The organism is Pseudomonas sp. GW823-FHT02F05 (genome assembly GCF_058797315.1).
In genome coordinates this window covers 114,684-172,354 of record NZ_JBXAJM010000011.1, presented here as the reverse complement: position 1 = coordinate 172,354, position 57,671 = coordinate 114,684, and the positions used below count along the sequence as shown (strand labels likewise).

The window sequence follows — 57,671 nt, the reverse complement described above, 5'->3', positions numbered from 1 at the left end:
GCGAGTCCAGGGTGGCCTTGGCTTTGTTCAGCGGAGTCTGGCGTGCGGGCAGGTTAAGTGTCAGCACGCAGGCGATCAGGTACAGCGCCACGGTGGGGCCGTACACCCACACGCTGCCAAACGCGTAAAGCAAACCGCCCACGGCCGGTGCGACGATGGTCGCCAGTTGCTGGGCCGATTGCGATGCCGCCACGGCCCGGGGGAACAGCGCGCTGGGCACGATGCTCGGCAACAGTGCCTGGGTGGTGGGCATTTCAAATGAGCGCGCAGCGCCGAGCAGGAAGGCGAGGATGAAGATCATCTCGCGAGTCACGTTGCCGGTCAGGCCGCCGATGGCCAGGGACAAGGCGATCAGCGCCTGCAAGGTCTGGCAGATGGCAGCGACCCGGCGGCGTTCATAGCGATCCGCCACGTGCCCGGTGTGCAGCATGAACAGCACGCGCGGCACGAATTCCACCAGGCCGACCAGGCCCAGGTCCAAGACGTTGCCGGTCAGCTGGTACAGGTTCCAGCCGATCGCCACGGTGAGCATCTGGAAGCCGCTGGCGGTAAAGATCCGCGCCAGCCAGAACGCGATGAAAGGGCGGTGGTGACGTAACAGCAACGCAGGTTCACTGGGCATCGGCAATCAGGTCGGCAACGGGAGAATGGCGAGATTAGCATCAAGCTGTAACAAATAGTTGCAAGAACTGAGCTGAGGCAAGCTGTCACGCGGCAAAAGACCACACAGTCCTACAGCAAAAATGGGACTACTCTTTCAACGATGCTTGATCCAGATCAAAACCTGCCCCGGGATTGTTCTGGCGGCCGCAAGGCCAGATTCCCCACGCGATGGGTAATAAAAGAAACGAATTGAAATTCGCCACACTCCATATCCGTGGGGGCAGTGGGTGCAGGCTCCCAGCCAGCAGCCGGTATTACCTGACAGAGGAAGACTTATGTTCGGTTTGGAGGCGCTAGATCTCGCCCGAATTCAATTCGCGTTCACCATCTCATTCCACATCCTGTTCCCGGCGATCACCATCGGCCTGGCCAGTTACCTTGCGGTGCTGGAGGGCTTGTGGCTCAAGACCCACAACGACACCTACCGTGACCTCTACCACTTCTGGTCGAAGATCTTTGCCGTCAACTTCGGCATGGGTGTGGTATCGGGCCTGGTCATGGCGTACCAGTTCGGTACCAACTGGAGCCGCTTCTCGGACTTCGCCGGTGCCGTCACCGGGCCGTTGCTGACGTACGAAGTGCTCACGGCCTTCTTCCTCGAGGCCGGTTTCCTGGGCGTGATGTTGTTCGGCTGGAACAAGGTGGGGCGCAAGCTGCACTTCTTCGCCACGGTGATGGTGGCCGTGGGTACGTTGATCTCCACGTTCTGGATTCTTGCCTCTAACAGCTGGATGCAGACGCCCCAGGGCTTTGAAATCATCGATGGCCGCGTAATACCGACCGACTGGCTGGCGGTGATCTTCAACCCGTCGTTCCCCTACCGCCTGATGCACATGGCCACGGCTGCTTTCGTTGCCACGGCGTTCTTCGTCGGCTCGTCGGCGGCCTGGCATTTGCTGCGCGGCAAGGACAACCCGGCGATCCGCAAAATGCTCTCGATGGCGATGTGGATGGCCTTGATTGTTGCGCCCATCCAGGCGGTGATCGGCGACTTCCACGGCCTCAATACCCTCAAGCATCAGCCGGCCAAGATCGCCGCGATTGAAGGCCACTGGGAAAATATCGGCAACGAGCCAACGCCGTTGATCCTGTTTGGCTGGCCGGACATGAAAGCCGAGAAAACCAAATACGCAGTCGAGATTCCGTATCTGGGCAGCCTGATCCTGACCCACTCCCTGGACAAGCAGGTGCCGGCGCTCAAGGAGTTCCCACCTGAAGACCGCCCCAACTCCACCGTTGTGTTCTGGTCGTTCCGGGTCATGGTCGGCCTGGGGTTCCTGATGATCTTCACCGGTCTGTTCAGCCTGTGGCTGCGCCGGGGCGACAAAATGTACACGTCCAAACCGTTCCTGTACCTGGCGCTGTGGATGGGCCCGTCTGGGCTGATTGCGATTCTTGCCGGTTGGTTCACCACCGAAATCGGTCGCCAGCCCTGGGTGGTCTACGGGTTGATGCGCACGGCAGATGCCTCCTCCGGGCATAGCCTGACGCAGATGACCATTACCCTGGTGTTGTTCGTGGTGGTGTACTTCGCGCTGTTCGGCGCGGGCCTGGGCTACATGATGCGCCTGGTGCGCAAAGGCCCCGTGACCCACGACAGTACCGAGCCCGCCCACGGTGGCCCCGGCCAGAAACGCACCCCCGCGCGTCCGTTGTCTGCTGCCGACGATGGCAGTGATAACGACCACGACCACATCCAGCACAAGGGGAATTGAGATGGGTATTGATCTTCCGCTGATCTGGGCCGTGATCATCATCTTCGGCATCATGATGTACGTGGTCATGGACGGCTTCGACCTGGGGATCGGCATTCTTTTCCCGTTTGTTCCGGGCAAAGTCGACCGTGACGTGATGATGAACACCGTGGCGCCCGTATGGGACGGCAACGAAACCTGGCTGGTACTCGGGGGCGCGGCGTTGTTCGGCGCGTTCCCGCTGGCCTATTCGGTGGTGTTGTCGGCGCTGTACCTGCCGCTGATCCTGATGCTGATCGGCCTGATCTTCCGCGGCGTGGCCTTTGAGTTCCGCTTCAAGGCCAAGGACCACAAGCGTCACCTGTGGGACAAGGCGTTTATTGGCGGCTCGCTGGCGGCGACTTTCTTCCAGGGGGTGGCGTTGGGCGCCTTTATCGACGGTATTCCGGTGGTGGATCGCCAGTTCGCCGGCGGTTCACTGGATTGGCTCACACCCTTCACGATGTTCTGCGGAGTGGCGCTGATCGTGGCGTATGCCTTGCTCGGCTGCACCTGGCTGATCATGAAGACCGAAGGCAAGTTGCAGGAGCAGATGCACAACCTGGCGCGGCCTTTGGCGTTTGTAGTGTTGGCGGTTATCGGCATCGTCAGCATCTGGACGCCGCTGACCCACCCGGAAATCGCGTCGCGCTGGTTCACCTTGCCGAACCTGTTCTGGTTCCTGCCGGTGCCGATCCTGGTGCTGGTCACCATGTACGGGCTGATCCGCGCCGTGGCACGTAATGCGCACTACACGCCGTTCCTGTTGACGCTGGTGCTGATTTTCCTCGGCTACAGTGGCTTGGGGATCAGCCTGTGGCCGAACATCATCCCGCCGTCCGTGTCGATCTGGGATGCCGCCGCGCCGCCGCAAAGCCAGGGCTTCATGCTGGTGGGTACGCTGTTCATCATCCCGTTTATCCTGGGCTACACCTTCTGGAGCTACTACGTGTTCCGCGGCAAGGTCACCCACGAAGACGGCTATCACTAGGAGGGTTGAACCATGTCAAAACCTTCGTTGCATGAGATTGAACAGGCCGAGAAGCAGCCGTTGTGGCGGCGCCTGGGGTGGCTGGCGATGATCTGGACCGGCAGCGTGCTGGCCCTGTTCGTGGTGGCCAGCCTGATGCGCATGTTCATGAATGCGGCAGGCCTGAGCACGCATTGACACTGTAGGAGCGAGCTTGCTCGCGAAAAACGTCAACGATAACGCGGGGTGCCTGACGCCCCGCGGTGTTCTCAGGTTTTTCGCGAGCAAGCTCGCTCCTACAATAAGCAGGGCTTTTTTATTTACGCGCCTTGAGGATGACGAACTTGGGCGTGGCCGCTACTTGCTCGACACCACGGAACAACCGCGCCAGCTTGCTGTGGTAGCCCAGGTGACGATTCCCGACGATGTACAAGGCGCCACCGACCACCAGCGCTTCGCGTGCCTGCTGGAACATGCGCCAGGCGAGGAAGTCGCCCACCACTTGTTGTTGGTGGAACGGTGGGTTGCACAGCACCACTTCCAGCGATTGCGCCTCCTGGCCGGCCAGGCCATCGTCGGCACGTACGCTGACGTCCCGCTCTCCCAAGGCGGCTTGCCAGTTTTCGGCGGCCGATTGCACTGCCATATACGACTCATCCACCAAGGTGTAGTGCGCGTCGGGGTTCTGCAGGGCGCTGGCAATCGCCAGTACGCCGTTGCCGCAGCCCAGGTCCGCCACGCGTGCACTGCCCAGGTTTTTTGGCAGGTGCGGCAGGAAGGCACGGGTGCCGATGTCCAGGCCTTCGCGGCAAAAGACGTTGGCGTGGTTACACAACTCGATGACCGGCGCATCCAGGGTATAGCGGGTCGGGTAGGGCGAGACCGCGGCAGGGCGCGGCTCGACGCTGGCAATCAGCAACCGCGCCTTTTTGACCGCCAATGAGGCGTGCATGGGCCCGATGTAACGCTCCAGCAATTCGCCCGCAGCCCGTGGCAAATGCTTGATCATTGCACCTGCGATCACCTCGGCGCCGGGCGCCAGTTGCCCTTGCAGGCGGATCAGTTGTTCTTCCAGCAACGCCAGGGTTTTCGGCACGCGGATCAACACGCGATCGAACGGCCCGGTCGCGAGCTGGCTGGCCGGTATGAAGGGCACGGCATCAAAGGGCTTGCCGTTGCGCACCAGGTTTTTCTCCAGGCCCTGAGCGGCGAGGAACGAGTCACCGCTGGAGGTCACTTGCACCTGGCCTTGAAGGCTGGCTGCCAGGGCGCCGAAGCTGTCATTGAGCACCAGCACGCGGGTGGCGGCAGTGGGCTGTTGCGCGGCGAGGTGGCTGAGCAGGTATTCGTCGGCGGCATCGAAGGCTTGCAGCGGATCATTGTGTTGCTCTGGCTGACGAATCAGGTCGAGCTGGGCGAAAGGGCTGTCAAGCAGGGGCATGGCGGGGCGAGGCTCTGGGTAATCGACGGACCGTCTGAGTGAACGGCGGGGCAACCGTGGAAAGCGCACCCTCAACACTCAGAATTGGCCGTAAATGTTACGTTTTTTTCAACGCGATGACATGCGGTGTTTTACGTGGGCTAAAACAGCCCGGCTTTAGCGGCGCGCAGCACCGCCTGGATCTTGTTATGCACGCCCAGTTTCTTGAAGGTACTGCTGATATGAAAGCCCACGGTGCGCTCGGACAGGCAAAGAATCGCGGCAATCTCGGAGGCGGTCTTGCCCATCGCGGACCACTTGAGGATTTCTGTTTCCCGGGCAGTCAATTTGCTGGGCGCTTTAATGTCGGGGGCGTCGGCGTACTTCTGCGCGACGACCGCATGCATCGCATGGCAAAGCCACAACACCTGGCCGGCTTTTTCGTAAAGCTCTTCAGGGCTGACCTCGCCCTTGCTGCGAACCAGGGTCAGCATGCTGAATACACCCTGGAAGTCATGCACGGCTTGGGTCCAGCCTAAATGCACCCCGCATGACTGGGCCAACTCCCAAAGCTTGGGGGTGTTGGCAAAGGTTTTTTGTTCCCAGAGAATGGGCAGTACCGAGGTCTTACAGTGGGTTACAACGGGGTCTACATCGAAGAAGTGCGCTTGTTTATAAATGCTAAGCCATTCATTTGGATAGTTATTAAACAAAATTGGTTTTGTTTGAGTGCTTTGTGATTGGGAACTCATGGTAAAGGAACAATATTCGAAACCTAGTTCATAAGTGTGGTTTATCACCATCTCAAACACACTGGTGATTTCACTCTCGCCGTCCAGCTTGGGCAGCCGGGCATTATGCCAATTGACCATCGGTGACTCTCCATGCGTGTATATGTGACCTGGGTACGTCCTGATCCCCCATTGCAGCTCGAAAACAAGTGTAGGGTAAGTCCTACAACTGAGCTTGAAAAATATTTTACTTGCAGGGTTTGTCTAGTTGGCCGGTTTTGTACAAGACTTGGAGCTTTGTATAAGAGCGCTAGGCAGGTATCTTTTTTTCAATACTTTTAATGTCTTGAAGGTAGTGTCAAAGTGATGTCGCTTTAAGTACCGCTTCATCTAGTGAGGTATTCAGGGCGCGTTAATAGCCAAATAATTAGTGCCAGCGTGGAGCCATGGCTGACCTGTTGGACTGGTTAAAAAACGCGCAGGCCACCCGCGTGAACCTTGAGTGACGGCAAAGCCAGTACCAATCATCAGTGTTTGCGCGGTCTGTTTTGAGGGACACTAACGGCCTGTGCAAAACGGAGCCCCCCATGACGGCCAGTGCTGAGAAATTTACCCGCCAGACCCTGCTCGATGTGCAGTCGCTGACCCCCAGCCTGTTCACCCTGCGCACCACCCGCGATGCCGGTTTTCGTTTTACCGCCGGCCAGTTCGTGCGCCTGGGCGTTACCAAGGCGGATGGCAGCACCGTCTGGCGTGCCTATTCCATCGTGTCTTCGCCGTTTGACGAGCATCTGGATTTCTTTTCCATCGTGGTCCCCGGTGGTGAGTTCACCAGTGAACTGAGCCGCCTGAAGGTGGGCGATACCTTGCTGGTCGAGCGCCAGGCCACCGGGTTTCTGACCCTCAACCGCTTTGTCGACGGGCGTGACTTGTGGTTGCTGGGAACCGGAACGGGCGTCGCGCCGTTCCTGTCGATCCTGCAGGACTTCGAAGTGTGGGAAAAATTCGAGCGCATCATCCTGGTGTACAGCGCCCGGGAAGCCAAGGAACTGGCCTACCAGTCGCTGATCGACACGCTGAGTGAGCGCGAGTACCTGGCCGAGTACGCCCACAAGCTCACCTACATTCCCATCGTCACCCGCGAGCAGCATCCGGGCACGTTGAATGGGCGTATTACGGCCTTGATCGAAAATGGCGAATTGGAGCGGGCCGCCGGCGTGGAGCTGACGGCACAGGATTCGCGCGTACTGATTTGCGGCAACCCGCAGATGGTCGATGACACGCGCCAGTTGCTCAAGCAGCGGGACATGCAACTGAGCCTGAGCCGACGACCTGGCCAGGTGGCGGTAGAAAATTATTGGTAGAAAAAAGGCGCCTTGCGAGGCGCCTTTTTTGCATCCGCAGGTTAAAGCGGCTTGTTGTTCTGTGCCTTGAGCAGATCGCGGATCTCGCCCAGCAGCACTTCTTCTTTGCTTGGCGTCGGCGGCAAGCTTGGGGCCACGGCTTCTTCACGTTTCAGACGGTTGATCGCCTTCACACCCATGAAGATTGCAAACGCGACGATTATAAAGTCGATGATGCTCTGGATGAACTTGCCGTAAGCCAGCACAACAGCGGGTACATCACCCTGTGCTGCCTTGAGCGTGACGGCCAGATCGGCAAAGTCCACGCCACCGATCAGCAGGCCGATGGGAGGCATTATCACGTCGCCTACAAATGAGGAAACAATCTTGCCGAAGGCAGCACCGATGATGATACCGACGGCCATGTCGACCACATTACCTTTGACCGCGAAGGCCTTGAACTCACTGATCACGCCCATAGGTTATTCCTTGTTACAGTTGAGGAGGGTGGAGGTCAGTGTAATTCAGTCGAACAGCGCTTGCTCGAAACAACTGTTAACACTGTCGGTTTTTATCGACACATCAAATCGCAAATAGTTTGCAAAGTGCCACTAGTCGCGCGCGAATTAGCCGCTATTTCAGCGGGTTACCAGATTTTTTTCTTAATCGGGCCTGTGGTGTTTTTCTATTTATCTTCTGACTCGCAGGTCACTAGCCTCTGGCAAGCACAACTGAATGTGCATTAAAAAAACCAGAGGAAACCTCGATGAATACTCCAATCAGCCGCAGGCCCGTGTCGGCGCGCCACGCGCTGGCACTGGTGACCGCCAGCCTGCTTTCCCTCTCCGTACAAGCCGCCAACCTGACCCGCGATAACGGGGCCAACGTCGGTGATAACCAGAACTCCCAAACCGCCGGTGCCAATGGCCCGGTGCTGCTGCAAGATGTGCAACTGATCCAGAAACTGCAACGCTTCGACCGCGAACGCATCCCAGAGCGCGTAGTGCACGCACGCGGCACGGGCGCCCATGGCACCTTCACAGTGACCGACAACCTCAGCGACCTGACCAAGGCCAAAGTGTTCGCCGCCGGTGAAACCACACCAGTGTTCGTACGCTTCTCGGCCGTGGTGCATGGCAACCACTCCCCGGAAACCCTGCGTGACCCACGGGGCTTCGCCACCAAGTTCTATACCGCCGAAGGTAACTGGGACCTGGTCGGTAACAACTTCCCCACGTTCTTTATTCGGGATGCCATCAAGTTCCCGGACATGGTCCATGCCTTTAAACCGGACCCACGCACTAACCTGGACGATGACTCGCGCCGTTTCGACTTCTTCTCCCATGTTCCAGAGTCCACTCGTACACTGACCGAGTTGTACTCGGACTCCGGCACCCCTGCCAGTTACCGCGAAATGGACGGCAACGGCGTACATGCCTACAAGTTGATTAACGCCAAAGGCGAAGTGCACTACGTCAAGTTCCACTGGAAGAGCCAGCAGGGCATCAAGAACCTTGATCCCAAGCAAGTTACCGAGGTGCAGGGGCGTGACTACAGCCATATGACCAATGATCTGGTCACGCACATCAACAAAGGCGACTTCCCTAAGTGGGACCTGTATGTGCAGGTGCTCAAGCCTGAAGACCTGGCCAAGTTTGATTTCGACCCACTGGATGCCACCAAGATCTGGCCGAATGTGCCCGAGCGCAAAGTCGGGCAAATGGTGCTGAACCGCAACCCGGCCAATGTGTTCCAGGAAACCGAGCAAGTCGCGATGGCCCCGGCCAACCTGGTACCGGGTATCGAGCCGTCGGAAGACCGCTTGCTGCAGGGGCGCGTGTTCTCCTACGCCGATACGCAAATGTACCGCCTGGGCGCGAACGCTCTGCAGTTGCCGATTAACGCTCCACGGGTCACCGTCAACAACGGCAACCAGGACGGCGCGATGAACGTCGGCAAGACCACCACCGGCGTCAACTACCAACCAAGTCGCCTGTTGCCGCGGGAAGAGCCGCAAACCGCACGCTACAGCCAGTCGCAGCTGTCGGGCAGCACCCAGCAGGCCAAGATTCAACGTGAGCAGAACTTCAAGCAGGCCGGTGACCTTTACCGCTCCTACACCAAGAAAGAGCGCGAAGACCTCATCAACAACTTTGGCGGCTCATTGGCCACCACCGATGACGAGAGCAAGCACATCATCCTGTCGTTCCTCTACAAGGCGGACCCGGAATACGGCACCGGCGTGGCCAAGGTCGCCAAGGGCGATCTGGCTCGCGTAAAGGCGCTGGCGGAAAAACTGACCGACTGATTCATTGGTTGCGGTCGGCGCCTTCACGGGCGTCGACCTTTGGCAGGAGAACACCCTATGCGTATCTCTATCGGCTTACTGATGGCCATGCTGGCCTTTACCGCTCATGCCGAGTCCCCCGACCCGGTGGCGCTCAAGGCGCAGTTGCAGGATTACTATTTCGACGCCGCCCGTCGTGGCGACCTCGACATGCTCAACACCTTCATAGAGTCCGGCTACGGCCTCAATGCCCAGGATGACAAGGGCTACACCGCGTTGATCCTGGCTGCTTATCACGGCCAGGGCCCGTATGTGGAGCGTCTGCTCGATGCCGGCGCCGACGCCTGCGTCCAGGATAAACGCGGTAACACGGCGTTGATGGGCGCCATCTTCAAAGGCGAGCTGAAAATCGCCCAGCGCCTGTTGGCCACCGACTGCAACCCCGACCAGCGCAACGGCGCAGGGCAGACCGCCGCCATGTACGCCGGGTTGTTCAAGCGCGTCGAATTGTTGGGGGCGCTGCAAGCCAAAGGCGCAGACCTGAACGCCGAGGACCCCGTGGGTAACAGTGCTTCACGTTTAGCGAAGGGCGAAATCCGGACCCCAGCTTCGCGCTGAGCTATCATCGCGGTTTTTCGGTTGGAGGTTCTCACATGGCAAAGGCCAAGCGCATGTACGGCTGCACAGAGTGCGGCGCGACCTTTCCCAAATGGGCAGGCCAGTGCTCCGAATGCGGCGCGTGGAACACGCTGACTGAAACCATGATCGAGAGTGGCGGTGCCGCGGCCCCCACCGGCCGTGCCGGCTGGACCGGGCAACAGGCGCAGATCAAGACCCTGGCCGAAGTCAGCGTCGAAGAGATTCCGCGCTTTTCCACCGCCTCCGGCGAGCTGGACCGGGTCTTGGGCGGTGGTCTGGTGGACGGCTCGGTGGTGCTGATCGGCGGTGACCCGGGCATCGGCAAGTCCACGATCCTGCTGCAAACCCTGTGCAGCATCGCCAGCCGCATGCCTGCGCTGTATGTCACCGGCGAAGAGTCCCAGCAGCAAGTGGCCATGCGCGCCCGGCGCCTGGGCTTGCCCCAGGACCAACTGCGGGTCATGACCGAAACCTGCATCGAAAGCATCATCGCCACGGCGCGCATCGAAAAGCCTAAAGTCATGGTCATTGACTCGATCCAGACGATTTTCACCGAACAACTGCAATCGGCACCCGGCGGCGTGTCCCAGGTGCGCGAAAGCGCGGCGCTGTTGGTGCGTTACGCCAAGCAGAGTGGCACGGCGATCTTCCTGGTCGGCCACGTGACCAAAGAAGGCGCACTGGCCGGGCCACGGGTGTTGGAACACATGGTCGACACCGTGCTGTATTTCGAAGGGGAATCTGACGGTCGCCTGCGCCTGCTGCGGGCGGTGAAGAACCGTTTTGGCGCCGTCAACGAACTGGGCGTGTTCGCCATGACCGATCGGGGGCTGAAAGAAGTCTCGAACCCCTCGGCGATTTTTCTCACCCGCGCTCAGGAAGAAGTTCCGGGCAGTGTGGTAATGGCGACGTGGGAAGGCACCCGGCCGATGCTGGTGGAAGTCCAGGCGCTGGTGGATGACAGCCATTTGGCCAACCCACGGCGGGTCACATTGGGCCTGGACCAGAACCGCCTGGCGATGTTGCTGGCGGTGCTGCACCGACATGGCGGCATTCCGACCCACGATCAGGATGTGTTCCTTAACGTGGTGGGCGGGGTCAAGGTGCTGGAGACTGCGTCCGACCTGGCGCTGATGGCGGCGGTGATGTCCAGCCTGCGTAATCGGCCGTTGCCCCATGACTTGCTGGTGTTTGGCGAGGTGGGTTTGTCGGGCGAAGTGCGCCCGGTGCCGAGTGGGCAGGAGCGCTTGAAGGAAGCGGCCAAGCATGGCTTCAAACGGGCGATTGTGCCCAAGGGCAATGCGCCGAAGGAGGCGCCGCCGGGGTTGCAGATTATTGCTGTGACGCGGCTGGAGCAGGCGTTGGATGCCCTGTTCGAATAATCCGCAGCACCGCTGAACCCCTGTGGGAGCTGGCTTGCCTGCGATGGCGGTGTATCAGGCAAGAATGGGTAAGCTGACCCGCCGCTATCGCAGGCAAGCCAGCTCCCACATTTTGATTGATGTGCGTTTTCAGATCTCCAGCAGGGCGCCCAGCTCGCGCTCCAGTTCTCGCTCATCACCCAGGTTCAGCTCTACAAAGCGCCGCAAATGGCTGATCGAATCCAGATCAATGTGTTTGCACACAAAGCCCAATTGACCCTGATCTTCATGGGTCAGCCGCGCTTGCATCTTTATATGCGTCTTCTGGTCCAGGCGTATGTCGACGTCAAAGGGCAGCGCTTTATTTCCCTTCCAGTTGTCAGGCCGTTCCACCAGCAATCCCTTGAGTGATAAATCCACCAGTTTTACCGGCCATTCGCTGCCGTTTTGCCGAAGTTCGGCCGTGGCATCAAAGGCGATCCGGCGAAAACGGCGACGTTCGGACGCATGCTCGGTCATGGTAAAGCCCTCTGTGAATGGGAGGAGTGTAGCCCCGGGCCATCAAGGGGCGTTTATTTCGGCTTTTTTTAGCGGTTGAAGGCTCTAGACCAACGTAGGGGGCTGGTCTTTGAGGCCAGTAGCGCTAAACTCGGGCTGGCTGTCCTTTCTGTCCACCCTGGCTGGAATATAAAAATGAAAAATAATAATAGCCTGCTACGCCACTTACCCTGGCTGGTGCTGGCAATTGTAGGAGCGTGCGCCCTGGGCGTAGTGGCCTTGCGCCGCGGCGAGGCGATCAACGCCTTGTGGATTGTGGTCGCTGCTGTGGCCATCTACCTGGTTGCGTACCGTTACTACAGTCTGTTCATCGCCAACAACGTGATGCAACTCGATCCACGGCGGGCAACCCCTGCGGTGGTCAACAACGATGGTCTGGACTACGTACCAACCAACAAACACATTCTTTTCGGTCACCACTTTGCGGCGATTGCCGGTGCAGGCCCGTTGGTCGGCCCGGTGCTGGCGGCGCAAATGGGCTATCTGCCCGGTACCCTCTGGCTGATTGCCGGGGTGGTGCTGGCCGGTGCGGTGCAAGACTTCATGGTCCTGTTCCTGTCCACCCGTCGCAATGGCCGTTCCCTGGGGGACATGGTTCGCGAAGAGATGGGCCGCATTCCCGGGACCATCGCGCTGTTCGGCTGCTTCCTGATCATGATCATCATCCTCGCGGTGCTGGCGCTGATCGTGGTCAAGGCCCTGGCCGAGAGCCCATGGGGCATTTTCACGGTGATGGCGACCATCCCGATCGCGATGTTCATGGGCATCTATATGCGCTACATCCGCCCGGGCCGCATCGGGGAAATCTCGATCATCGGCGTGCTGTTGCTGCTGGGTTCGATCTGGCTGGGCGGGCAGATTGCCGCTGATCCAGAGTGGGCCAAGGCGTTCACCTTCACCGGTATCCAGATCACCTGGATGCTGATCGGCTACGGCTTCGTGGCTGCTGTGCTGCCGGTGTGGCTCATCCTGGCGCCCCGCGACTACCTGTCGACGTTCCTGAAAATCGGCACCATCATCGCCCTGGCGATTGGCATCCTGGTCACCATGCCTGACCTGAAAATGCCGGCACTCACCCAGTTCATCGACGGCACCGGCCCGGTGTGGAAGGGCGGCCTGTTCCCGTTCCTGTTCATCACCATTGCCTGTGGCGCGGTCTCGGGCTTCCATGCGCTGATCTCCTCGGGCACCACGCCCAAGCTGCTGGCCAGTGAAAGCCACGCCCGTTACATCGGTTACGGCGGCATGCTGATGGAGTCGTTCGTGGCCATCATGGCGATGGTTGCCGCTTCGGTGATCGAGCCTGGCGTGTACTTCGCCATGAACAGCCCGGCTGCCATTGTCGGTACCGACGTGGTCACCGTGGCGCAAACCGTCAGCAGCTGGGGCTTTGCAATTACCCCTGAGGCGTTGTCGGCCGTTGCCCACGATATCGGCGAAACCACCATCCTGGCCCGTGCCGGCGGTGCGCCGACGTTGGCGGTAGGTATCGCGCAGATCCTGCACAGCGTGCTGCCGGGTGAAAACACCATGGCGTTCTGGTACCACTTTGCGATCCTGTTCGAAGCGCTGTTCATCCTTACGGCAGTGGATGCCGGTACCCGCGCCGGTCGTTTCATGCTGCAAGACCTGCTCGGTTCCTTCGTGCCTGCGCTCAAACGCACCGAGTCGTGGACTGCCAACCTGATTGCTACCGCAGGCTGCGTGGCGATGTGGGGTTACTTGCTGTACCAGGGCGTGATCGACCCGCTGGGTGGCATCAATACCTTGTGGCCGCTGTTCGGTATCTCCAACCAGATGCTGGCCGGTATCGCGCTGATGCTGGCGACCGTTGTGCTGATCAAAATGAAGCGTCAGCGCTACATTTGGGTGACCATGTTGCCGGCTGTCTGGCTGCTGATCTGCACCACCACCGCAGGCTTCATCAAGCTGTTCGACGCCAACCCGGCGATCGGCTTCCTGTCGCTGGCCAAGAAATACAGCGATGCCCTGGCTAACGGCCAGATCCTCGCCCCGGCCAAGAGCATCGACCAGATGCAACACGTGATCTGGAACGCCTACACCAACGCAACGCTGACGGCGCTGTTCCTGTTCGTGGTGTTCAGCATCCTGTTCTATGCGCTCAAAGTCGGCGTCGCCGCCTGGGGCAACGAAGAGCGTACGGATAAAGAAGCCCCGTTCCAGGCTGCACCGGACGCATAACGAGGATTGCAGACATGTTCAATGACATCAGTCGCCTCGGTAAATACCTCGGTCAGGCCGCCCGCCTGATGGTCGGCATGCCCGACTACGACACCTACGTCGAGCATATGCAAACCAAACACCCGGACAAGCCGGTGATGGACTACAAGGCGTTCTTCCGGGAGCGCCAGGAAGCCCGTTACGGCGGCAAGGGTGGGCCCAAATGCTGCTAACCCGGTAACGCGGGCCAATGCGATACCCCTGTGGGAGCAGGGTTTTCTGTGGGAGCTGGCTTGCCTGCGATAGCATCACCTCGGTCTGACGCAAGCACCGAGTTGTCTGCATCGCAGGCAAGCCAGCTCCCACAGAGGCCTTTGCTCCCACATTTGTTTCTGTGTTTCTTCAAGGAGAATCTCTTTGTCCTCTCCCATCCCCGTCACCATCCTCAGCGGCTTCCTCGGTGCCGGCAAGACCACCTTGCTGCGCCACCTGCTCAAAGCCGAGCACGGCTTGAAAATCGCTGTGATCGAAAACGAATTCAGTGACGCCGGTATCGACACCCAATTGCTGGGCGACGAGCCAGTGCAAGTGATGACCCTGTCCAACGGCTGCGTGTGCTGCACCATCCACACCGACCTGACCAAAGCCCTGTACCTGTTGCTGGAACGCCTGGACAGCGGCGAGATCGCCTTCGACCGGCTGGTGATCGAATGCACCGGCCTGGCCGACCCTGCGCCGGTGGCCCAGACCTTCTTCATCGACGAAGAGCTGCGCGAACGCTATATCCTCGACGGCATCATCACCCTGGTGGATGCGGCCCACGCCGAGCATCATCTGACCCAGACCATCGCCCAGGCCCAGATCGGCTTTGCCGACCGCCTGTTGGTGAGCAAGCGCGACCTGGTAGACGACGCCAGCTTCGACGCCCTCAGCCAGCGCCTCACCCGCATCAACCGCCGTGCGCCAATTCGTGTGGTGGATCACGGCAAGATTGACCTGGCCGAATTGCTGGATGTGCGCGGCTTCAACCTCAACGCCGGCATGAGCCTGCGCCCGGTGAGTGCAGCGCCTTCGGTCGACCGTATTTCCAGCCTGGTGCTGCGCACCGACCAGCCGCTGGATATCGACCGTCTCAGCGAGTTCATGAACGAACTGCTGGAAGACCATGGCAAGCAACTGCTGCGTTACAAGGGCGTATTGAACATTGCCGGAGAAGACCGACGCATGGTGTTCCAGGGCGTGCTGAAGCTGTATGGCTTCGACTGGGATACCGAATGGGCCGAGGGCGAGGTGCGGGAGAGTGTGATCGTGTTTATTGCCGATGAGCTGCCCGAAGACAAGATCCGCCAAGGCTTTGAGCGGGTCTACCAATAAACCCGACTTGAAATGCACTCCAATGTGGGAGCTGGCTTGCCTGCGATAGCGGCGGGTCAATCACTGATGGGCTGACTGCAAAACCGCCATCGCAGGCAAGCCAGCTCCCACACTTGACCCTGTTTCAAATTGAAATCGGCATAAAAAAGCCCACTTGTAGGAGCGAGCTTGCTCGCGAAGAACTCACAGGCAACGCGTGCACCCAAGATGCACGCGTTATCGTTGACGTTTTTCGCGAGCAAGCTCGCTCCTACAGTGGGCTTCTTGGTATTACGCGCCGTATACCGGCAGCTTCTTGCAGATAGCCTTGACCTTCTCACGTACCGCGTCGATCACGGCTTCGTTGTTCAGGTCGGCCAGGATGTCGCAGATCCAGCCCGCCAGTTCCTTGCACTCGGCTTCCTTGAAGCCACGGGTGGTCACTGCCGGGGTGCCGAAGCGCAGGCCGGAGGTGACGAACGGCGAACGTGGATCGTTCGGCACGGAGTTCTTGTTCACGGTGATGAAAGCTTTGCCCAGGGCAGCGTCAGCATCTTTACCGGAAATGTCCTGCTTGATCAGCGACAGCAGGAACAGGTGGTTTTCGGTACCGCCGGACACCACGTCAAAACCGCGCTCGATGAACACGCTGGCCATGGTCTTGGCGTTCTTGACCACTTGTTGCTGGTAGGTCTTGAACTCAGGCTGCAGTGCTTCCTTGAAGCAGATCGCCTTGGCCGCGATCACGTGCTCCAGCGGGCCGCCTTGGGCGCCCGGGAAAACGGCGGAGTTGAGCTTCTTCTCGATCTCGGCGTTGGCGCGTGCCAGGATCAGGCCGCCACGTGGACCGCGCAGGGTCTTGTGGGTAGTGGTGGTGACCACGTCAGCGTAAGGCACTGGGTTGGGGTAAACGCCCGCAGCTACCAGACCGGCCACGTGGGCCATGTCGACGAACAGGTAGGCACCGACCTTGTCGGCGATTTCACGGAAACGTGGGAAGTCCAGGATCTGCGAGTAGGCAGAGAAACCGGCCACGATCATTTTTGGCTTGTGCTCGACGGCCAGGCGCTCGACTTCATCGTAGTCGATCAGGCCGTTGGCATCGATACCGTACTGAACGGCGTTGTACAGCTTGCCGGAGGACGAAACCGTGGCACCGTGGGTCAGGTGACCGCCATGGGCCAGGCTCATGCCCAGGATGGTGTCGCCGCCTTGCAGCAGGGCCAGGTACACGGCGCTGTTGGCTTGGGAGCCGGCGTGTGGCTGGACGTTGGCGTAATCGGCGCCGAACAGCTCTTTGGCACGGTCGATGGCCAACTGCTCAACCACGTCGACGTACTCGCAACCACCGTAGTAGCGCTTGCCTGGGTAGCCTTCGGCGTACTTGTTGGTCAGAACCGAACCTTGAGCCTCCATCACCGCAGGGCTGGTGTAGTTTTCCGAAGCGATCAGCTCAATGTGCTCTTCCTGGCGCACGGCTTCTTGCTCCATGGCGGCGAAGAGATCGGCGTCGTACTTGGCAATAGTCAAATCACGGCTGAACATGGCGGTCCTCAAGGATCGGGGGCAGAAAAGGAGGGCATTCTAACTCAATGGGTTTTAGATGGCATATGAAAGGACATCATGTCGCGGACAAGTGGGGTTCATCTGGGGATGATCGTTCCCACGCTCTGCGTGGGAATGCATCCCGTGACGCTCTGCGTCACATTTAAAAGCGGACGCAGAGCGTCCAGAATTGCGTTCCCACGCGGAGCGTGGGAACGATCAGGGACTTCAGTCAAACATGAACAGCGCATCATTACTGAACTGCACCTCAAACCGATTCGCCGGCATCGGCCGCCCGAACAGGTAACCCTGCACCTCATCACAGCCATGCTCACGCAGGAAGTCCAACTGCTCATGGGTTTCCACGCCTTCGGCAATCACCGCCAGGTTCAGGCTGTGGGCCATGGCAATAATCGCCCGGGCGATCTGCGCGTCCTGCTCACCGGAGGGCAGGCCATCGACGAAGGTGCGGTCGATCTTCAGCACATCGATGGGGAATTGCTTGAGGTAGTTGAGCGACGAATAGCCGGTGCCAAAGTCATCCACCGCGATGCTCAGGCCCAGGTTTTTCAGGCTGGCGAGGATCTGCAGGGCTTCGTTGACTTCACGCATCAGGATACTTTCGGTCAGTTCCAGCTCCAGGCACGCCGGCGGCAGGCCGGTGTCCTTGAGAATGGTGGCGATACGCGTGCCCAGTTGGCCGTCGGAGAACTGCCGCGCCGAGATGTTTACCGAGACTTTAGGGACTCGCACCTTGTTCTGGTGCCAGGTCTTGAGCTGGCGACAGGCTTCGCCGATCACCCAGTCGCCCACATCCACCACCAGCCCGAGCTCTTCCAGCACCGGGATAAAGTCCCCGGGCGGTACCAGGCCACGGCGCGGGTGGCGCCAGCGCAGCAGGGCTTCGGCGCCGGTCAGGCGTTTGCCGTCGCCGCTGAATTGCGGCTGGTAATAGAGCACGAATTCGTTCTGGTCCAAGGCGTGGCGCAGGTCGCTTTCCAGTTCCAGGCGCTCCAGGGCGCTGGCGTTCATGTCGGCCTGGTAGAACTGGAAGTTGTTCTTGCCGCGCTCTTTAGCGTGATACATCGCCGTGTCGGCGTTTTTCATCAATTGGCTCAGCTCGTTGCCGTCTTGCGGGCTCAGGGCGATGCCGATGCTGGCGGTCACGAAGAATTCGCGGCCCTCCAGCACAAAAGGTTTGACCAGGCTGGCGAGGATCTGCTCGGCCACATGAATGGCGCGGTTCAGCGCCATGTCGCGGCTGACCCGTGGTTGCAGGAGCAAGGTGAATTCGTCGCCGCCCATGCGCGCCACGGTGTCGTCCTCGGCCACGCAGCCGAGCAGGCGCGTGGCCATTTCCTTGAGCATGCGGTCGCCGGCCGCGTGGCCGAGGGAGTCGTTGATCGGCTTGAAGCGGTCAAGGTCGAGGAACATCAGCACCACCCACGACTTCTGCCGTTCGGCGGACTGCAACGCGGTGTGCAGGCGGTCCTGGAACAGCGTGCGGTTGGGCAGGTGGGTCAGGGCGTCATAGTAGGCCAGGCGGTGGATGCGCTGCTCACTGGCCTTGCGCTCGCTGATATCGCTGAAGAAACACACGTAACTGGCCAGGTCGCCTTCGTCGTCGAACACCGCGGTAATGCCGACCCAGGCCGGGTAATGCTCGCCATTGAGACGCTTGAGCCACACCTCGCCTTCCCAGGTGCTGTGCTGGTGCAATTGCTTGAGCACATAACGCAGATGGGCTTCCTGCTGCTCATCGACGGTGAGCATATTGGGCAACTGGTCGAGCACATCGCTCACCGCATAGCCGCTGACCCGGCTGAACGCCTCGTTGGCTTGCACGATATAACCGGCTGGGTCGGTGATCAGGATGGCCGAGGTGGAATGCTCAAATACCGTGGCCGCCATGCGCAGGTCTTTTTCGGCGCGGCGTTGCTGGCTGATATCGCGGCCCACGCCGAGGATGCCTTCAAACGCGCCATTTTCATCCCACACCAGCACCAGGCGCAGTTCTATCGGCACCTTGCGCCCGTCGGCGCGCAGGCAGTCGAACAGAAACAGTTGGGTCTGCAGTTCATCGCGCAAGGTGTTCAAGGCGTCGGGGTTGCCGAGGGCGCGGCTGACCTGTTCCATCAGGCTGTAAATGCCGGTCAACTGCTGAGGGTTGGCAACGATCGACTGCCAGCCGTTCTTGAACACCCAGTCCACGTCATAGCCCAGGACGGTGTTGACCGAGGGGCTGATGTAGTTGAGGGCCAGTTGGCTGTCGGTGGAGCAGATCACGTCGCTGATGCTTTCGGCCAGCATCCGGTAGCGCTGTTCACTGTCGCGCAGTGATTCACTGGCCTCGATCTGGTCGGTAATGTCCTTGGCCACGCCGATGATCCGGGTGACCACCGTAGACGTATCGCGGGCCAGGGCCTGTTCGCGGATATCGAAGCGGCGCCACTGGTTATTGCGGTGACGAAAGCGCAGTTGGCAGTGCAATTGGGTCGTATAGCCGACCTGGCGTTGTTGTTCGCGCGCGTCATGGTAGTGCTCGGCGTCTTCGGGGTGCAGCAGGATTTCCCAGAAGTACTCACCCATTTGCTGCAACTCGGCTTTGTTGTAGCCCAGGGTGTGACCCAAATGATGGTTGCTGAAAATCATGCGCTGGCTGATCACATCTTGCACATACAGGTGATCGGGCACGGTGCGCACCACATCCGACCAGAAACTTTCACGCTCCACCAGCGATAACTCGATCAGCTTGCGGCTGGTGATGTCGCTGATGCTGAGAATCACGGCCTTGACGTCGTCCTGCTGCTCCGGCAAACGCATCACCAGCCACAGGTACTGTTCGTTGCCGGCCACGTCGTTGAGCTGGATTTCCAGCTCCAGCTGTTTTTGCCGGGTCAGTACGGCCTCCAGCACCTGATAGCCGATGGACGTGGCATTGCTCGGGCAATCATCGATCAGGCGCTCCCACGCCTGCTCGCAAGACGCGACGTTGAGCAGGCGCACGGCCATCTGGTTGACCTCGGTGACGCGCAACTCCTTGAGCAGTTGCTTGCGCTCGGCGGGGTTGGCCTGCAACCAGGCGTGCAACTGCTCACGGCTTTGCACCTGGGTCTTGTTGCAAAACGCCTTGAGCCCCGACAGGTCCAACACGCACAACGCGACGCCGGTGCCTTCGAAGATGTCCTGATAGCGTCGCCGGCCTTCGTTCACCTGGCGTTGGCGACGGCGCATGTTGAGCAGCACGATCACCGGGATCAGCGAAAACGCCAGGCCCAGCAGGCACTTGCCGATAAAGGCCGGCAGCAGTTGTTCCAGCACCGCACTGCGGTCAAACATGCCGCGCAGTTGCCAATCGCTTTTGCTCAACGGCGTGACCAGCACGCTGCGGTTCAATTCTTCCGGTGTCAGGGCGCTGGACCACTGCGCCGGCATGCCGCTGTCACGGCTGACCACACGATGGTTCAGGCTGTTCTCGATTGCCCACATCGGGCGCTGGCCCTGGACATCCTGGCGTGTGAGGTTGGCCAGATAATTGGGCGCCAGGCGCAAGGCCCAGTACATCTTGGAGCCACCGCTGGGTTGGTGCAGCAACAGATAGATGACCGTGCCGTCATTGTCGTTGCTCAGGTAGTAGGACTGGGCGTGACTGCGCTTGACCAGGTCTTCGAGCAGGGCACTGTCTTGGCTGCCTTCGGCAGTGTCGCTGATCAGTGCGCCGCTGGGGGCGAGCAGGGCGAAGCTGCGCAGGTCCGGCAGCGAGCGCTGCAAGGTGCGCATCAGGGCCTGCTGCTGTTCGGCATTGCGCGGCGGCTCGACAATCGGCAACAGGTTCAGGGCGATCTGCGCGCTCAGGGCCATGCTCTGGCTGATCTGCTCGGCCAGGTCGGCGCTGTAGTCGATGGTGTATTGCTGTTGGTTTTTCTGGTTCTGCTGCAATTGGTCCAACAGTTGCCAGAACAACAAGGCGAGCAACAGCAGGACAAGCGTCGCCAACGCGCCTTTCAAGGTGCCGTGCAGGGGCGCTCCCGGCGCAATATGAGCGGCGCGCAAGGGCGTGGGCGGCGTGACGTTGGACAAACTGTGATCCTGCGGTTTGGCTGGACTGGCGCGCGACGTGCACTATAAGCCGGACGCCCGAAGGGCGGCTAGCATGCCTTGAGTTGTGGCAAAGTGCCAGTCCTGCCTGGCTGGACTGCCCCAGCGCATTCAGGTAGCTTTGCCGGTTACGCGGGGGCGTTCCAGCCCCAGACATTCAGGCTTTTTTTGCTCGCTGGCATTGATGATAGTCAAAGGCCCGCGCGGCGCATGGCCTGGCACGGGCTTCGTCCGCTTAATTCATCAGTCACTGACGCTAGGTTCACCATGGCTCAATACGTCTTCACCATGCATCGGCTGGGAAAAGTTGTTCCGCCGAAGCGGGAAATCCTGAAAAACATTTCGCTGTCCTTCTTTCCAGGCGCCAAGATCGGCGTGCTCGGCCTCAACGGTTCGGGTAAGTCCACCCTGCTGAAAATCATGGCGGGCGTCGACACCGAGTTCGAAGGCGAAGCCCGCCCGATGCCGGACCTGAACATCGGTTACCTGCCGCAAGAGCCGATCCTGGACCCGACCAAGACCGTGCGCGAAGTGGTCGAAGAAGCCGTCAGCGTGATCAAGGACGCCCAGGCCCGCCTCGATGAGGTGTACGCCGCCTACGCCGAACCGGATGCCGACTTCGACAAGCTGGCCGCCGAACAGGCCAAGCTCGAAGCGATCCTGCAGGCGGGCGATGGCCACAACCTGGAGCGCCAACTGGAAGTCGCCGCCGATGCGCTGCGCCTGCCAGCCTGGGACGCCAAGGTTGAACACCTGTCCGGTGGTGAGAAGCGTCGTGTGGCCCTGTGCCGCCTGCTGCTGTCGGCCCCTGACATGCTGCTGCTCGACGAACCGACCAACCACCTGGACGCCGATTCTGTCGCCTGGCTGGAGCATTTCCTCCACGATTTCCCGGGCACCGTGGTTGCGATCACGCACGACCGTTACTTCCTGGACAACGTCGCCGGCTGGATCCTGGAGCTCGACCGCGGCGCCGGTATCCCTTACGAGGGCAACTACTCCGGTTGGCTGGAAGCCAAGTCCGACCGTCTGGCCGCCGAATCCAAGCAGCAATCGGCCCACGAAAAAGCCATGAAGGAAGAACTGGAGTGGGTGCGCAAAGGCGCCAAGGCCCGCCAGTCCAAATCCAAGGCGCGTCTGCAACGCTTTGAAGAAATGCAGTCGCAGGAATTCCAGAAGCGCAGCGAAACCAACGAGATCTACATCCCGGCTGGTCCGCGCCTGGGTGACAAGGTCATTGAGTTCAAGAACGTGACCAAAGGCTATGGCGACCGCGTGCTGATCGACAACCTGTCGTTCGCCATGCCAAAAGGCGCGATCGTCGGCGTTATCGGCGGTAACGGTGCGGGTAAATCCACACTGTTCCGCATGCTGATGGGCAAGGAAACCCCGGACTCCGGCAGCATCGAGATCGGTGACACCGTGCAGTTGGCCTGTGTGGACCAGAGCCGCGACGACCTCGACGGCAGCAAGACTGTGTTCCAGCAGATCTCCGACGGTTCCGACCAGATCCGTATCGGCAACTATGAAATCCCGTCGCGCACCTACGTCGGCCGTTTCAACTTCAAGGGCGGCGACCAGCAGAAGTTCGTCAAGGACCTGTCCGGTGGTGAGCGCGGTCGCTTGCACCTGGCCCTGACCCTGAAAGAGGGCGGCAACGTCCTGCTGCTCGACGAACCGTCCAACGACCTCGACGTTGAAACCCTGCGTTCCCTGGAAGAAGCCCTGCTGGACTTCCCGGGCGCCGCCATTGTGATCTCTCACGATCGGTGGTTCCTTGACCGCGTCGCGACCCACATCCTGGCGTACGAAGATGACTCCCAAGCGGTGTTCTTCGAAGGTAACTACACCGAGTACGAAGCCGACCGTAAAAAGCGCTTGGGTGAGGCCGCTGCCCAGCCGCACCGCGTACGCCACAAAAAACTGGCCTGATGCTGCAATAGCCGCAACAGCCTGTTGAAAAAATACCCCTCACGCAGGGGTATTTTTTTGCCCGCGTTATGCCGGGAGCGTCGTGGGCGCCAGCGCTGGGCGGCTGCGCAGCAATTCTTCGACCACCCCCATGAACGCCTCGACCAACAATGAGCGTGACGGTGAGCGCGTGAGTATCAGCAGGTGTACCCAGGCTTCGGGGTCTGCCAAGGGGCGGTAGACCACGCCTTTCCTGGCCAGGGTTCGGGTGCACTGGGGCACGAGCGAGACACCTTGGCCTGCCGCCACCAGGGCGATGATCGAGGTGATCTGGCGCCCCGCAGGGCCCGGGCGCAGCGCCAGGCCACGGCGTTGATACAGGTGCTCGATGGAGCCGTTGAGGCCCGAACCGTAATCGCTGGGGAACAGAATCAACGGGTACTCACTGAGCTGGGCGAGGGTGACTTCGCTCTGCTCCGCCAGCGCGTTGTCGCTGCAAAGAGCCGCCACCAGCGGTTCTTGCCCCAACGACAAAGCCTCGACGCCGGTTTGCCCGGCCTCAGGCAGCAGGCGGCTCATGCCGACGTCGATGCGCCCGTCCAGCACGTGCGTGTGCAGGCTGCCGGAAGCGCTCTCCACCAGGGTCAGTTGCACATCGGGAAAACGCTGGGCGAAGGCTTGCAGGGTTTGGCTGAAGAGTTCCGACAACGCGATCGAGCTGGCATAGCCTACGACCAGTTGGCCGGTCGAGCCGGCAGCCAATTTGGCGGCGATGTCTTGTGCAAGCCTGGCGTGTTCCAGCGCTGCGCGGGCATACGGCAAAAAGTGCTGGCCTTGGGCGGTCAGTGTGACCGTACGACTGGTGCGGTCGAACAGGCGAAAGCCAAGCTCGGTTTCCAGGGCCGAAATCTGCCGCGTCAGGGGCGGCTGGGCAAGGTGCAGGCGCTGGGCCGCGCGGCCGAAGTGCAGCTCTTCGGCGACCGTCAGGAAGTACCGTAACTTGCGTAGATCAAGCATTCTGTTTCCTGGGTATTGATCGGTCCGAATTCGGTATTGGTGTTCCCTGCGCTGGGTATTCTATAAACATCCTCGACTATAAGACGAGAGGCCACATGAACCCGCGCATGCATCACGCCCGCTTCGCCGTGTTCCTGTGTGGCTGTGCGGCGTTTCTGAATCTCTATGCGACACAGAGCATCCTGCCTGCGTTTGCCGAAAGCTTCCAGGTGAGTGCCCGGCAGGCAGGGTGGAGCATTACGGTGACCACGCTGGCGGTGGCGGTGACCGCGCCGTTTGTCGGGCGCCTGACCGGCCGTTTCGAGCAGCGCACGGTGATTGCCGTGGCCGCATTGCTGCTGGCGCTACCGACGCTGCTGACGGCCTATGTGGACAGTTTTGCCGAGCTGCTGGTGTGGCGTTTTGTCGAAGGGATGTTGATCCCAGTGGTGTTCGCCACCAGCGTGGCTTATATCGGTGATCGCTGGCGTGCGGCCACGGTCACCGAGATCACCAGTTTGTACGTCGCGGGGACGGTGCTCGGTGGGTTTGCCGGGCGCTTTGTCTCGGGGGTCATGACCCAATATGTGGGCTGGCGCGAAGCCTTCGAACTGTTGGCGGTGATCAGCCTGCTGGTCGGCCTGCTGATTGTGTGGCTGTTGCCGGCCAATCCGGTGGCGCGGCCCGGCGTTGCGGCCGTGGGCATGCACGGGGTGCGCCGGCTCCTGCGCAAACCCTTGCTGGCGGCCTATGGCGTCGGTTTCTGCGTGCTGTTCTCCCAAGTCGCAACCTTTACCTATGCCGGGCTGTATCTCAGCCAGGCCCCGTTCAACCTGGGCGCCGCCGCCTTGGGCACTTTGTATGCGGTGTTCCTGCTGGCGCTGGTGGTCATTCCTGTTGCGGGGCGCTTGAGCAAATCGCGACCACAATCGCAGTTACTGACCGGCGCTGTGGCGCTCGGCATCTGTGGCTCGGCGCTGACATTGTTGCCGTCCCTGTGGCTGATCGTGTTGGGGCTGGCCCTGAGTTCGACCGGCGTATTCCTGGCACAGGCATCCGCCAATGCGTATATCGCCACCACGGCAGGCCCGGACAAGTCCGGCGCCGTGGGGCTGTACCTGACCGGTTATTACCTGGGCGGCAGCGCCGGCGCCGTGGCCCCGGCCATGCTCTGGAATCAATGGGGCTGGCCGGGCTGCGTGGCGTTGGTCGCAGGTTTTCAGCTGTTGTCGCTGGCGATTGCCCTGCTGGGCTGGAAACCGGTAAAGCCCCAGGCCCTGATCGCCGGACAGCGGGGCAAACCAGCCTGATTTTTCATCCAATAAAGGACTATGAGAGGTGAACATGACTAACACCGTGATCAAGCGCAGCCAGTTGTTGAAGCTCATCGAACCGGTATTGAACGACATGCCGGCCGGTGCCTTGCGCCACGCGCTATTCGAAGCCTTCTGGGCTCAGGAAGACGCGCTGGTGGATATCGAAGACGCTTTTGCGCGACTCACCTCGCGTCGGCATTCGCCGGCGGTACTGCGCAAGTTCTTCGCCAGTTGGTCCAAGACCAATAATTCGGCAGCCAGTGTGTCCGGCCTGGCCAACCGCATTACCTTGCTGGCGCGCTCCGATGAAGGCTCCGCCGCCGCCGCGCAGTTGTACCGCGCCTGCGGCAGCCTGCAACGCATCACCGATGAAGATCTGGGCGCGTTGGGTAATACCTTGCACGCGGACCTGTTCTACACCATGGCCACCGCGCTGTGCGGCGATGACCAGTGGATATTGAAGGACAATTGCCTGCCCTCGGCACAGGCGTTCAAGGACTGGACCGACACCCGCCGCCTGCGTGATCGCGACCTGCTGCAGGGGTTACTGACCACGTTGATCCACGAGGTGTACACCCATGGCGAAGTGGAATTCATCCACCCGTTGTACTCGCAGTGGTTCGTGCGGGACATGGGCGTGCCGCCGGAGAAATCCCGTGCGACGGTGGCCTGGGTCACGGTGCACACCGGCGGTACCGAGAGCAACCATTTCGCCCATGCAGTGGCGGCGGTGAATGAGTTCACCACTGCCATGCAGATTGAAGTGGACCCCGCCGCGGCACGCGACATTTTTGCCCAATACCTGCAGCGTAAAGCCAGTGTGATGAGCGACTGTGCGCAGTTGCTGGGTTAACCCGGCCTTTTTGCCTGAGAGCCTCTGACCCAGATGAACACCCTGAAGCAGACCGCAGCGCCATCGTTGTCGCCGCCTGACCCGGTCACCGTGCGTCGCCGCGCTCTGGTGGCCGGCTGCGGCGCGCATGCCGTGCACGACGGGCTGACCGATGTGATTTATGTGCTGTTGCCGATCTGGCAAGCGCAGTTCGGCCTCAGCTACGCCCAGATCGGCCTGTTGCGTGGTGCTTACGCGGGCATGATGGCCGGTTTTCAGTTACTGGCCAGCCGGGCTGCCGCGCGCTGGGGGCGTGAACGCTTGCTGGTAGGTGGCACGGCGTTGGCGGGCCTGGCCTACCTGCTGGCCGGCCAGGCCGGTGGGCTGGGCGTGTTGCTGTTGGCGCTGCTGCTGGGCGGGCTCGGCGCGAGTACGCAGCACCCGCTGGCCTCGTCGTTGATCACCGATACGCACGAGGCCGGCGGGGGCGTCAAACAAGCGCTGTCGCAGTACAACTTCAGCGGGGATATCGGCAAGACCCTGATCCCGGGGCTGATCGGCCTGTTGCTGGCGGTCATCAGTTGGCGCGCCAGTGTCACCCTGCTGGGTGTACTCGGGCTGCTGGCGGCAGGCCTGTTGTGGTGGCTGATCCCGGCACGCGCCGAGGCTTCGGCGGCGCCGCTGAAAGCCACCCGTACGGGCGGCGGCGCCGGCTCCGCGAGCGGCCTGCGTGCGCTGATCGTGACCGGCACGCTGGACAGCGCCGTGCGCATGGGTTTCCTCACGTTCCTGCCGTTTTTGCTCAAGGCCAAGGGCGCCGGGCCTGCGGGCATCGGTCTGGCGCTGACCATGCTGTTCGTGGGGGGCGCCTTCGGCAAATTGTTGTGCGGTTACCTCGGTGCGCGCATCGGCATGATGAAAACGGTATGGGCCACGGAGTTCACCACGGCCGTGCTGATCGTCATGGCGGTGTACTTACCCTACGCCGGCTTGATGGTGATGTTGCCGCTGCTGGGGCTGGCGCTGAACGGCACGTCGTCGGTGCTGTACGGCGCAGTCCCGGACCTGGCAGGGCCGGGCAGGCGCGACCAGGCGTTCGCCGTGTTCTACACCGGCACCATCGGTGGCGGCGCCTTGGCGCCGGTGCTGTTCGGCAGCCTTGGGGATGCCACCGGTGTGCCCATGGCCGTCCTGTTGCTGGCCGCCACCCTGTTGCTGACCTTGCCGCTGTCCTGGCGGGTTCAGCAAGGGCTGGAGGCCCAAGCCCGGTAGGGCGAACGAATTTTTCAGCGTGTTCTGGCAGGTATAACAATGAATAACAGTGAACCCTCTGCCGTGTCATTGCCGTTGTCCCAGCGTGCGCAACGTCTCAGCGCACCCGGCACGTCCAGCATGCGCAGTAAAGCCAATGCCTTGAAAGAAGCCGGCGTCAACGTGGTCAACTTTGCCGCTGGCGAATTGTCCTTCGATGCCTGCCCGGTGATGAAAGCCGCCGCGACCGATGCGCTCGCCACTGCCCGCAACCGCTATACGCCGCCCATTGGCCTGCCCCAGCTTCGCCACGCGCTGGCGCAGCAGGTCACTCAGCGCTGCGGGGTGAATTACGCCGCCGATGAAATAGCGGTGACCGCGGGTGCCAAGCAGGCGCTGTACAACGCCGCGATGGTGCTGCTCAATCCGGGGGATGAAGTCATTGTCGCGGTGCCGTACTGGGAAACCTTCCCCACCCAGATCCAACTGGCTGGTGGCGTTCCCGTCTATGTCGACACGGCTGCGGATGACTATCGCCTCACCTGCGCAGCGGTCCAGAAGGCCCTGACCCCGCGCACCCGGATGATTGTGATCAACACCCCGAACAATCCGACGGGCACGGTTTATCAGCGCGAAGAACTGCTGGGTATTGCCCGGCTCGCCTTCGCACACAGGCTTTGGGTGGTGTTCGACGAGTGTTACCGCAAACTGGTGCGCGCGCCCCATGAACATCACAACATCGTGTCGCTGTTTGCGCCGCTCAAACATCAGACGGTACTGGTCGATTCGTTTTCCAAGAGCCACGCGGTCACCGGCTGGCGGGTAGGGTATGCGTGCGCGCCGGCCCCAGTCATCGCCGCCATGCACAACCTGCAAGGGCATACGACGTCCAACCCCAGCAGCCTGTCCCAATATGCCGCGCTCGGCAGCCTGATGGCGGACGCGCCGCACTTTACCCGCCAGGTCAATGCCTTCCTCGACCAGCAATTGCTCACGGCCTGCACTTGCCTGGGGCATGTCGACGGCATTCGGTGCGCCCCGCCGGAAGGGGCGTTCTATCTGTTTATCGATGTGTCCCGCAAGTTGGGGGGTCGCTACCTGGGCACCGTTATTCGTGACGTCGACCACTTGGCCGATCTGTTATTGACCGAGGCCCATATTGCGGTAGTGCCAGGCTCTGGCTGTGGTGACGGCAACAGCATCCGTATCTCCTACGCCGTTGAGCGTGAAGCGCTGATTGAGGGCCTCACACGCTTCGCTCGTTTCATGTCAGAAATCGTTGCGCATTAACCCCACCTTAAAAGGATATGAGCCGTGGAAAATCTGAGCCGCCAATTTATCGGGTACGTGAACCAGGCGCTGGTGGATGTCGAGGACGGACATCTGGCCCAGGCCCTGCTCAGCGGTTTCAACAGTCAAACCGACGCGCTGGACACGTACTGCGAGACCTATGTCGACATGACCTCCAGTAATTGGAGCGAGTCGTCACTGTGTACGTTCTTCTGTGGCTGGCGTAGCCCGGACGGCGCCGCCCATGCCGTCTCGAGCATCATCGTGCGCATCCTCCAGGAGTCGGCATCGTTGACGGATGACGCCCGGTTGAAAATGCTCGAGGCGGCGGCCCATTGTGGGGAGATCATTGTCGAGGACATCGGGCTGGGTGAAATGCATGGGCATCCGCACCACTCCAAGCTGTATTACCGCATGGCTTCGGCCATCTGCGGCTCCGATGAATGGCGCCTGCAAGACAAATTCCTCAACCCGATTACCAAGGAATTCTCCGGTTGGGTGGGGGAAAAGCGCCCGTTGGCGCCGCTGCTCATCGAAGCGCTGGAAATGATGGCCATGACGGAGTTGTTCAATACCGGCGAATACAACCTGATGACCCCGCTATGGAAGCAGTGGTTGCGCGATGTACGGGGCTATAGCGCCGGTGAGGCCAGCCGCGTCGCAAGTTTTCTCAGCGTGCATTGCGGCAGCGTGGAAGCACGCCACTTCAAGCATGCCGCTGAGGCGTTGCGGCTGTATGCCAGCGCCACCGGGCAGGCCGTGGATTACGCGCGTATCGCACGGCTCTCCAGGGAGTACGTGGCCAGGGCCTGCGAACATCTGCAAAAGATGGCGTCGGTGCTCAAGTGCGAACAGCCCGCCTGGGATTGAGGCTGTCCGATAACCCTTGTTGTGCCGCTGATAAGGAGCCTGAACCCTATGATGGATACCGAAGCGCGCCGACGCCCTCTGTCGGCGCTGTTGGATAGCAACCGTTGCCTGCGTGTACTCGAAGCCCATAGCCCGATATCGGCGTTGCTCGCGCAGCGCGCCAGGCTGGAAATCAGCCCAGGGCATACGGTGGGGTACGACGCCATCTGGTCGAGTTCGCTGACCGACTCGACCCAGCGCGGGTTACCCGACATCGAAATCCTTTCGCCCAGTAACCGGTTGCCGGGGATTCGCGAAATATTCGATGTGTGCTCGCTGCCGCTGATATTCGATGCCGATACCGGCGGCAAGGCCGAACATTTCGCGATTCATATCAAGATGCTGGAGCGCGCGGGCGTCTCGGCGGTGGTGATCGAAGACAAATGCGGCCTGAAGAAGAATTCACTCTTGGGTATCGAGGTCGACCAGGCGCAGGAGTCCATCGAGGCCTTTTGCGCCAAGCTCCAGGCCGGGTGCACGAGTCGCACCGGCTCAGGGCTGATGATGATTGCCCGGTGTGAAAGCTTGATTCTGAATCGCGGCATGGAAGAGGCGATGGCGCGATGCCTGGCGTATGTCGAGGCGGGGGCGGATGGCATCATGATCCACAGCCGCAAGCAGGATGGCCTGGAAATCCTGGAATTCGCCCGGCAGTTTCGCCTGCAGCGGCCCAGGGTACCGCTGATTTGTGTGCCGACCAGCTATGTTCACCTGAAGTTCGAGGTGCTGGAGCGAGCAGGTTTCAACGCGGTGATTTATGCCAATCACATGTTGCGCAGTGCCTACCTGGCCATGCGCGATACCGCCGTCGGCATACTCGCCAATGGCAGGACGCTGGAACTGGAGCCACGTTGCCTGGGCATCGACGAGATACTCGACCTGGTGCCCGGTACGCGCTAGAGACATGCGCGGGTCTGTGGGCAAATGCTGTGCGGGCTTGCTCGCGAAAGCGGTGGGTCAGTCGCTGCATCTGTAACTGCACCGCCGCTATCGCAGGCAAGCCAGCTCCCACATGACCGGTGTACTCGATCCAATGTGGGAGCTGGCTTGCCTGCGATAACGGCCTACCTGTTGGTGCAAAACTCAGAGTGAAATCCCCATTTAAGGGCAAAAAAAGGCAGTTACTTATACTTATTGCACCATTTAATTTCACAAAGGCGACATTTTGCCCTGTCGCGGTGCGAAACGAATTGATAAAGTCCGGCTCAATCTCCGTTTAACAACAATCAATTTGCCGAGACTGTTCATGACCGAATCCGTCGATTCCTTCCTTGCCCGCCTCAAGAAACGCGACCCGGACCAACCGGAATTCCACCAGGCTGTAGAAGAAGTTCTACGCAGCCTGTGGCCCTTTCTTGAAGCCAACCCGCACTATCTGACCTCGGGCATCCTGGAGCGCATCTGCGAGCCGGAACGCGCGATCACGTTCCGAGTGTCGTGGGTGGATGACCATGGCAAGGTCCAGGTCAATCGCGGTTTCCGTATCCAGATGAACAGCGCCATTGGGCCCTACAAAGGCGGTTTGCGCTTTCACCCCTCAGTCAACCTGGGTGTGCTGAAATTCCTCGCCTTCGAACAGACCTTCAAGAACTCCCTGACCTCGCTGCCCATGGGCGGCGGCAAAGGCGGCTCGGACTTCGACCCCAAGGGCAAGAGCGACGCCGAAGTGATGCGCTTCTGCCAGGCGTTCATGAGCGAGCTGTACCGCCATATCGGTGCGGACGTGGACGTACCGGCCGGTGATATCGGTGTGGGCGCACGGGAAATCGGCTTCCTGTTCGGCCAGTACAAACGCCTGAGCAATCAATTCACCTCAGTACTGACCGGCAAGGGCATGACCTATGGCGGTAGCCTGATCCGCCCGGAAGCCACCGGTTTCGGCTGTGTGTATTTCGCCGAGGAAATGCTCAAACGCCAAGGCCAGCGCGTCGAAGGCAAGCGTGTGGCGGTGTCCGGCTCCGGTAACGTGGCGCAATACGCGGCGCGCAAGGTCATGGACCTGGGCGGCAAGGTGATTTCCCTGTCGGACTCCGAAGGCACCCTGTACGCCGAAAGCGGCTTGACCGAAGAACAATGGTCGGCGCTGCTGGAGCTGAAAAACGTACAGCGCGGGCGTATCAGTGAACTGGCCACACGTTTCGGCCTGGAGTTCCGCAAAGGCCAGGCGCCTTGGGAACTGGCCTGCGATATCGCGCTGCCCTGCGCCACCCAGAACGAACTTGATGCCGACGCTGCGCGCACCTTGCTGCGCAACGGCTGCCTCTGCGTGGCCGAAGGCGCGAACATGCCGACCACGTTGGAGGCTGTGGATATCTTCATCGACGCGGGCATCCTCTTTGCGCCGGGCAAGGCGTCCAACGCGGGGGGCGTGGCGGTGAGCGGCCTGGAAATGTCGCAAAACGCCATGCGCCTGCTGTGGACCGCCGGGGAAGTGGACAGCAAGCTGCACAACATCATGCAGTCGATCCACCATGCCTGCGTGCATTACGGTGAAGAAAACGGCCGCATCAACTACGTCAAGGGCGCGAACATCGCGGGCTTCGTGAAAGTGGCTGACGCGATGCTGGCCCAGGGTATCGTCTAGGCCTCGGGTTCGATGCGCAGCACTTCGATCAACTGATCGCCGACGGGGCGCTGCCACAGCACCTCGTCGCCCACCTGGGCGCCCAACAAGGCACGGCCCAGGGGCGAGCCCCAGTTGATCAAGCCTGCGTTGGCATCGGCCTGGTCTTCACCGACCAACTGGATGCGCTGCTGTTCGTCCTGCTCGTTGGCGAACGTGACCCAACTGCCGATCTGCACCTTGTCGGTGGACGTGGCCGGCGCGACTACCTGGGCGCTCTGCACCCGCTGGTTGAAGTAACGCAGATCCCGCTCAAGGTCCGCCTGGCGCTGCTTGTCGGCCTGCTCACCCTTGGCGGCTTCGTCGCTGTGCTCCCCTTGCAACTGTGCCACCCTGGCCTGCAATTGCGCCAACCCTTGCGCGGTCAGGCGGTTAGGTTGCGCGCTGACCTGACGCTCCACCGGCTGATCAGCCTGGGCCGCCGCGTTATCTTCATTTACAAAAGCTCGGCTCATGGCGTTCTCCTTCCTATGAAGGTTGGGCCACGTTCGCTGCCTGATCGTTCCCACCGGCGCTGATCGTTCCCACGCTCCGCGTGGGAATGCATCCTGTGACGCTCCGCGTCACGACCTCGCGAGCGGACGCGGAGCGTCCAGGGCGGCATTCCCACGCGGAGCGTGGGAACGATCAGCGTGAGCGATAGGCTTTGGCGGCGTCACGATCTTTTTCCTGCTGCCAATCGTGTTCGCGGTCGTCCCTGCGGTTTTCCTCGTAATCGCGCATTTCCTGGCTTTCGCGCATGGCCTTGCACTGACGAAACCCATCTTCCCAACCTTCGGCGTATGGCCGGTCTTTGAGGTAGCGCGGCACATTCTTGCGAAACGCCCCGGTAATCACCCCAGCGGCCTGGCGACCGCTGCTGCAACCGTCGTCGAAGCCATCGGCGAAGGCGGGTGGGTAACCTTTGGCCAGCAATTCCTGATGGGTTGACTGGCAACCCGACAACCCCACCACCGCGCACAGCATGACCGCATACCGCCACATGGCGTACTCCCTGGCCGTTTTACGGCTGATAAGGGAAGTCTAGAAGGGGATTTGTTGGGGCGGTGTGAAAGGCAGGTCAGAAAGTTGTGGGCCGAGTATAAAACCTGTGGGAGCTGGCTTGCCTGCGATGGCGGTGCGTCAGTCACTTGAACCTTGGCTGATATACCGTATATCGCGAGCAAGCCCGCACTCATTAATCAGTAGTGGTACCACTTCAGCTCAAGCATCACTTCATTCACTGGCGTGGACAGGTGGCTGTACTCACGCTGGGCACTCAGGCGCAGGCCCAGGTTGCGCGACAGTTCCCATTGCTGGTTGAGGCTGATGCTGCGCCGCACTTCGCCGTTGGTGAAGAAATCGCCCTTGGCTTCCAGGCTCAGGTTGCCCAACGGGTTTTTCCACAGCACGCCGGTGTTGAACCCGGCGGCCGGGGAGATGGCTTCGCTGAAGTCGTTGTTGTGCTCCACGCGCACGGTGCCGAGGGCGAAGCCGAGCATGTCGTCGGAGAGTTGCCAGGTGCCACCGGCGCCGCCGTTGACGTGGGCCACCAGGGTTTCGTCGTCGTGTTTGCCCGGTACGCGTTCCAGGCCGCCGGTGACTTGCCACGACCAGGGTTGCAGCAGCGCATTGCGCGGCGTCAGCGAGCGGATGGTGGCAAGGTCCAGTTGCTGGAGCTGCCAGTGATTGCCCTCGTACTGGCGCAGTTTCATTTGCAGGATTTCGATCTGCGCGCCCAAGGGGAAGCCTTCGGCGTTGTCGTTGAGGTCGTGATAGGCCATGCGCAGGCCATATTCACCGAAGGCTTTGTCGCCGCGGGTGCCGATGCCGGCTTGCCAGGTGCGCGACTCATGGCCATTTTCCGGCAGGCCAGGCGGGGTGATCTTCAGGTCTGGCGCCGGGTTCTGGTTGATCGCACGCAGCAGTTCGAAGCTGCGCTGGGAGCGTGTCGCATCGCGCTCCAGGCCATTGGCGCGGTAGCGGCCCAGGCGGTAAGCAGCATCCACGATCAGTGCCTGGCGCTCGCGGGGCAGTGCTTTGAATGCAGGCTCTTGCAGTTGCTTCTGGTCATCGCTGACTTTCAACACCCACTGCTGCTCATCGCCGTCCAGCGGCTTGGCGCGTTCGAGCAGTTCGCGTTCACGCGAGGGGCGATAGTCGATCTTTTCGACCAGACCTGCGTCCTTTACCGCCTTGACGGTATCGGTAGGGATCGCGGTGAGTGGGAATTGCTCAGTCAAACGCAGGCCAGGGCGGGCCACTTGCAGCAGTTCGAGCAGGCGATAGGAGCAGTTTTCGTCGAAGAAGAAGTAATCGAACTGGATCTGCTTGAGCTCCCACACGTGCTCGACCATACGCTTGGTCTCGACCTCGGTGAGGTTCAGGCGGTATTCCCACAAATCGCGGTTTTCGAGGCTGCGGTATTCCGAGAGTTTCTCCTGATAGGGCACCAGGGCGAACAGGCCGGGATAGCCGCCCATCAGGCCCTTCCAGGCATAGAGGATGCTGTTGTCGGAGCCTTCGATATAGGCGCCGAAGTTGATCGCATAGCTGAGCAGCGCGGTGTTGTTGCTTTGCACGTCAGCCTGGTCGATGCGCAGCAGGGTGTGGCCGAACATCGACGACGGACTGTTGAGGTAGGCCGCGGGGAAGATCATCACCGCGCTATGGGGCGCGACATCCTTGAACCATTGGGTGAACTCTTTGCACTCCAGGGCGGGCAGGTCGTTCAGTTGCAACTGCGCCTTGAGCCAGCGTGTACGGGCGGGGTAAACGCACTGGGCGTGCTTTTCACCCAGGCTGGCCGGTGCATACAGCGCATCAACGGTCGCCTTGAGTTCGGCGTCCGGATGGTGTGCGCCATCGGGAGCGAGGAAGAATTTCTTGTCGCTGACGTAGCTGCGCCAGCCACTGACTTTGCCGGCTTCGTAGTGCCCCAGCGACAGCCAGAACGGATCATTGGCCAGTTGCTGCAAACGTTGATCGTCGAGGTGCGGTGCCGCATGCAGCGGGGCGCAGGCGAAGAGAGCCAGGCAAGCGAGGCGTTTGAGCATGGAGGCTACTTAAGTCGGACGGAAAAAAAGACCCAAGGTGGGCGGGTCGAAAAAATAAAACCCGCGCCTCGAAAGGCGCGGGCAGGTCGAGCTTAAGCCTGGGTTGCGTATTTCGCCAGACGGGCATCGCTTTTCAGTACGGCAATGGTGTTGTTGTGCACGTCGTCAGCGGTCACGTCAGCCTTGCTGAAGATCTGCTGGAAGTGCTCGTGGGTCACGGCCGCGAAGTGATCGCGATCTTCCGGCGCAACACCCAGTACCACCGCGTAGGTGGTCAGCGCTTCGCCGTTGCCTTTGGCCATGTCTTCGGACAGCTCGTTCATCATGCCATTCATGGCAATCCAGGACTTGCCGCCGTAGGTCAGGGCGCTGTTGGTGCTGCAACCGTTGGTGCCCGAGGTCATGCCGAAGGTGGCGTTACCCGAAGTACCGTTGGTGGTGGAGGCGAGGAAGTGGGCCGGAGTACCGCGCTGGCCTTCGAACAACATGTTGCCCCAACCGCAGTTCGGGCCACCTGGTGCTTCTGCCATTGCATTGAGGGAGACGACGGTGAAGAGAGTACCAAGAAGGATCCGTTTCATAGCTTTGTTCTCTTTGTGTGCAAACCAATGGACAAGGGTTCAGGTGCTCAACGCACCCTAGGGGCCAGTTATTAGTCCAACCCGCGCAGTTTGGAGTTTAGGCACGTTCCCAGGGTTCCGTGTTTTTTTATAAACATTCAGTGGCGGGCGATTTTTTTGCAGGACGCGTGCGGTGGCTATGCTTTCCCGAAAGCGCGCCTTGCCAGAGCGCTCAACCGGGAGCCAGAATGCCCCATCTGCCCCGCCTGATGTAAGGAAGCCCGATGCCTGATCCTGTTGCTGCCAGCTTGCGTCTAGCGCCCGAAGCGCTGACTCGCCCTTTCTCCGCTGAACAGTTCAGCTTCTCGACCACCAATGATTTGGAGCCCTTTCGCGGTGTGCTTGGCCAGGAACGTGCGGTTGAAGCCTTGCAGTTCGGCGTGGCCATGCCACGCCCCGGTTACAACGTGTTTGTCATGGGCGAGCCGGGCACCGGCCGCTTTTCGTTCGTCAAACGCTACCTGAAAGCCGAAGGCAAGCGCCTGCAAACCCCGGCGGACTGGGTTTATGTGAATAATTTCGATGAGCCCCGCGAGCCCCGCGCCCTGGAATTGCCAGGTGGCGCCGCCGCGGCGTTTATTGCCGATATCAACGGCCTGGTCGATAACCTGGTCGCCACCTTCCCGGCGGTGTTCGAGCACCCGACTTATCAACAGCGTAAAAGCGCCATCGACCGGGCGTTCAACCAGCGCTACGACAAAGCGCTGGACGTGATCGAGCGCCTGGCCCTGGAAAAAGACGTGGCGCTGTACCGCGACAGCTCCAATATCGCCTTTACGCCGATGCTCGACGGCAAGGCGCTGGACGAAGCCGAGTTTTCGCAACTGCCGGAAGCCGATCGCGAGCGCTTCCACACCGATATCTCCGAGCTGGAAGAGCGCCTCAACGAAGAGCTGGCCAGCCTGCCGCAGTGGAAGCGTGAGTCCAACAACCAGCTGCGCCAGTTCAACGAAGAAACCATCACCCTGGCCCTGCAGCCTTTGCTGGCGCCGTTGTCGGAAAAATACGCAGAAAACGCCGGGGTCTGTGGCTACCTGCAAGCCATGCAGGTATACCTGCTCAAAACCGTGGTCGAGCAATTGGTGGACGACGCCAAGACCGACGCCCAGGCGCGCAAGCTGCTCGAAGAACAATACTGCCCGAGCCTAGTAGTGGGCCACTCGGTCAACGGTGGCGCGCCGGTGGTGTTTGAACCGCACCCGACCTACGACAACCTGTTCGGCCGCATCGAATACAGCACCGACCAGGGCGCGCTCTACACCACCTATCGCCAGTTGCGTCCCGGCGCGTTGCACCGCGCCAACGGCGGTTTCCTGATCCTGGAAGCCGAAAAAATGCTCAGCGAGCCCTTTGTGTGGGATGCGCTCAAGCGTTCCCTGCAATCGCGCAAGCTGAAGATGGAATCGCCTTTGGGCGAACTCGGCCGCCTGGCCACCGTGACCCTCAACCCGCAGATGATTCCCTTGCAGGTCAAGGTGATCATCATCGGCTCGCGCCAGTTGTATTACGCCTTGCAAGACGCCGACCCGGACTTCCAGGAGATGTTCCGCGTACTGGTGGACTTCGACGAAGACATCCCCATGGTCGACGAGAGCCTGGAGCAGTTCGCCCAGTTGCTCAAAACCCGTACCTCCGAAGAAGGCATGGCGCCACTGACCTCGGACGCGGTGGCGCGCCTGGCGACTTACAGCGCACGCCTGGCCGAACATCAGGGCCGTTTGTCGGCGCGTATTGGCGACCTGTTCCAGTTGGTCAGCGAGGCGGACTTTATTCGCCACCTGGCCGGCGACGAAATGACCGATGCCGGGCATATCGAGCGCGCCCTCAAGGCCAAGGCCACGCGCACCGGCCGAGTGTCGGCGCGGATTCTCGACGACATGCTCGCCGGCGTCATCCTCATCGACACCGCCGGCGCCGCTGTGGGCAAGTGCAACGGCTTGACGGTGCTGGAGGTCGGCGACTCGGCATTCGGCGTGCCGGCGCGGATTTCCGCCACGGTGTACCCAGGTGGTAGCGGTATTGTCGACATCGAGCGCGAAGTTAACCTCGGCCAGCCGATTCACTCCAAGGGCGTGATGATCCTCACCGGTTACCTGGGCAGCCGCTATGCCCAGGAATTCCCGTTGGCCATCTCCGCCAGTATTGCCCTGGAGCAGTCCTACGGGTATGTGGACGGCGACAGTGCGTCCCTGGGCGAGGCATGCACCTTGATCTCGGCCTTGTCGAAGACACCACTCAAGCAGTGCTTTGCAATCACCGGCTCGATCAACCAGTTTGGTGAAGTGCAGGCGGTGGGCGGGGTCAACGAGAAGATCGAAGGCTTCTTCCGCCTCTGCGAAGCCCGCGGGCTGACCGGTGAGCAGGGTGCGATCATCCCTCAGGCCAACGTGGCCACGCTGATGCTCGACGAGAAGGTGTTGCAGGCCGTGCGTGCCGGGCAATTCCACATCTATGCGGTACGCCAGGCGGATGAGGCCTTGAGCCTGCTGGTGGGCGAGGATGCCGGTGAGCCGGACGCCGAGGGGCAGTTCCCGGAAGGCACCGTGAATGCGCGGGTGGTGGAGCGCTTGCGGGCGATTGCCGAGATGATCAGTGAGGAGGATTTGAAGGAGGCGGAAAAAGAGCTGGCGCAGCAGGCGTTGGCAGAAGCCAAGCCGACCTGATTGCTGTCATCACTCGGTCAAGGTGGGAGCTGGCTTGCCTGCGATAGCGGTGTATCAGTCAACTGGGAGGTTGGCTGTGAGTCTGTCATCGCAGGCAAGCCAGCTCCCACACTGGTCCGTGGTGTTTTTGGGAACGTTTAGCGTGCCACAAAATTGACTCGACCCTCAGGGACCAACGCCCGTTGGTCCCTACAACCTTGGTTTGTCGCGTTTTTATTCTATTCTCAGAGTCAGGGATATCCACAGGAGTCGCAGGATAGAAACAGCTTCGCCTTGCGCTGGGGCTGAACACCGATCTACCGAGGGGCGCCGCCATGTCGCGCAACCTTTGCCTTACTCGCCAGTGCCTGGGCCTGGTCACCCGTATCGAATGCTCCATTCGCCCTCTTGCCGGGGATAACGGGATGTGGACGCTATTGTTTGCCGCCGGCATGTCGGGCGAGCAGCCTTCCACTGTCAAATCCCAGGGCCCGTTCCATGGGCCCTTCGTGGCAGAACGCATGCTGGGCACCATCGTTGATAGCCTGACCTTGCACGGCTACGAGCAAATGGACGAGCCGCAGATCTGGTGCCTGCACCTGCAGGCCCATCTGCGCCAACTCAATGGCGGCCAGGAGCGACTAGCCCTCTGAGGATCGTTCCCACGCTCCGCGTGGTAACGCCGCCCCGGACGCTCCGCGTCCACCCAGGGCTATTTGCTCTCAGGCCTGTCCAGCTTCACCTCAAAACCGTACTGCACGGTGCTGAGGTCGGTGCGCTGGTAACTTTCCAGCGTGGTCGGCTGGCCGTAGAAGTAATGCACGTCAAACATCGCCGTGCCGTATTCCTCGGCGCGGTGGCTGACACCGAGAATCTCCTTGAGGTAATTGCCGCTGGCATCCTTGGCATAGAAGCGCCAACTGTCGGCGGGGAAGTCCTTCTGGTCGACGATCAGCGCGTTGTCCTTGAGCGACAGGCCCTTGGGCAGCTTGGCTGCGTCAATCGTGGCCTTCTCGATGGTGGCCAGAAACAACGGTACCGAGCCCACCACAAACGCCGGGGTTTCCGGGAACAGGTTGAGGTCGTAGGTGAGCGTGCCGCTTACTGCGTTCAGCTCGAACGCTTCGGTCGGCAGCTCGATAGGCTCGCCGCGCTCGCCCTTGTCGTCGGCGGTGAAGAAGGTGATAGGCGCGTCACTGTTGTTGCGCTCGGCACCGACCAGGTCGTCGTTGAAGGTGAACGGGTGGTCGAACACGATTTTTGCGGCGCTGGCGTCTTCGGTCGATTGGCTGATGGTGACGCTGTTTTTCAGTTGGTCCTCCGTCATCGAGGCATCTTTGAGCCAACTGGTGGCGCCGTCGTCATACACCGTGACCGGCATTGGCAGGGGCTGTACGGTCTTTTGCAGGCTGTTCCTGTCAAAGCGCATCACCGGCAGGTCCAGGTCTTTACGGGTGACCGTGGCCTTGGAGAAATCCAGCACATTCACCTGCAGGTTATCGATCAGCCCGTTGAAATACACCTTGGCGTAATGGCTGGTCTGCTGGCGCTCGAAGGCTTTTTGCGCGTCGGTGAGCTGTTTATCGAAGGCATCGGACCACGCGGTCTGTTTTTGCATCTCGGCCAGTTGTTTTTCATAGAACGCCACTTGCGCGGCACTCTCGTTGATCGAGCCTGAGCGGGTCAGAAACTGCCCGGTGCTGTCCCGTGCCTGCACCAGCAGCGGATTGGGTGACGCATCGCCCACTTCGGCGGCCAGGGGCTGGCTGTTGGTCAATTCGATCTCGGCGTAGTTCTTTTCCAGCGTCAGCAGGTTGAGGGTGATGTTGCCGTCGGTGCGTTTATGGCCCACGTCTTGTTTGGTCAGGTCGAACGTCAGCACCTTGCCCGGGGTGACCACCTCCACCGCGCCCTTGAGGCTGATGGGTTGTGGCTGGCTCTTGTTTTCCGTCTCGATGCCTTCGATAAACGGGTAGGTCACCGTCAGGTCGTCGGGGTTGGTCAGGTTGGAGCTGCTGGGGCTCAGTTGAATGCCGGGGTCGGTTTCTGACCATTCCGGTTGGAAGGGAATGACTTTATTGTTGCTCAGGGTGACCGACTGCCATTCCAGGCCATGGGGGAAGGGGAACTGGTCCGGCGCGTTGAAGTTGAACGGGAAGACCGGCTGCAAATCCGTCAGGTAGTCGGAGTGCGAGGTTTTGCGCAGCACGAACAGGCCATTGATGTAGCTGTCCACCAGCGCTTGGGGCGTAGGGTAATGCTTGAGCAGGGCCAGGCTATCTTCGCCGTACTCGGCTTCGATGGGCTTGCTGGCGAGCTTGACGCGCGCACGCTCCAGCAACAGCAGCGAGCCGCCCAGGTCGGCGATGGCATCGCGCAGCTTGGGATCCTGGATGCTGTCCAGAGACTGTTCGAACTTTGTGGTTTTCTCTTCGAGGGTCGCCTGCTTCTGCTCTTCTTTGGGGGAGCAGCCGCTGGCCATCAGCAACGCCGCGCACAGGCCGAGAGTGGCCAAAGGGGATCGCACATCCATCATCTGAGTTTTCCTGTCCGACATCATCGAGCCGAGTGAATGGCCTCGACACTAGCAGAAAAATTCTCTTACAGATGCCACTTGGGTCAGTTTTCTCGCGGTGACAGGGGCCGGGTGGCGGCTGGTATACTCGGCGCCATTTTTAGCCAAGCTGTGTGAGATTCAATGGAACGCTTTATCGAAAATACGATGTACGCCTCGCGTTGGCTGCTGGCGCCGATCTACCTGGGCCTGTCCCTGGGCTTGCTGGTCCTGGCGCTGAAATTCTTCCAGGAAATCATTCACGTGATTCCCAACATCTTCACCATGTTGGAAGCCGAAGTGATCCTGCTGCTGCTGTCGTTGATCGACATGGCCCTGGTGGGCGGCTTGCTGGTGATGGTGATGATTTCCGGCTACGAGAACTTCGTCTCGCAGCTGGATATCGACGAAAACAAGGAAAAGCTCAACTGGCTGGGTACCATGGACTCTTCGTCGCTGAAGATGAAAGTGGCGGCCTCCATCGTGGCGATTTCCTCCATCCACCTGCTGCGCATCTTCATGGACGCCAAGAACGTCGATCCACAGCACCTGATGTGGTACGTGATCATCCACATGACCTTCGTGGTCTCGGCGTTTGCCATGGGCTACCTGGACAAACTCACCAAGCATTGATACCCCGCGCTGGCCTTATTGCTCCACGAAGTAATAAGGCTGGCGGTTGACCGCCATTTGCTTGATCACCGTAACCTTCTTGTTCAGCCGGTCGGTGTGGTCTGTCAATGCAACGTTGCCGGGCTTGGCGCTGAGGAAGGCGCGCAGTTCGGCTTCGGTGTTCAGGATCGGCAAGTAGGCCTGCAGGTAGAACACGCTGGCGCCGTCGATGCGCTCGTTGGGTTGGTACATCGCTACCGTCCTGCCTTCGTCTTGCAGGGTCTGGATCTGACTGATCACGGGTACGAATGAATGGCGCATATCGGCTTTGGGTGCAAACCAGAACGCCGCGCTCAGGTAGCAGGCGATCGCCAGACTGAAAACCCCGCCGATGATCTGCCGGTGGTAGCGGTACAGCCCCGGCTTATGGTCTTTGGCCCACTCCAGCAGCACCCGCGCATATTCGGCAGCCAGTACCGCGGCGGCTGGCGTCAGCGCCATCAAATACACGGTGCGTTTGCTGGAAGCCAGGGTCAGCAGGGTGAACTGCGCCACCAGCCACACACTGAAAAACAACCGGTAGCGGTTGCGCAGCAGGCTTTTGCGGAAGTGCCACAGGCCCAGGTACACCAGGATATTCCAGGGCAAAAAGGCTTCAGGCAGTTTCGCGAGGTAATAGTAAAACGGCTCGTAATGCCCGGCTTCTACGAACGAACCACTGAAGCGCCCGACGCTATTGGTCCATAACACTTCACCCACCGCCTGCATCCCGCCGCGCTGAAACAGAAAGCCCAGCCAGATCAGCAACGGCACCAACGCCAACAAGGTGAACAGCGCCGGCTTGAGCCAATCGCCCAGCCGCAGGCGTTTATCCATCAGGCTGGTGCTGAGCAAGTACACAAAGATCACGATGCCCGGCATCGCCAGGCCCAACACGCCCTTGCTCAACGTGGCGATGACCATCCCGGCGGTAAACAACGCCCAGGCCCAGGTACTCGACCCTTCACGCTCGGGCCGCACCGCCTGGTAAAACCCCAGCAGGGCAGCGGTGACACCGAGGCTGAGCAACGAGTCCTCACCCACACCCCGCACATTGCCCCAGTAACTGGCCATGGTCGCCAGGATCAGCGCAGCGCTGAACGCCAGCGTCTGCGGCCGCCCGAACCGCCGCAGCATCCCGTACAGCAGCATCACACTGAACAACCCGGCAAACGCCGACGCCAGGCGCACCGCCCCGGTGCTGGCGCCAAACAGGCGAATCGCACCAGCGTCCAGCCACAGGCTCAGGGGCGGTTTTTCCAGGAAGGGTTCACGAAACAGGCGCGGCACCACCCAGTCATTGTCCAGGTGCATCGCCATGGCGATCCCGGACACCCGCGCTTCGGTAGAGCCTTGCAGCTCGTGGTTGCCGAGGGCGAAGAAGAACAACAGAGCAGCAAGCAAGAGCAGCAGGGGAGCGGGGCGCGTCATGGAGTCTGGCTACCGAGGCATGAGACCGATCGGGCGACCGGTCATGGGTAGTCAGGGAGTATACGAGCGCGATTCTTAACCTTTGGTGAACGGCCGTAGGGTTTTTCTCCGGCGCGTCAGGGCATTTTCAAGCTGGGCACCGCCGCTTTGCCTTGTGCGGTCAGCACCGGCGCCAACTGCTCCCAGGTGAAGGCCAAGTCGTTGTCGCAACCGTCACCATTGGCCGGTGTCGAGAGTTGCAGGCCCTGAGTGTTGAAGCTGAGGTGAAAGTTGGAGTAATCGGTGATCGCCGGGCAGCCCTCGTCGGTGGTGGTTTGCTTGGCCAGCCAAGTGCTGAAGGCGGCCGGCAGCTTCAAGTGTCCGGAATAGGCGTCATGCCATTGCTGATGGCCGCCGAGCCAGGCCCATGGGTCCACACTCTCGCCGGTTTGCAGGTTCCAGGAGTGCAGGCCCCAACTGATGCCCATGGCGCCTTGGCCTGCGGCCCAGCGGTAGAACCGCACGGTGAGAAATTGCGATGACCAATAGGCAGGCTCAACCTCGATCTCACTGGTATAGACCGAGCCGTTTCGACCCAGGTATTCACGCCGCTCATAAAAATAGTCGGTTAGATCTTCGTCATTGACGGCCAGGGCGGCGAGTTGCTGATTGATCTTCTGCACCGCCGGGCCATCGCCCTCCAGCTTGAGCGTGACGCGGGGGCCTTGGGTCTTGAGCTGGTAGGTGTGGTTGTGGAAAGTTTTCTTCTCGGTCTTGATCGGCAGCGGCGCGGCTTCCATGGGCGCGTTATAGGCATCGCTGCCGCAGCCGTCCGTGCCAATGCGGCGCAGGGCCAGTGGCAGCGGCGCACCGCCGTCGGTTTTGCTCCAGGCGCCCGAAAGGGTATCGGCCTGGGGTTTTTGCAGGGCCCAGAAACCGGTGTTTCCTTCCTCCACCCAAGGGGCGTTGTCGTTGGCCTGGGTCAGTTGAATCGGGGTACGGATGCGCTGGTAGTAATAACTGCCATGCTCCCCGTCGGCGCCGTTGAAACAGACGGTGATAGCGGACTTGCCCAAAGTACCTTGCCAAACCCCGGCCAGCTCGGCGGCGGTGGCGAGTAAGGGCAGGACGGTGAGGGCGATGACGGCGAAGGGCTTGAGCACGGGTATCTGACTTCCGGTTGTCTGATAAAGGCCGTCAGGGTAATGGGAAGTGTGAGGGGATGCCAGCGGGCGAGATGCGCTGAGGCAGCTCGCCCGTTTTCGTGTTTTAGGGCTGTGGCGTCTGGGTAGTGAATGGTTGGGTGTTCAAGACGCGTTCTACGAGTAACTCGCCCAAAACGATCAACTGCTGAGCGGCCAGCAGCTTGTGACGGTGCGCGCCTTCAAGTTCGAAAGCCAGGTCGGTGGTCATGGCGTTGAGGGACGCGAGGGTTTCGCTGGCTTGGATTAGCAGGGTTTCGGGGTGGATGTTTTCGGCGAGGGTGAAGAGGGTGGTTGGGGGATTGGGGGTGATCTTTTTCATGGCTGAAACTCCTTGATTGATGGAGTCGCCAGACATCGCTGCTAAACGAAAAGGGTGGCGACCGTACGCGGGTTAGCAGACCAGGAATCAAGGAACCCGGCGCACCCGAAAGTGCCCCACGCACAGCCGCCATGACACGAACCAGCGGATGCAGAACGCATCGCTCGAACGGATGGTGGCTTTGCAGGCCTTGATATTAACCGAGCTGCTAAACCCGGTCGCTGATTTTGCAGCGACAGGGGGAGGCTAGGCTTGTTGGGCTGAGTTCGCTAGTTCACCGACAGCTCGGCATCTTGCGGGAAAATTCCGAAGCATGGCCCTGTTGACCTTCCCCTGTCGTCAGGCTCTGTTAAAAGCTCCAGTCCTCAGCCTGAACCAACTGGCAGAACGGCCCGTTGAGCGTGGCATTGTGATGAGCCACGATGGCCTCGGCTTTCATCAAGGGCGTGTCAGAACAGGTATGACCGTCGGCGATAAGCACCGCATCGAAGCCAAGATCACGCGCGGCACGGCAGGTGCTGTCGACGCAGTACTGCGTTTTCATCCCAGTGACTACCACGCCGGTAGCGCCGCTGGAGCGTAGATTGTCCGCCAGGTCAGTCATTGCAAAAGCGTTAGGCCGACGCTTTTCGAACACCACTTCCCCACCCAGCAACTTCAGTTCCTGTGCAATCAGCGTAAGCGGGCTGCCCAGCTCGATTGGCGAGCCAGCGGGGCCGATGTGGCGAGCGAGAAAAATCGGCGCGCCTGCGCTGCGGGCCTTGTCCATCAGGGTATTGAGGGTTTCCAACAGCTCGTCGCAACGCCAGGGTTTGTCCGGACCGTGGATGAGTCCGACTTGGATATCCAGTATCAACAGGGCGTACATGGGGGCATCTCCTTGCGTGTGAACCAGCGACACAAGGGCATAAAAAAGGCCCTGTCCATCGCTGGCGGGCCTTTGAAGTTCGTTTGTTATTGCTTCACGACACCTCGCACGCTCCGCTTGATGCGGTCGTGGTGGTGGTTGTCGAGGTGAGGCAATGGGTAGTCATTAGGTTGACACTAGCAGTATGGGTGATGGAATGCCAGCTACAAAAAAAACGTCCGTGGCACACTGACGCTGTCGTGCGATCTATTGGAACAGGGTGGAGTAAAGCTTTGGTGCACCCCGAACTTCCTAGGAGCTGAATGACTACTTTTGCTTGGAGTCAACCAGTCGATTCACGGACTGGCTAATCGTTCAGTGGGTGGTCAAATGAAGTGCATTTTTTCAAGTTTTTAGCCACTGCATAGTGGCGTATTGATATTTTTATTCGGGGCGGGTTTATTTTCACGTATGTTGATACAAAATTATCCCTGGTTTCGGAGTAAAAATGTCCCCGTTCGTCATTGGTCAAGAGTATGAAAGATCCCGCCTCCTTGAGTTCATAGGCAGCAGGCAGATGCAGTCAGGTGTTCTTTGGGGGAGCGAAGAGCCAGGGTGTCTTATTTGTACATCGGGAGGCCGAGGCGGTAAGAAAGCTGGTTATTCGGATGAGCGCCTCTCTGACGGTACTTGGTGGTATTTTGGCCAAGGCCGCACGGGTAACCAATCTCTGAGTAATTCCGCGAACTCAAAGCTCTCTTCTGGAAAGTATTCCGTTCTTCTCTTTACTACGAGAGAACCAACTGCGAGAGAAGTGGCGGCTCGAGGCAACTATGGAAAATTGTTTTCCTATTGTGGGCAGTTTAATGTTTCAGGTTTTGACCAGTTTTTGCCGACTGATGGTAGTCGTCAGGGGGATAAGCTATGGCGTTTTCGCCTGCTGCCTATCGGTGAAGAAAAGTACTATTATTATAATGAGAAAAGTGATCTGGATTTAGAGTTTTCCGGTGACTTACGGGAGATTCAGTATCGATTAACGTCTATAGTTGCCACTAAGTCCGAGCCTCGGATAAGCATGGCGGAGTATAGGTATAGGAGTGCTGCAGTTCACGTCTACGCATCGCTTAGATCAAATGGGCAATGCGAAGCGTGCGGGTCCTTCGCTCCATTCACTCGTCCCGATGGGCGAGGGTTTCTTGAAGTGCACCATCTCACTCGGCTTGCCGATGAAGGACCAGATTTACCTTCAAATGTCGCTGCACTTTGTCCAAACTGTCATCGCCGTGTCCACTATTCCATTGATCGAAAAGAATACGGTAAAAAACTTAAAGATGCTATTGCTTTAAAAGAAGCTATTATTGCTGGGTAAAAGTGGGCGCTTAAATATTGGTGTTCAATATTGTTTCGCAAAAGGTGATGCCGATTTGGAGTGATGCTTATTTATTCTTTTCGCATCAAAGCTGCAAGTCGATTTCCGGCGGCATTTGCTTTTTTGGTAGAACACACCTCACATTCCCAAACGATGAATACTTTCCATCCTAATGCCTTTAGATACGATGTCACCCGATTATCCCGGGCGACATTCTTCTCGAACTTTTCTAGCCAAAATGCTGTATTGCTTTTCGGTGTCGTGGCAATATTGCAGTTGGAATGCCGGTGCCAGAAGCAGCCGTGGACAAAAACCACGGCCTTGTATCGGGGAAATACAAGGTCAGGCTTGCCGGGCAAACCTGACCCATTCAAACGGTAGCGCAGACCGAGACTATGCAACACTTTACGCAGTGCTATCTCCGGGCGAGTGTTACTCCCCTTAATTCGGGCCATCCTTTCTGACCGCTCCTTAGGAGAGAGGAAGTCGGTCATACCCGACCTCCAGATCGAGAGCTCCTATTTTGGGCTTTCATCTCCCTCCTTAACCAGTTCGTAGAAAGGTAGACCGCGAATTACCTCTCCTGATATATCGAAAGATTTATAGAGGCAGTGATGATTAGGTAGCGTCTTCACACGCTCTGATAGCTCTGCAAGATCCGATGTAAAGCCGAGGACTCCCAGTTCGGCAGGCGTGATGTTTGGTACCTTGTGGATGAACCAGGATAGTAGCGGTTCCCTGTAGTCGGTCGCACCGACCTTAAAGTGCCTAAGGAATTGGGATGCCAGTATCACGCCAGTTCCAAACTCCCGGCCCTGTAGCAACAGCTTGCGTAGAACGTCGAACTCGTAACGCATGATATTGTCAGCTTCGTCCACCAATAAGTAGGAGTCGATCGCCCTGAGCTGCGGGTCTGTGCCAGTAAAGGCTCGCTTGGGTACCTTGAGCATGTTCTCGTAAAACATGTTTAGTAAGATGGCAACGAGCATGTTCTTGCTGCGGTCGTCTTGTCCCATGGAGCTTAGGGATATCACCACAACGCCATCGAAGAATTCGTCAAAAGGTTTTGTTTCCCCTTTGGCCTTTGCAAACACCTCCATGTCCACCAGATCGTCAATGATTGCCATTGGTGCGTCCGACTTCCCGCCAAGTATTTCTCTGTACTCTGCATGGATGTCGTAGATTGTAGGCTGGCGGTCTTGAGCATTAGCTGCCTCGTACGCGTTACGGACGGCTGCTTTGAGTTTGTCCCGCTGCACGGGACCTATTCCCGAGTAAACCTTGTCGAGGACATCTGCGAAAAACCGGAAGCGATCCAGCCATGGTGCTGAAGATTCCCCCATTCCGGTGATGTCGAAGAGATTTAGAGGAAGGTGATAGGGCTTCACCACCTTTGCCCCGGTAGCCTCTACGAAATCCGGGCTACTAAAGTCGCTTTTATAATCGAAGATCAAGAAGCGTGGCTTGATCCCACGGTTTGCATCACTGGCTCTGGATATCTGCAGGATAAGTGACTTGAGGAATTGGGTCTTACCTGTGCCGAGATCACCTGCCACACCGATGTTCAACTGATTGAGTCGAGTATCGGATATGTTCAGGCTTAGCTGTCTTGGCTCGAAACCATCAACTGTTTTGCCTACGGAGAGGATCACGCCTGCGCCAAACTCGTCAGGTGTCAAGGAAGGTGCGATCTCTCCATTTGCATTGCTGGAGGATGTTTCTTCATTGATTAACTGCATAACGGGTTCGTTGTTCGAAGTTATCGAAGGGTTTACCGACCACTCGCTTTCCGCCGCAGAACTGTCGAAAGGAGGCGATCTGGTAGCCTGGGCTAACAAGGGAGGTAATAATCCCCAGTTGCCCACCTTGGCCCGCACGGCGTCGTAGAACGACTGTGGATCACTGTCGAGTACGATACGGCCTGCATCCTTGCTTGAAATGACAATCGTCTCGTCGAAATTGTCGCCGTCACGATTATGTGGGCCGCTGAGGCTTGATTCGTCTACGACGATAAGTCTTCCCCGTAAGTCTAGAGTAGGTCTCGAGTCAGGATCGAGGATCGCTGCGGCGATTAGCTCGTGGTACCCGGCCCAGCGGGTAGCTTGTCCTTCTACTGCCTGATGCTGACTGTAGACTCGTAAGCCAAAGCCAATCATCGAGAGTAGTAGATGTTGGTAGGCCAAGCTCCATGCCAAAGATTTATTGGCGCGATCTTCGATGGCTTGCAAGAGTTGTGAGAGTGCTCTGGCTTGAGAAAGGGCTTCGACGGAGTCGCTGGCTCCGAACACGCTTCCTTGGCGGCACTTGACCTCTATCGGCGTCAGATGCAGATGAACTTTGTCGTTGCTGATTCGCACGCCTACTACAAGCAAGTCGGGGCGTGAAAGGGAGGTTTCTTTGCGCTCCTTGCCTAGCGAGCGTGCAAGGTCGGCAAGATAACCTCTGAACGGGTCGACGGGAACGATTATCGCGATTGTGATCTCCTCTGGCGACCCCGCGAGCACTGGTAACAAGCTGTTCAGGTTTCCTTCGGTCCGGAACTGGTCTTGAAGAAGTCGGACCGCTAGGAATAGGCCCAGGTCGCCTGTAGCGCCTGTATCGTCCCCGGAGAGACCGCGAACGGTGGGGATTCCTCTCCTAGCGACCTCTAGAAGAATCTGCTCGATCTTTGAGTCGTCTAAGTTGTCGCATTCTGGAAGGGGCTTCAGAACACGGCGTAAGGCATCACGATCGGCTTGCTTGACCTGCGACAAGAGGTAGTAGCCGCTGGTATCGCCTGCGCGATGGGAGTACGAAGGGAGATCGTAGTCCCACAGGTAAGTGCCTTCGATCCAGCCACCCAAAAAACAAGCTGGGTCAATTGCAGAGGACGATACTGCAACATAGCCGGCGCTATTTTCCTTAAGCATGTCGGACACTGCGTGGACGCTAGGCGAGAACTGCAGTCCAACCTTACTGTCCCTCATCCTTTCAACCATAAGCATGCATGCTGAAACCTTGTCGGCGAATTGTTCGCCAGAGGGAGGCATCTGCCGGCCTTGACGGGATTCGCTTAGGAATGAGCCTTGAAGCTGACGCCTGACTCTGTGTCTGATTAGGCCGCCAACGCCTATCGGTGAGAGCATGCCTACCTCCTTGGAACCAGGTTCTGCCGAATCCAGTTGTGCAATGATGCCTAGATCCGGCGTGGCGCCTAACGGTTGTTTGTCATACCAGCGAACGTGGTTATCGGTGTCCTCGGAGAGGTTGGCGATCGTAGCCTGGTCAGGCCTTCCTGAAAGCCTAGTATCGAAAACTTCCAAAATCTTCGCACCGACGCTTTGCATAGGTGTGTTCGCGCCTCCGTTACCGAACCGCTTTGTACACCAGTTGGTCAAACCTTCGTTGCAGGCATCAGTGGTACCACCTGCGCTAGACACTACTAGACTGATAATGGGCTTTGCTGCAAGAAGGTTGGTTACATCGTCGAGTGCGCGCGAAACCTGAGCGGGGCTGAATCCACTTGAGATACCGCCGACAGTTAGGCCGAAGGTGTTGTCGAATGGGGGGCGGCGGGTACGGGCTGGTAGCTGGCCCAGGCGAGAGCCATTCCAAAGGACAGACCAGTAGTCGGAACTGCATTCGACGGACAAGAAGTCTATCCGCTCAACGCCACTCGGGGACTGAAGCGAGATGGTCAGCAGGTCGGGAACACAATCTGGGTCAAAAATACTTGCCGCCGGACAAGGCAAGGGTGAATCGCCTTCCACCTCGTCCCGTAGGACTTTCTGAGCAAGACAATGCCATGCAAGTCGTAATGGATGAAGGGGGGAAAGGATGATTGCTTCTGGAATTCTACTCAGGGTTCGTCCGTCTAGTTCTAGCGAGCAGACTGCAACGGTATCTATCCAACAAGCAATGTCCGGGTCAGTGTCGAGCCAGGACATGTAAGCATCGAGATAGGTTTCGGCGAGAACGCGAAACTCAGTGTCTTCCGAGAGCCAGGCTCCTAGCGTAGCAGACTCGATGAGCCCCGCTTGATCTTCGCCTCGTATGTATTTTGCAATCTCTTGGCGAGTTTCCACGAATCCCTTTGGTGGCTGGAAGTTCAGGATATTGGGGCGCGGATCATGAAGGAAGCGGCCTTGCGAGAGAATGGGGCCATTAGTGGCATTCCAGTTGGGTGGAACCCAACTAGATACGTAGTCATCTGCTATCACTAGAGGTCTGAACGATTCGGCTACGTTCTGCTCCTCTAGTATCCAAGACTGCAAGCTTGAAGCTCGCGCATTCCGGTCCAGATGCACGACGGCCTTGGTATCGAACTTGTCGAGATGTCGACGGTTCAACTTGATCAGGCGCTCGAACTCGCTCCGGCAGCCTTCCTCCTTTGCCTCATCGCAAGCAAGGTAAACTCTGCAAGTTTGAGGGGAGGTCTCGTCCAAGAGATTGAAGGCTATATCTAGTTGGTACTTACCGTCGGCCTCCACTTCTACTAGATATTCATCCTCTCCTACGAGGCGCGCGTCGAGGGGTTGTTGCTGTCCTTCTAGTTCAGTAGCGTCGTCCGGCATTCCCTCCACGTTGCCAACGGTAGCACCTGGTGACAGATGGAGTCGCAGCTCATATCGACCTGAACCGGGTAGCGAAAGGGATGTCTCCCAGTCCATCGCTGCAGTCTTTTTACTAGGTTTTTTAGGCGGTGACAGTTTTGTCGCTAGCCGGCAGGTTACCAGTATCCCGGGCTTCCAGTTTATTAAGGAAATAACCCGGATACTTGCAGGCTTACACCCCGTAGAGGCAACCTTATAGGTTATCGGTGCCTTATGTGCGGGAGGGAAACGATCTGTGTATTCATTAATTCCGCTAGAGGATGCTTGTAACGGGGTTGGCGCCTTACCATAGGAACCTCCGGTCAGTAGAAACTCTTCTGGTTGACCGCTTTCGTTCGTAGAGACGGCTAGTTCTACCTTGTCGCGCACGATCGCTGGTAAACCCTTGGTTGCGGGAATAATACTATTCGTGCATCGAATGCTGATCTCTCCGATGACTTCATCGGGCTCGTCGGCAAGCAGATCAGTCCATTGCTCTATAGTTAGTAGCGTCCACCAATGGGGCGGAGAAACTAGCGATAGAGTTTTCCCTGGCAAATAAAAAGCTTGGGTTGCTCGTTCAAAGGCTGTAGGTACGTCGCAGCTTGTTTGAAGGTGGTGGAGCAACTCTCGAAGAGCTTGAACAATATCGTCAGGGGCACCGTGTGCTAGACGTTCAATACCAGTCTTGAAACCATCAGCAAGCTCATGTGCAATTTTATCTATGACGGAGAGCTGGGCCTTCGACGAGATCCCATTGTCTGCCATTGGGGGGAGACCGCATGCCAGAGCAAGCGCATTTCCAGGTGAGAGATGTAGTTGGGCGGTCTCTATCGAAAATATGCGAGATAGCATGCGCCATGAAGCGGCGTGGTTGGCGTGTTCTGAATCCACTTCGTCGATGGAGTTTGCAGCTGCACGGATTAATTGCTTCGCATCGTCTCTCTGCGAATCTACGATACCTGCGACGAGCACTGCCACATTTACCGATTGCTGCACGAAACCGTCGTCCCACCATTTTTCGAGGTCGGCACTCATGCCGAAGACATCACTTGAAGATTCGATCGAAAGATTGTTGTGCTGGCCTGCAGGAACTAGCGCAACGAAACTGGAATTATTTGGATCATTTCGTACATCCAGCAAGTGGTCATTATCGCATTTGCCAGACTCCCCGATACGAAGCTTATGGCTATTCATCTGGTCGGTTGGATACTGGAGCAGTACCGGTAGAGTCACCATACTACCGTCTATCCCAGACATAACTTGAATTCCCCCATCACGAGCAAGCTCTTCGTACACTTGCTCGAGAATCTCGAGGGGGGGGCCGCGGAAAATCAGCCGGTACTCAAATTTCTTGCCGCTAAGCCCCTGCGTTGCACCCGACGCTTTTTCACGGACAATTGTTGCGAGCCAGTTTGCGAGTTTATTCATGTTCGTATTCCTGAAGGACTTGGCTCGTGTGGAACGGTGGCAATAGCAGCATGCCGCTCTCGGCATCTGGGCTATCGAGCACAAGACCGAGCATCCTTAGCTGGTGGCCCAAGTCATTCCTGGCTATATCGTGTTTATCTACGGTGACGCCGTAGGCTTCGAGATGTAGCCCTAATCTATGGATTGAGCGAGGTCCACCCATCCCGGCGAGGGCGCAGTGGACTAGAGCCAACACAGCTACAGGTCCAAGGGATACGATCCATGGACTGGATGGACTGCTCCCTTTCTTCTTGAGGATATATCCCTGGTCATACCCTCTGAGCAACGGGACTGCAGTCTGGCGTTGCCCTAGCGCGTGCCTCGCGAACTCGAGCAGATTCGAGCCGATGCCTTTCCTGCATAACAACGCGCGAGCCTCTTGCTCACGTATATCGATAATGGTTTCGAGAGTCCCTGCGCGAAGGAGTGTATTTCTATGGTTTTGGATATGCTGGCAAAGTGCGGCAATTCCTTTACTTGAGGAGAAGTCGCCCTCGTAGGGGGCTCCTATTTGCTGGAGTGACCAAAGGAGCGTATTGATCCCCAGCCTGGCGTTTAGGTAGCTGGAAACCTTGTCTTTGATACCTTGAAGAGCCTTTCCGCCGTAAGCCATGTATTGCGGGGCCTCAGGGAAAATTGCGATCCTTACCTCTTGCTCGTTAGGCGCCGCGCCTTCGGTAAGTGCTGTAGAGAGACAGCTCCAAATCCTCGCGTGGACGTCACATAACCACGTCACATGGGACACTGCTCCTAGACGCAACACAGCCTCTAATAAACTAGTCCATTGCCGGCGAGTCATGGAGTCTTTCGCCTGCATGATGGCTTGCAGGTCTTTGGCAAATCGTCTGGCTGGCAGGAAGTGAATTTCCTGAAAGTCGGATGCCGTCAGTGTTGCCGCGTCCTCTTCCGGAATCCGCACTTGAGACCATGTACCCCCGCCTTGATTCCACGACGATGTCTCCTGCTCAAGCCAGCGGGCGAAGAAGTCGTCTTTATCATTGACACTTAGAGAGTCAAAGAGATGTTTCCAAAGGCGCTGCGCTGACTCCTGATCCTTTGAACCCAGGCAGACCATCCGGCGTATCAAGCTGCCGGCAGGCCAGGAGTTGCTACTTAGACGAGCGGAGCCGGAGAAGATCGCTGCTCCTGGTACGAGAGGAGTAACCTGCACAAAGCGTTTAGAGGATTGGTTAGGAAGTTTTGGACTCTCCAATATACCGTGAAGCACGGTATGCCAGGCATCCACGCCAATTACCGCTCCAATTGGCGGCAGTTGGCTCTTTTCTCGAAGCTTCTGTATGCGCCTATCTAGATCACGTCCCGCCTGTGGCACGCTGCCTTCGCTCGCTGATTCAAAGCCTATCGTCCGGTAGAGCGAGGCTAGCAGGACCTCTGAACTTGCGTATTCCGGCGCAGGGCTCATAGCTAGGGCCGACTTCTGATAAATGCTATTGGAGAAGCGCCAAGGTGCTTGCTTGAATTCCATAAGGCTCATACGACCTCCTCCTTGCTCGCAACTAAGCCATCCCATGAGCGAGCTACTACAGTGCCGTCTGACCCGATACGAATTTTGGCATGCTCGAGAAGTTCCTCATCCCGGACAATGGAACCAGAAAGACGAGCTTTTGTTGTATCCAATAGGGCCAAGACTGTACGAGGGAGGGAGGCAGGGGATAACCCCCTTTCTAGCTCCTTCACTGCTTTGAACAAGTCATAGGTAAGAGGGATTGGTTGCGCCGATTGCACATGGCCGACCCCGAGGTAACAGATTGGGGAGCGAGGTCGTCCTGAAGTGTTCTGGGGCAGCATCCTGACCTGACGTAGAGGCACAACCAATGTCGCCTGACGTTGCTTAGGTGGAAGTGGTTGTCCAAATGTAGTGGTTAGCGAGACCTCGAATTCCTGACCGGTATTCAGCAGGCCCTTCACTTGCTGCACAACCTCGTAAAGCTGGTGCTTGTCATTCTGTTCGACGACTAGTTGGAAAGCCTGCAGGATCTTGAAATCGGCAACTACTGCCGTTCGGGTGCAAATGCTTCTGCGGACTAGGCGGCAAGCAAAGTCGCGAAGTAAATGTTGAACACGACTGGCTGCGACGGGTCTCCTTCGTCGTACAATTGGCATAGAAAGCATTTCATCTGCATTGGAGAGTCGCTTGAGTAGCTCAATCTCGTTGCGCGATAACACTTTATATTTGCGGATGAACTCTATTCCGCCGGCGAGGGAGCGACTAAAGCGAATGTCGAGGTCGCCGAGGCTAATCATGCTCTGGCTACTTACGGCGACCTGACTGTCGGGACTTGCGAATGCTGGGTCTAAGGTCTCGACAAGGCCTTCCAGCAATGGCGCAATTGTAGCCGGTAGGTAATGTGTCTTTCTCTCTGCGAGAAAATGCACAAGACCCATCAGGGTTCGCCCAGCTTCGGCATCTAACTCCTTTTCGAGCCCTAAGTCTTTGAGATCACGGCGGAGCGAGGTCGCTGCATCCTTGTCCCAACGATGGAAAAGTGCATGTTGGTAGCTTGACGTTGCTAGGTGAAAAATCGCAGTGAGCGTTTGTCGGTTGTGCTTTTTTGTGCCTGCTGCTTTGTGGTCAAGTTCGACTAGGTTCTCGGCCCATTGGCAAGGTGTTGATTGGTGTGTATGTCTTGCTGAGTCATGAACTATAGGATGGTGCCCAGCCAACAAGTACGAGGTAAGGGAGAAAAGGTCACGGAAGCTCCAACGCTTGCCGCTGGCCAGCTCATACCAGCGTAGTATCCTTAGCAACGCTGTTCGGTGCTCGTCTCTGGCTAAGATAGCCTGGCTGGTACAGAAGGGGCATTTTTCTCCCGCTGGACATACTCCCTTTGCGGGCCACATTTCGGATGCAGTGGCCTGGCCGATGAGGATTTCCGCTGGCGCCGAAGTCTCGTCGTCAGGCTTGACTAGAAGGGACTCTGCATCCATTGGCCAGACTGCAATCGATGGGAAGCCCTCGAGTGGCCAGCATGAAGGGGCATCGTACGCTAGGCTCACAGCCCTCGTAATAGCCTCGAGGATGATGCGCGGTTTTTCCAGATTATCGTCGATAGCATGGATCAACGCATCATCGAGGACGCCACGGTTAACGCAGCATAGGTAAGCTTGGGATGGTGGCCCATCTAGAAGCCGGCCGAGCTCCTCGATAAGGAGTGCTGGTGCAGTGCTTCCCTCGTGACCGGCTGTAGAAGTAGCGTCCTGAACTATATCCAAGCTCAGGCTACTATCGAATCTTGAAAGGCTTCCAGCATCGACGCTTACTATTCTTGGGACTTTGAAGCCGGCGGATGGATGGAACGCCTTTGACAGCTCTTCGATGAGCTGTCCCCCACAGCCTAGGCTCGCGTCTAGGCAGTGGATAGTGGACTCGATCGCTTCGGTTTTTCCATTACCTGGTCCGCCAACCAGAAGGATAATCCTCGGGATGCTCGTGCTGTCGGCCGGAAGCTTTTCGGCCCAGGCTTGGAGTCGAGCCAGAAGGCTTGTCCTTAATAATAGTTTGTTAGGCTGGCCGCTTTCGTTGTCTAAAAGCCGCTTCACTCCCCCCGAGTGATGGCCGGCCCAGTCGACAAGGGCTGCGGGGTAGCGCGCCCCTTCCATTTGGGTGCTATCCATTCCCCTCCACTCCTATGTTTTCAAGCTATGGCTAAGATTTCTTGTTCTTGTTCAGTGATTGTTTGTTGACTAGCTGTGGCCATGGCTTCTTTTAGTACCGATTCGATGGCTAGGCCAATGGCTCTTGCAAGGTAAGGAGGAACTGCGTTGCCCACCTGAGTGTAGCGTGGGCATTCTTTAGTACGCTGGCTCCCGCCCGTGGTGAATTTTCCTCGGAACTGGAACCAGTCGGGAAACGACTGCAGGCGTGCAGACTCTCGGACGGTCAGTATTCTGGGTTCGCTGTAGTGGAGCACATCGTCGGGCAACGTTGTTATTGTTGGTGCCGGATTTTCCTCGTGCATTAGGCAAATGCGATGTTTCTTGAGACCATATTTTTCTCTCTGGGCCAAGCTCATCAAGCCCCCCCTAATACACGCGGGGTCTTGGATGATCCTCATAAACCGCTCACTGATTTCGGGCTTGTGTTTTGCTAAGCGCACGCTGTCCATGGAGTCGCCGCACCCTTGATGCATGAGCGCTTGGTAATGTGTCCGAGGCCCTTTATAAGCGAGCTCTTGAAAGCCAGTACGAGAGGATGGATCACGGCATGGTCTGGTCCCTACGTGCTTTATTTCCAGATCCGAAATGGCCTCTGAAGCAGTGACTATTTCTGCAAGTCCAAGCTCCTGCAGTTGGTTCAACCTTGCTTCTTCTAGTATTTCGAAAGCTCGGATGACACCACCGGGAAGATGACGAGCAAGATCCTTGCGAATTCCTATTACGATTAGGCGTGGACGCTTCTGTGGTACTCCGAAGAGTGAGGAGTCAATGATTTGGCCATGGACCTGATAGCCAACCCTATTCAGGCTCTCTACAAGCTTGTCATAGTAGGAGTGGGGCTTCACTTTCGTTACGCCAAGCTCTTCTTTCCAATATTTGGCTTTGTGCGCGACCTTCATCCCCGGGACGTTTTCCAAGACAATAGCTGCAGGCTGAATGGCCTTGACCATTTCCACATACTTCTCAAACAGTTGGTTTCTGGGGTCGGACTCTAGTCGTTTCCCTGCGAAGCTGAACCCCTGGCAGGGAGGGCCTCCTGCAAGTACATGTACTTTGCCCTTGAGCTCGGAAAGTTTAACTGGGTGCTGTTCAAGAATTTCATCGATCCCCCAGGCTTTTTTCTCCAGCCAATCGGGCCATTGGAATTGAGGTGCAGGCACGTCACGCCCCTCGAGCAGGTTTGCCGAAAGGGTCGAAAATGCCATTTTGTCGCGTTCGACGGCAAAAACGCCGTTTAGCCCTGCGAGCGATAGACCTAGAGATAAGCCTCCGCAGCCCGCAAAAAGATCT

General features: G+C 58.8%; 44 protein-coding genes and 1 pseudogene (2 of these 45 cut by a window edge). 23 read left to right on the top strand and 22 right to left on the bottom strand.

From position 1 onward, the window contains the following. Nucleotides 1-622, bottom strand: the 5' portion of a protein-coding gene (locus AC1RAC_RS15150; protein ID WP_057975523.1) for an MFS transporter. It extends 617 nt beyond the left edge of the window; the window shows 622 of its 1,239 coding nt (coding positions 1-622); it begins with the start codon at nt 620-622; the stop codon falls past the left edge of the window. A gap of 316 nt (nt 623-938) precedes the next feature. On the opposite strand from AC1RAC_RS15150, the gene AC1RAC_RS15145 reads away from it, so the two are divergent. The 4 genes and pseudogenes from AC1RAC_RS15145 to AC1RAC_RS15130 form a co-directional block, all read left to right on the top strand. Beyond that, nucleotides 939-2,378, top strand: coding sequence for a cytochrome ubiquinol oxidase subunit I (locus AC1RAC_RS15145; RefSeq protein ID WP_014720025.1), 1,440 nt, complete (start codon nt 939-941; stop codon nt 2,376-2,378). A 1-nt stretch (nt 2,379) separates the two neighbouring features. Continuing rightward, nucleotides 2,380-3,387, top strand: a complete 1,008-nt coding sequence (gene cydB, locus AC1RAC_RS15140; RefSeq protein WP_034126946.1) for a cytochrome d ubiquinol oxidase subunit II — start codon at nt 2,380-2,382, stop codon at nt 3,385-3,387. 12 nt (nt 3,388-3,399) lie between these two features. Further along, on the top strand, nt 3,400-3,564 hold the full coding sequence (locus AC1RAC_RS15135; RefSeq protein ID WP_003194328.1) for a DUF2474 domain-containing protein: 165 nt from the start codon (nt 3,400-3,402) through the stop codon (nt 3,562-3,564). 16 nt (nt 3,565-3,580) lie between these two features. Continuing rightward, a pseudogene (locus AC1RAC_RS15130) lies at nt 3,581-3,670 on the top strand (outer membrane lipoprotein carrier protein LolA); the annotation flags it as partial. A 12-nt stretch (nt 3,671-3,682) separates the two neighbouring features. On the opposite strand, the gene AC1RAC_RS15125 reads toward AC1RAC_RS15130, so the two are convergent. Both AC1RAC_RS15125 and AC1RAC_RS15120 read right to left on the bottom strand, forming a co-directional pair. Beyond that, nucleotides 3,683-4,807 carry a methyltransferase gene (locus AC1RAC_RS15125; protein WP_057975522.1) on the bottom strand — a complete coding sequence of 375 codons (1,125 nt, stop codon included), beginning with the start codon at nt 4,805-4,807 and terminating at the stop codon, nt 3,683-3,685. Between the two features lie 140 nt (nt 4,808-4,947). Further along, nucleotides 4,948-5,658, bottom strand: a complete 711-nt coding sequence (locus AC1RAC_RS15120; RefSeq protein ID WP_034126948.1) for a helix-turn-helix transcriptional regulator — start codon at nt 5,656-5,658, stop codon at nt 4,948-4,950. A gap of 446 nt (nt 5,659-6,104) precedes the next feature. On the opposite strand from AC1RAC_RS15120, the gene AC1RAC_RS15115 reads away from it, so the two are divergent. Continuing rightward, a complete protein-coding gene (locus AC1RAC_RS15115; protein ID WP_089042490.1) occupies nt 6,105-6,881 on the top strand; it encodes a ferredoxin--NADP reductase in 777 nt (258 codons plus the stop codon). Nucleotides 6,882-6,922: 41 nt separating this feature from the next. Here AC1RAC_RS15115 and mscL read toward each other — a convergent pair whose 3' ends face one another. Beyond that, nucleotides 6,923-7,339, bottom strand: coding sequence for a large-conductance mechanosensitive channel protein MscL (gene mscL, locus AC1RAC_RS15110; protein ID WP_014720019.1), 417 nt, complete (start codon nt 7,337-7,339; stop codon nt 6,923-6,925). A gap of 287 nt (nt 7,340-7,626) precedes the next feature. On the opposite strand from mscL, the gene katB reads away from it, so the two are divergent. Genes katB through radA form a run of 3 tightly spaced genes read left to right on the top strand, consistent with a single transcriptional unit; the run spans nt 7,627 to nt 11,168 of the window. Beyond that, nucleotides 7,627-9,168, top strand: coding sequence for a catalase KatB (gene katB / locus AC1RAC_RS15105; RefSeq protein ID WP_492616728.1), 1,542 nt, complete (start codon nt 7,627-7,629; stop codon nt 9,166-9,168). 57 nt (nt 9,169-9,225) lie between these two features. Continuing rightward, nucleotides 9,226-9,765 carry an ankyrin repeat domain-containing protein gene (locus AC1RAC_RS15100; RefSeq protein WP_054896156.1) on the top strand — a complete coding sequence of 180 codons (540 nt, stop codon included), beginning with the start codon at nt 9,226-9,228 and terminating at the stop codon, nt 9,763-9,765. A 35-nt stretch (nt 9,766-9,800) separates the two neighbouring features. After that, nucleotides 9,801-11,168 (top strand): DNA repair protein RadA, encoded by a 1,368-nt coding sequence (gene radA / locus AC1RAC_RS15095; protein ID WP_003194313.1) that lies wholly within the window; start codon nt 9,801-9,803, stop codon nt 11,166-11,168. A gap of 129 nt (nt 11,169-11,297) precedes the next feature. Here radA and AC1RAC_RS15090 read toward each other — a convergent pair whose 3' ends face one another. Further along, nucleotides 11,298-11,666, bottom strand: coding sequence for a PilZ domain-containing protein (locus AC1RAC_RS15090; protein WP_089042489.1), 369 nt, complete (start codon nt 11,664-11,666; stop codon nt 11,298-11,300). Between the two features lie 174 nt (nt 11,667-11,840). Here AC1RAC_RS15090 and AC1RAC_RS15085 point away from each other — a divergent pair, with 174 nt between their 5' ends. The 3 genes from AC1RAC_RS15085 to yjiA all read left to right on the top strand — a co-directional run bounded on the left by AC1RAC_RS15085 (nt 11,841) and on the right by yjiA (nt 15,260). Continuing rightward, nucleotides 11,841-13,907, top strand: coding sequence for a carbon starvation CstA family protein (locus AC1RAC_RS15085; RefSeq protein ID WP_089042488.1), 2,067 nt, complete (start codon nt 11,841-11,843; stop codon nt 13,905-13,907). 14 nt (nt 13,908-13,921) lie between these two features. Next, nucleotides 13,922-14,119 carry a YbdD/YjiX family protein gene (locus AC1RAC_RS15080; RefSeq protein ID WP_003194308.1) on the top strand — a complete coding sequence of 66 codons (198 nt, stop codon included), beginning with the start codon at nt 13,922-13,924 and terminating at the stop codon, nt 14,117-14,119. A 184-nt stretch (nt 14,120-14,303) separates the two neighbouring features. Further along, complete coding sequence (yjiA, locus tag AC1RAC_RS15075) at nt 14,304-15,260, top strand: GTPase (protein ID WP_089042487.1); 957 nt, start codon at nt 14,304-14,306, stop codon at nt 15,258-15,260. Nucleotides 15,261-15,530: 270 nt separating this feature from the next. Here yjiA and glyA read toward each other — a convergent pair whose 3' ends face one another. Continuing rightward, the gene (gene glyA / locus AC1RAC_RS15070) at nt 15,531-16,784 is read right to left on the bottom strand and encodes a serine hydroxymethyltransferase (protein ID WP_003194304.1); all 1,254 of its coding nucleotides are present in this window, start codon (nt 16,782-16,784) and stop codon (nt 15,531-15,533) included. A 228-nt stretch (nt 16,785-17,012) separates the two neighbouring features. Continuing rightward, nucleotides 17,013-20,864 (bottom strand): sensor domain-containing protein, encoded by a 3,852-nt coding sequence (locus AC1RAC_RS15065; protein ID WP_089042486.1) that lies wholly within the window; start codon nt 20,862-20,864, stop codon nt 17,013-17,015. Nucleotides 20,865-21,149: 285 nt separating this feature from the next. On the opposite strand from AC1RAC_RS15065, the gene ettA reads away from it, so the two are divergent. Then, the gene (gene ettA, locus AC1RAC_RS15060) at nt 21,150-22,814 is read left to right on the top strand and encodes an energy-dependent translational throttle protein EttA (RefSeq protein ID WP_014720011.1); all 1,665 of its coding nucleotides are present in this window, start codon (nt 21,150-21,152) and stop codon (nt 22,812-22,814) included. 66 nt (nt 22,815-22,880) lie between these two features. Here ettA and AC1RAC_RS15055 read toward each other — a convergent pair whose 3' ends face one another. Continuing rightward, nucleotides 22,881-23,810 (bottom strand): LysR family transcriptional regulator, encoded by a 930-nt coding sequence (locus AC1RAC_RS15055; RefSeq protein ID WP_205548070.1) that lies wholly within the window; start codon nt 23,808-23,810, stop codon nt 22,881-22,883. Nucleotides 23,811-23,905: 95 nt separating this feature from the next. On the opposite strand from AC1RAC_RS15055, the gene AC1RAC_RS15050 reads away from it, so the two are divergent. The 7 genes from AC1RAC_RS15050 (at nt 23,906) to gdhA (ending at nt 31,971) form a co-directional block, all read left to right on the top strand. Next, nucleotides 23,906-25,099: an MFS transporter gene (locus AC1RAC_RS15050; RefSeq protein ID WP_019818017.1), complete on the top strand. Its 1,194-nt coding sequence runs from the start codon at nt 23,906-23,908 to the stop codon at nt 25,097-25,099. Nucleotides 25,100-25,133: 34 nt separating this feature from the next. Continuing rightward, nucleotides 25,134-25,958: a hypothetical protein gene (locus AC1RAC_RS15045; RefSeq protein WP_060764967.1), complete on the top strand. Its 825-nt coding sequence runs from the start codon at nt 25,134-25,136 to the stop codon at nt 25,956-25,958. 33 nt (nt 25,959-25,991) lie between these two features. Then, complete coding sequence (locus AC1RAC_RS15040) at nt 25,992-27,209, top strand: MFS transporter (protein ID WP_197882975.1); 1,218 nt, start codon at nt 25,992-25,994, stop codon at nt 27,207-27,209. Nucleotides 27,210-27,248: 39 nt separating this feature from the next. Next, nucleotides 27,249-28,478 carry a pyridoxal phosphate-dependent aminotransferase gene (locus AC1RAC_RS15035; RefSeq protein ID WP_492616727.1) on the top strand — a complete coding sequence of 410 codons (1,230 nt, stop codon included), beginning with the start codon at nt 27,249-27,251 and terminating at the stop codon, nt 28,476-28,478. A gap of 24 nt (nt 28,479-28,502) precedes the next feature. After that, nucleotides 28,503-29,348 carry a hypothetical protein gene (locus AC1RAC_RS15030; protein WP_072448311.1) on the top strand — a complete coding sequence of 282 codons (846 nt, stop codon included), beginning with the start codon at nt 28,503-28,505 and terminating at the stop codon, nt 29,346-29,348. Between the two features lie 48 nt (nt 29,349-29,396). Beyond that, nucleotides 29,397-30,287 (top strand): phosphoenolpyruvate mutase, encoded by an 891-nt coding sequence (gene aepX, locus AC1RAC_RS15025; RefSeq protein WP_072448313.1) that lies wholly within the window; start codon nt 29,397-29,399, stop codon nt 30,285-30,287. 346 nt (nt 30,288-30,633) lie between these two features. After that, nucleotides 30,634-31,971, top strand: a complete 1,338-nt coding sequence (gdhA, locus tag AC1RAC_RS15020; protein WP_034126961.1) for an NADP-specific glutamate dehydrogenase — start codon at nt 30,634-30,636, stop codon at nt 31,969-31,971. On the opposite strand, the gene AC1RAC_RS15015 is transcribed toward gdhA, so the two are convergent. From AC1RAC_RS15015 to AC1RAC_RS15000, 4 genes are all read right to left on the bottom strand, one after another. Then, nucleotides 31,968-32,465, bottom strand: coding sequence for a GreA/GreB family elongation factor (locus AC1RAC_RS15015; RefSeq protein WP_060764087.1), 498 nt, complete (start codon nt 32,463-32,465; stop codon nt 31,968-31,970). The two genes, gdhA and AC1RAC_RS15015, sit on opposite strands and share 4 nt — an antisense overlap. 172 nt (nt 32,466-32,637) lie before the next feature. Further along, entirely contained in the window at nt 32,638-32,994 is a 357-nt protein-coding gene (locus AC1RAC_RS15010; protein ID WP_072448317.1) for a hypothetical protein, read from the bottom strand. Between the two features lie 197 nt (nt 32,995-33,191). Beyond that, nucleotides 33,192-35,045 (bottom strand): Lnb N-terminal periplasmic domain-containing protein, encoded by a 1,854-nt coding sequence (locus AC1RAC_RS15005; RefSeq protein ID WP_492616726.1) that lies wholly within the window; start codon nt 35,043-35,045, stop codon nt 33,192-33,194. Between the two features lie 92 nt (nt 35,046-35,137). After that, complete coding sequence (locus AC1RAC_RS15000; RefSeq protein ID WP_003194274.1) at nt 35,138-35,626, bottom strand: DUF3015 domain-containing protein; 489 nt, start codon at nt 35,624-35,626, stop codon at nt 35,138-35,140. A 263-nt stretch (nt 35,627-35,889) separates the two neighbouring features. Here AC1RAC_RS15000 and AC1RAC_RS14995 point away from each other — a divergent pair, with 263 nt between their 5' ends. Both AC1RAC_RS14995 and AC1RAC_RS14990 read left to right on the top strand, forming a co-directional pair. Beyond that, on the top strand, nt 35,890-38,328 hold the full coding sequence (locus AC1RAC_RS14995) for a Lon protease family protein (RefSeq protein WP_014719999.1): 2,439 nt from the start codon (nt 35,890-35,892) through the stop codon (nt 38,326-38,328). A gap of 314 nt (nt 38,329-38,642) precedes the next feature. After that, on the top strand, nt 38,643-38,960 hold the full coding sequence (locus AC1RAC_RS14990; protein ID WP_003194269.1) for a PA4575 family protein: 318 nt from the start codon (nt 38,643-38,645) through the stop codon (nt 38,958-38,960). A 59-nt stretch (nt 38,961-39,019) separates the two neighbouring features. Here the strand turns inward: AC1RAC_RS14990 and AC1RAC_RS14985 are convergent, their stop codons facing one another. Continuing rightward, nucleotides 39,020-40,843, bottom strand: coding sequence for a hypothetical protein (locus AC1RAC_RS14985; RefSeq protein WP_492616725.1), 1,824 nt, complete (start codon nt 40,841-40,843; stop codon nt 39,020-39,022). A gap of 162 nt (nt 40,844-41,005) precedes the next feature. On the opposite strand from AC1RAC_RS14985, the gene AC1RAC_RS14980 reads away from it, so the two are divergent. Beyond that, nucleotides 41,006-41,494, top strand: coding sequence for a TIGR00645 family protein (locus tag AC1RAC_RS14980; RefSeq protein ID WP_014719996.1), 489 nt, complete (start codon nt 41,006-41,008; stop codon nt 41,492-41,494). A 15-nt stretch (nt 41,495-41,509) separates the two neighbouring features. On the opposite strand, the gene AC1RAC_RS14975 is transcribed toward AC1RAC_RS14980, so the two are convergent. The 4 genes from AC1RAC_RS14975 to AC1RAC_RS14960 form a co-directional block, all read right to left on the bottom strand. Next, nucleotides 41,510-42,943 (bottom strand): ArnT family glycosyltransferase, encoded by a 1,434-nt coding sequence (locus tag AC1RAC_RS14975; protein WP_492616724.1) that lies wholly within the window; start codon nt 42,941-42,943, stop codon nt 41,510-41,512. 116 nt (nt 42,944-43,059) lie between these two features. Beyond that, a complete protein-coding gene (locus tag AC1RAC_RS14970; protein WP_492616723.1) occupies nt 43,060-44,085 on the bottom strand; it encodes a hypothetical protein in 1,026 nt (341 codons plus the stop codon). 106 nt (nt 44,086-44,191) lie between these two features. Further along, complete coding sequence (locus AC1RAC_RS14965; RefSeq protein ID WP_014719993.1) at nt 44,192-44,446, bottom strand: DUF6124 family protein; 255 nt, start codon at nt 44,444-44,446, stop codon at nt 44,192-44,194. Nucleotides 44,447-44,795: 349 nt separating this feature from the next. Then, nucleotides 44,796-45,314, bottom strand: coding sequence for a cysteine hydrolase family protein (locus AC1RAC_RS14960; protein ID WP_197900567.1), 519 nt, complete (start codon nt 45,312-45,314; stop codon nt 44,796-44,798). Nucleotides 45,315-45,801: 487 nt separating this feature from the next. Between AC1RAC_RS14960 and AC1RAC_RS14955 the strand changes: the two genes are divergently transcribed. After that, entirely contained in the window at nt 45,802-46,662 is an 861-nt protein-coding gene (locus AC1RAC_RS14955; protein WP_492616722.1) for an HNH endonuclease, read from the top strand. Nucleotides 46,663-46,733: 71 nt separating this feature from the next. Here AC1RAC_RS14955 and AC1RAC_RS14950 read toward each other — a convergent pair whose 3' ends face one another. The 5 genes in view from AC1RAC_RS14950 to AC1RAC_RS14930 are tightly spaced (at most 24 nt apart) and all read right to left on the bottom strand, a layout consistent with a single transcriptional unit that may run on beyond the window. Further along, nucleotides 46,734-47,156 (bottom strand): very short patch repair endonuclease, encoded by a 423-nt coding sequence (locus AC1RAC_RS14950; RefSeq protein WP_486081845.1) that lies wholly within the window; start codon nt 47,154-47,156, stop codon nt 46,734-46,736. A 24-nt stretch (nt 47,157-47,180) separates the two neighbouring features. Beyond that, entirely contained in the window at nt 47,181-52,664 is a 5,484-nt protein-coding gene (locus AC1RAC_RS14945) for an ATP-binding protein (RefSeq protein WP_492616721.1), read from the bottom strand. After that, on the bottom strand, nt 52,657-54,198 hold the full coding sequence (locus AC1RAC_RS14940) for a hypothetical protein (RefSeq protein WP_492616720.1): 1,542 nt from the start codon (nt 54,196-54,198) through the stop codon (nt 52,657-52,659). The genes AC1RAC_RS14945 and AC1RAC_RS14940 overlap by 8 nt, the downstream gene beginning before the upstream one ends. Continuing rightward, the gene (locus AC1RAC_RS14935; RefSeq protein ID WP_492616719.1) at nt 54,195-56,339 is read right to left on the bottom strand and encodes a hypothetical protein; all 2,145 of its coding nucleotides are present in this window, start codon (nt 56,337-56,339) and stop codon (nt 54,195-54,197) included. Before AC1RAC_RS14935 ends, AC1RAC_RS14940 begins: the two co-directional genes overlap by 4 nt. Nucleotides 56,340-56,359: 20 nt before the next feature. After that, nucleotides 56,360-57,671 carry the 3' portion of a DNA cytosine methyltransferase gene (locus AC1RAC_RS14930; RefSeq protein WP_492616718.1) on the bottom strand. It continues 368 nt past the right edge of the window, so the window shows 1,312 of its 1,680 coding nt (coding positions 369-1,680); its start codon lies off the right edge, out of view — the gene reads right to left on this strand; it ends in the stop codon at nt 56,360-56,362.

Bases quoted from the DNA above. Each gene is read 5' to 3' on its own strand.
- aepX (WP_072448313.1), top strand. From the start codon at position 29,397: ATGATGGATACCGAAGCGCGCCGACGCCCTCTGTCGGCGCTGTTGGAT.
- radA (WP_003194313.1), top strand. From the start codon at position 9,801: ATGGCAAAGGCCAAGCGCATGTACGGCTGCACAGAGTGCGGCGCGACC.
- AC1RAC_RS14985 (WP_492616725.1), bottom strand. From the start codon at position 40,843: ATGATGGATGTGCGATCCCCTTTGGCCACTCTCGGCCTGTGCGCGGCG.
- AC1RAC_RS15050 (WP_019818017.1), top strand. From the start codon at position 23,906: ATGAACCCGCGCATGCATCACGCCCGCTTCGCCGTGTTCCTGTGTGGC.
- mscL (WP_014720019.1), bottom strand. From the start codon at position 7,339: ATGGGCGTGATCAGTGAGTTCAAGGCCTTCGCGGTCAAAGGTAATGTG.
- glyA (WP_003194304.1), bottom strand. From the start codon at position 16,784: ATGTTCAGCCGTGATTTGACTATTGCCAAGTACGACGCCGATCTCTTC.
- AC1RAC_RS14950 (WP_486081845.1), bottom strand. From the start codon at position 47,156: ATGACCGACTTCCTCTCTCCTAAGGAGCGGTCAGAAAGGATGGCCCGA.
- gdhA (WP_034126961.1), top strand. From the start codon at position 30,634: ATGACCGAATCCGTCGATTCCTTCCTTGCCCGCCTCAAGAAACGCGAC.
- AC1RAC_RS15100 (WP_054896156.1), top strand. From the start codon at position 9,226: ATGCGTATCTCTATCGGCTTACTGATGGCCATGCTGGCCTTTACCGCT.
- katB (WP_492616728.1), top strand. From the start codon at position 7,627: ATGAATACTCCAATCAGCCGCAGGCCCGTGTCGGCGCGCCACGCGCTG.
- cydB (WP_034126946.1), top strand. From the start codon at position 2,380: ATGGGTATTGATCTTCCGCTGATCTGGGCCGTGATCATCATCTTCGGC.
- AC1RAC_RS15015 (WP_060764087.1), bottom strand. From the start codon at position 32,465: ATGAGCCGAGCTTTTGTAAATGAAGATAACGCGGCGGCCCAGGCTGAT.
- AC1RAC_RS15000 (WP_003194274.1), bottom strand. From the start codon at position 35,626: ATGAAACGGATCCTTCTTGGTACTCTCTTCACCGTCGTCTCCCTCAAT.
- AC1RAC_RS14975 (WP_492616724.1), bottom strand. From the start codon at position 42,943: ATGACGCGCCCCGCTCCCCTGCTGCTCTTGCTTGCTGCTCTGTTGTTC.
- AC1RAC_RS15035 (WP_492616727.1), top strand. From the start codon at position 27,249: ATGAATAACAGTGAACCCTCTGCCGTGTCATTGCCGTTGTCCCAGCGT.
- AC1RAC_RS15125 (WP_057975522.1), bottom strand. From the start codon at position 4,807: ATGCCCCTGCTTGACAGCCCTTTCGCCCAGCTCGACCTGATTCGTCAG.
- ettA (WP_014720011.1), top strand. From the start codon at position 21,150: ATGGCTCAATACGTCTTCACCATGCATCGGCTGGGAAAAGTTGTTCCG.
- AC1RAC_RS15040 (WP_197882975.1), top strand. From the start codon at position 25,992: ATGAACACCCTGAAGCAGACCGCAGCGCCATCGTTGTCGCCGCCTGAC.
- AC1RAC_RS15120 (WP_034126948.1), bottom strand. From the start codon at position 5,658: ATGGTCAATTGGCATAATGCCCGGCTGCCCAAGCTGGACGGCGAGAGT.
- AC1RAC_RS15055 (WP_205548070.1), bottom strand. From the start codon at position 23,810: ATGCTTGATCTACGCAAGTTACGGTACTTCCTGACGGTCGCCGAAGAG.
- AC1RAC_RS14955 (WP_492616722.1), top strand. From the start codon at position 45,802: ATGTCCCCGTTCGTCATTGGTCAAGAGTATGAAAGATCCCGCCTCCTT.
- AC1RAC_RS15090 (WP_089042489.1), bottom strand. From the start codon at position 11,666: ATGACCGAGCATGCGTCCGAACGTCGCCGTTTTCGCCGGATCGCCTTT.
- AC1RAC_RS14995 (WP_014719999.1), top strand. From the start codon at position 35,890: ATGCCTGATCCTGTTGCTGCCAGCTTGCGTCTAGCGCCCGAAGCGCTG.
- AC1RAC_RS14990 (WP_003194269.1), top strand. From the start codon at position 38,643: ATGTCGCGCAACCTTTGCCTTACTCGCCAGTGCCTGGGCCTGGTCACC.
- AC1RAC_RS15045 (WP_060764967.1), top strand. From the start codon at position 25,134: ATGACTAACACCGTGATCAAGCGCAGCCAGTTGTTGAAGCTCATCGAA.
- AC1RAC_RS15135 (WP_003194328.1), top strand. From the start codon at position 3,400: ATGTCAAAACCTTCGTTGCATGAGATTGAACAGGCCGAGAAGCAGCCG.
- AC1RAC_RS14960 (WP_197900567.1), bottom strand. From the start codon at position 45,314: ATGTACGCCCTGTTGATACTGGATATCCAAGTCGGACTCATCCACGGT.
- AC1RAC_RS14980 (WP_014719996.1), top strand. From the start codon at position 41,006: ATGGAACGCTTTATCGAAAATACGATGTACGCCTCGCGTTGGCTGCTG.
- AC1RAC_RS14945 (WP_492616721.1), bottom strand. From the start codon at position 52,664: ATGAATAAACTCGCAAACTGGCTCGCAACAATTGTCCGTGAAAAAGCG.
- AC1RAC_RS14965 (WP_014719993.1), bottom strand. From the start codon at position 44,446: ATGAAAAAGATCACCCCCAATCCCCCAACCACCCTCTTCACCCTCGCC.
- AC1RAC_RS14940 (WP_492616720.1), bottom strand. From the start codon at position 54,198: ATGAGCCTTATGGAATTCAAGCAAGCACCTTGGCGCTTCTCCAATAGC.
- AC1RAC_RS15115 (WP_089042490.1), top strand. From the start codon at position 6,105: ATGACGGCCAGTGCTGAGAAATTTACCCGCCAGACCCTGCTCGATGTG.
- AC1RAC_RS15080 (WP_003194308.1), top strand. From the start codon at position 13,922: ATGTTCAATGACATCAGTCGCCTCGGTAAATACCTCGGTCAGGCCGCC.
- AC1RAC_RS15145 (WP_014720025.1), top strand. From the start codon at position 939: ATGTTCGGTTTGGAGGCGCTAGATCTCGCCCGAATTCAATTCGCGTTC.
- AC1RAC_RS15010 (WP_072448317.1), bottom strand. From the start codon at position 32,994: ATGTGGCGGTATGCGGTCATGCTGTGCGCGGTGGTGGGGTTGTCGGGT.
- AC1RAC_RS14935 (WP_492616719.1), bottom strand. From the start codon at position 56,339: ATGGATAGCACCCAAATGGAAGGGGCGCGCTACCCCGCAGCCCTTGTC.
- AC1RAC_RS15085 (WP_089042488.1), top strand. From the start codon at position 11,841: ATGAAAAATAATAATAGCCTGCTACGCCACTTACCCTGGCTGGTGCTG.
- AC1RAC_RS15005 (WP_492616726.1), bottom strand. From the start codon at position 35,045: ATGCTCAAACGCCTCGCTTGCCTGGCTCTCTTCGCCTGCGCCCCGCTG.